Genomic DNA, 57,671 nt, shown 5'->3' with positions numbered 1-57,671 from the left:
GAGTGTGGCTCTGTCGTCGCATTGATATCGCTCACCATTGGCATCAGTATCACAAACCCTAATGTTAATGAAAGCTCTATTGATATCGCCTTGTTGAACTTATGAAAATTAAGGTCATTAATCCCAATACGACCGTTAGGATGACGCGCAAAATCGGCGAAGCTGCGATCGCGGTGGCATCTCCCGGAACTGAGATTTTTGCGTGCAATCCTGCGATGGGTCCCGTGTCGATCGAGGGGCACTACGACGAAGCCCTGAGCGTAATCGGAGTGTTAGACGAAATTCGTAAAGGCGATGCTGACGGCATGGATGGCTATGTAATCGCTTGTTTTGGCGATCCGGGCTTGCTTGCGGCTCGTGAGATCACGCGCTGTCCCGTGATTGGCATTGCTGAAGCCGCCATGCACGCTGCCAGTTTTATCTCAACGGGGTTCTCGATCGTCACCACCCTCAGTCGTACCTGCATTATCGCTCAACATCTGGTTGAAGCCTATGGTATGACTCGCGTTTGCCGCAACATTCGCGCCACAGATCTGCCCGTTTTGGATCTCGATATTGAAGGATCTGATGCTAGAAAAATCATTACCGAAGAATGTCGTCTAGCCCTTAAAGAAGACCGATCGGGCGCGATCGTGTTGGGCTGTGGCGGCATGGCAGATCTCGCTGCCCAGATCAGCCAAGACATCGGCGCACCCGTGATTGATGGCGTAACGGCAGGCGTGAAATTTGTCGAAGCGCTCGTCGGGTTGGGGCTGGGAACCAGTAAAGCTGGGGATTTGGAATTTCCGATCGCTAAACCCTATACTGGAATGCTCGATCGGTTTGGGTTGTAGCGGCATTCAACGCCCAAAATTCTATCTACTGAGTGGCTTTATAAGCCGCCCATCCGCCCAAGTCAGAGATGTCTAACCAGCCATGTTTCTCAACTAGCTCACGAGGGTAAAGCATCGCCGTTGCCACTTCTCCGTCGTCTAAAATCACATCACTCGGATACATATTTGGCGGCTCAGTTGACACCAAGTAGTCATATTGTTCGATCGTTAACTCATAGACCTCGCCGGGGATGCTAACCCCATTTTCTGCGACCTGATAAATCGCTGGGTGCCAGCCATCTGCTGCCGAGTGGAGACGATAAAGCGCACGGGTTTTGGCAGGTCGAATAAACTTAGCAGACTGAAGATTTGCATGGTCGGGTTGCCCCTTGAGTGCCGACCCACAAATAAAGACTCGTTTCACCCCTAAACTCGTTTCGGTCATCACGTCACCTTTGGTTAGCTAAAAATGTGCGGCGCAAGTCCTTCAGATCTCGCGTCTAGATTGATGACTAGAGCGCTGAACGAACTGCTCAACCTCTTGAACAACGCGCTCTTTACTCGCCATCAAGTGAGTTGCGATCGCTCGAACTGCCGTATCAGTATCTCGATCGACGACTGCCTGATAAATCCGCCGATGCTCAGTGCAAACCTCTAAAACCTCTGGGTTTTGCTGCATGGTTTGAATTCTCAGCAGCGCCATTTGGTCAAACACCTGATCTAATAGAGACATCAGCCACAGATTACCAGAACTCTTTGCCAACAGTCGATGAAATCGATAGTCTAAATCCAATAATTGAAAATTAGTCAGTTGAGAAAACTTACTTTGCATCATTTTCTCAGCCTGGGTCACGAATGCCTCTAGCTCTGTTAACTGAAGGGCTGTAATTCGCTCGCAGGCTCCGGTGACAGACAGATATTCCAACGCGATTCGGCAGTCGTAAAGCTGAATGGCATCGATTTTAGAAAACGTCGCGACTCGCAGCGTTCCACTGGCATCGATCGTTGCCAAATTAGAGTGCTGAAGTTGCCGAATAGCTTCTCGAATCGGAGTTCGGCTGACCTGCAATCGTTGAGCAAGCTGAGTCTCAATCAAGCGTTCTCCGGGAGCTAACTCTCCAGACAAAATCGCCACTCGCAGCGCTTGATAAGTCTGCTCTTGTAGCGATAAACTGCGCTCGATCGCTGCCATCGGCTCTTGTGCATTGTGGGAAAATCGAGTCAAAGTGTTACTCCTTGCCTTTGAAGCGGATGCGAGTCGCTGTCTGGTTCTAACAGCCTGTGCAGATGATTGGCAATATCCGTTTGGCGTAAACTGATCAGACTAAAAAGCCTTTTCCACAAAAAGTATAAGAGGACACATTAATCTGTTTGTTCACGTTGTATACAGTGTACAGCGAAAACGACCGAGTGAGTTTAAGTTCAGGAGATTAGCTGATTTGAGCGGTTCGACTGATAGCTGCTTGCCTTCTACAGATTTTTTTGCATGAATTGTCACATTTTTTTTGAGTTTTGTGTGAAAGGCTTAACTTACCTTATCCATTCCAACCCTGGCTGGAGGCACCATGACCACAGAAGTTCCTAGTCTTGACACGATCGCAGCAAGCCCTGAAATTAAGAAGGAATTTAGCAGCACTCAAGGCGTTTCGCTGCGATCGGTGTCTAAGAAATATGGCGCATTTGTCGCGGTCGAAAACTTGACTCTAGACTTTGCAGCAGGCACTTATTGCTGCCTGGTTGGACCGAGTGGTTGCGGCAAAACCACCACCCTCAGAATGATTGCGGGACACGAAGATGTGACGAGTGGAGAAGTGCTGATCGGCGATCGGCGCGTTAGTCACCTGCCGCCTGCCAAGCGCGACACTGCGATGATGTTTCAGAGCTATGCGCTGTTTCCCCACAAGAGCGTTTGGGACAATGTAGACTTTGGGCTAAAAATGCGAAAGGCTCCGCTGGGTGAGCGGCGTATCCGAGTCGGAGAAATTTTGGACTTGGTAGGGTTAAGTCATTTGAGCGATCGTAAACCCACCCAGTTGAGCGGCGGGCAGCAGCAGCGCATTGCTCTGGCAAGGGCGCTCGTCACACGTCCTCAAGTGTTGCTGTTAGATGAGCCGCTGAGCGCTTTAGACGAGAGTTTGCGGGTGAGAATGCGGGGCGAACTTCGCAAAATTCAGCAGCAGTTTGGTATGACCTTTATTCAAGTCACTCATGGCATGGATGAGGCAATGTCACTCTCAGACAGCATCGTGATTATGAATCAAGGTCAAATTGAGCAAGTCGGCACCCCATCTACAATTTTTCACACGCCCACGTCGCAGTTTGTCGCCAAGTTTATGGGTGACAACAACATCTTTCAAGGCAAAGTTGCCCGGATTGCCTCTGACACTAATCGCGGCGACTTGATCGAGCTAGACGTAGACGGCATCGGTCCTCTGTTTTGTCGGGGACACGCCTCTCAAGTGGGCGCGATCGGAGCCTGTTCAATTCGGGCTGATCTGATGCACTTAGAGCTTCCTTCGGCAGAGCCGTCTCCCTACCCAAACTCTATTCAGGCAAGAATTACGGCAGTCGAGCTAACAGGATTTGTGACGCGCGTTTCACTCATGGAGGAAAAAACGGGGCAGGAGTTGCTCTACAAAGTCCGCACCGATGAATGGTCAACCAGTTCGCTGCAGGAGGGGCAACTGATCGCGCTGCGCTGGTCGGCTGAAGAGTGCGTTTTTCTGCCGAGTTAGCTCGTTTCGTCACAGTCTTCCCTCACACCGGAATATCTCGTTCGCTTCTCACCCCTTTTTGTTCTCTACCCTTATCTCAGCAATGACAAATATTTCTCGACGTAAACTTATTCAAACGGGTCTAGCAGCGGGAGCCTTTCTCGCCACGACCAACTGTAGCGCTAACAATCAGACTTCTACGCCCACCGCATCGACGGGCACAGGTCCGACAATCATCACCAATAAAATCAAAGATGTCACGCTGCGATTTATTGGCACAGGGGTTGCCCAAATCAACGAGATCAAAGAGCAGGCAGAAAAAGACCTCGGCTTTAAGCTGCAATTACGCGCCCTCAGCACCGAGGAAAATAACCAGATTGCGATTACGCAGCCCGGTCAATATGACATGTTTGACGGCGAATATTTTAGTTTGCCGCTAGTGGTTCCGTCGGGCAACCTGCAAGCGATCGACGTTAAACGCATCAAAGAATTCGGCAAAATTGTGCCGTTTTTCACGACTGGGAAGTTTTATGAGGGTGCGCCTGTCAACACGTCTCAGGGCACGTCACCCAGTAAAGTGATGTATCTCAAAGACAAAGACTCCAAAGAGTTTTCAGCCACGCCGACCGATTGGGCAACGCTGATTCCGTTTCAATACAATGCCGATACGCTGGGCTATCGTCCTGATTTAACGGGCGGCAAAATTCAGTCGTGGGCAGAGTTATTTGATCCTAAGTTCAAAGGCAAAACGGCGTTGCTGGATATCCCCTCGATCGGGATTATGGATGCCGCGATGGTGCTGGAAGCGTCTGGAATGATGAAGTTTGGCGACAAAGGCAACATGACCAAAGAAGAACTCGACAAAGTGATCGAGATGCTGATTCAAAAGAAAAAAGAGGGTCAGTTTCGGGCGTTTTGGAAGTCGTTTGATGAGTCGGTCAATCTGATGTCATCAGGTGAAGTGGTTTTGCAATCGATGTGGTCGCCTGCGGTGACTGCTGTGAAAGCCAAAGGGTTAAAGTGCGTGTATGGTCCGCTTAAAGAAGGCTATCGCGGCTGGGGTGGCGGAGTGGGCATTTCTAAAAACCTGTCGGGCATCAACTTAGACGCAGCCTACGAATATCTCAACTGGCTGCTAGACGGCTGGGTGGGCGGCTTTTTGGGACGACAAGGCTACTACAGCGCGATTCCTGACAATGCCAAGAAATTTATGAAGCCCGAAGAAGCCGATTTTTGGTATGAAGGAAAACCTGCGGCGATCGACATTATCGATCCGTTCGGCAAAAAGATTGAGTCTAAAGGCGCGGTGCGCGATGGCGGCTCATTCAAGGAGCGCTTGGGCAACGTGGTTTGCTGGAACTCAGTCATGAAAGAGCAAACTTATCTGATTCAAAAGTGGAACGAATTTATCGCTGCGTGATCATCAAGATGCATTGATTTGAGCGATATCAGCGGTGCGGTCAGGGGGTTTCTGATGCACCTAAAAAAATTGGTCTAACTACTTTATTTTGTGTGTGGAGTGAATCATGACGACGAGTTTTCTCAAGCTTGCCTTGGGTCTGAGTTCTACTGTGTTCAGTTCGGTTCTGTTGTCTCAGGTTGTCTTTGCAGCCGAAGCGCCAACCGTTCAAACAGAGACTGAAGTCACGATCGATCGCCAACCTGAATCGCTGCAACCAGTCAGCCAATATTCCCAGGATGGCGCGATCGAATCACAAGTTACATCGATCTCGCAGCTCTCTGATGTACGCCCGACAGATTGGGCATTTCAGGCATTGCAATCGCTGGTCGAACGCTATGGATGCATTGCAGGATATCCCGATAAAACCTATCGCGGTAATCGAGCACTGACACGCTATGAATTCGCAGCGGGACTGAATTCGTGTCTCGATCGAGTCAATGAATTAATCGCTGCATCGACGGCGGATCTCGTCAAAAAAGAAGATTTGGCAACGCTACAAAGGTTGCAAGAAGAATTCGCCGCCGAATTAGCAACGCTACGCGGTCGAGTGGACTCATTAGAAGCCAGAACTACGACCTTAGAGAAACAACAATTCTCAACCACCACCAAACTTATAGGAAATGTGGTGTTTGGTGTGTTGGGTGCCTTTGGAGGCAATAAAGCCGTCAGTTCGAGCGCTGGCTTGGTGGCGAGACCACCTGGACAATCTGGGGCACCGGGTCCGACGATCGTGCCTGCCCAACCGCGAACTAAAGTTAATGACAACATCATTTTTAGCGATCGAGTCCGTCTAGTCCTAACTAGCAGTTTCACAGGACGCGACAAACTGATCGCTCGTCTGCAAGCCGGGAACACGCCGAGCCTCGCGGATGCAACGGGCGCGACTTCTTCAAAGCTGGCGTTTCAGTCAGCAAGTGGCAACTCAGTATCGATTAACCAGCTTGAATATCGGTTCCCGATCGGCGATCGAGGCACTGCCTATTTAGAAGCGTTCGGCTTTTTAGATTTGTTTGTGCCCACGCTGCACCCGTTGGACGGAGACTATGACACGGTGCTGACGGGCTTCAGCTTGCGGAGTCCGATCTACTTTCCGAGTGGCGTAAGTGGAGCGGGCTTTAACTACAATCTCAGCAATTCTATTAACGTTGGGGGCGGCTATTTGGCAGGCACTCCGACCGCAAACGATCCAAAGACAGGTTTAACAGGTGGACCTTATGGAGCATTGGGTCAGATCACCTTTCGTCCAAACAACAGTTTAGCGGTAGCGTTGACTTACTTAAATGCTTACGACAATGGGAGCGGAAATGCGCCTCCCGGTGGCTTTTTTGGTAGCCAAAATTCGGCGTTTCCGTTTGGCGCGGCTCCCGTGATCACAAATGGCTATGGAGTCGAGGCAGAATATCGGTTTAATCCCAATTTTAGCCTGAGTGGTTGGTATTATTTGGGTGACGCAAAGTCTCAAGGCGGAGCGACCAAGGGCGCGAGTGCAACGATTCAAGCTTGGGCAGTGGCGCTGGCGTTTCCTGACTTGGGCAAGAAAGGCAACTTAGGTGGATTGATCGTCGGAATGCCGTCTAAAACCACCTCGAACGATCTTTCTGGCTTCAAAGATCCCAATACCTCGATTCAGGTTGAGGCGTTTTACCGCTATACGATAAACGATCATGTGGGCATTACGCCTGGGCTAGTGCTGATTGCGAATCCAGAACACAACAGTGCAAACGACACTATCTATTTAGGTGTTATTCGGACTACGTTTAACTTCTAAAGGGTTTGGCAGCAGGATCGAGTTGCTGAAACCTGATCCTGCTTTTGTGACGGATGTAGCGGATGGCAATTCTGTAAAATTTTAGACTGAGCATCGTCTGCACGTTTTTTGTTCTTTGCCACTTTCCCTACCATGTTGAAAAACTGGAGAACGCTACAACCCTATCTATTGGTCGCCCCTCAGACGATCGTGCTGCTATTATTTCTGGTGATTCCGATTCTGACGATCGTGGCGGTAAGTTTTTGGGAATTCAACGGCTATTCGATGACTCCTGGCTTTACGTTGAGTAATTATCAGGCGATTTTCGCGTCTAAAGTTTACCTGACTACTTATCTCAATACGTTTAAGTTTGTCGGATTAGTTTGGTTTTTTACCATTCTGATTGCGTATCCGGTTGCATACTTTCTAGCGTTTCACGTCAAAACACTGCGCTGGCAGGTGATTTTGTTTTTGGTGTGTACGATTCCATTCTTGACCTCAAATATCATTCGCATGATCTCCTGGATTCCGTTTTTAGGACGTGAGGGAGTCATCAATAAAAGTTTGATGGCGCTGCACTTTACGGATAAACCTGTTGAAATGTTTTTGTTTTCAGATTTCGCAGTCGTGTTGGCGATGGTGCATCTGTATGTGTTGTTTATGATCGGTCCAATTTTTAACAGCATGATGCGAATCGATCGGATGCTCGTTTCTGCTGCTGAAGATGCGGGTGCCTCAGCCTTTCAGATTCAAAAAGAGGTTATTCTGCCGCTCTCGTCGTCTGGGATCGCGATCGGAACTATTTTTATCGTCACGCTCGTCATGGGCGAGTTTGCCACCGTGCGGTTGATGAGCGGGGGACAATCGTCGTCGATCGGATATTTAATCAAAAATCAAATCGGCAGTTTGCAATATCCCTTAGCAGCAGCGAATGCGGTAATTTTATTAATCATCACGTTGATGCTGGTGTTTGCTATTCTGCGTGTCGTTGATATTCGCAAGGAGTTGTGATGAAGAAACGTCCCTTATCGTTCTATTTTCTGTCTGCCTTCTTCGGATTGTTTGTGCTATTTCTCTACGGACCGTTTTCCGCCATTTTCCTGCTGTCGCTTCAAGGTCCTGAAGGGCAATTGACCTTTCCCATGCGTGGCTTTAGTTTTTATTGGCTGGCATCGGTGTTTGGTCAACAGCGCGTCGGTAGTTTTGTCGAAGCCTTTCAGCGATCGCTGCTGCTAGGATTGCTTGTGATGGTCATCACGGTCGTGATCAGCGTTTCAGCCGGAATGGCATTTCGCCGCAGGTTTATTGGCTCTAATTTCATCTTCTATTTGACCATTTCGAGTCTGATTGTGCCGAGCATTCTCATTTCATTAGGCATTGGCATTGTGTTTAGTCTATTAGGAATTCAAAGTCAGTGGTATTCGTCCGCATTAGCTGGACACCTTACCTGGACGATTCCCTTCGCATTCTTAATTATGCTCGGCGTGTTTAATCGCTTCAATCCTACTTATGAAGAAGCCGCGCGCGATTTAGGAGCCGGAGACGGTAAAACTTTTTGGGAGATTGTACTGCCGCTCATTGCTCCGAGTCTAATCGGAGTTGCGTTATTCGGCTTTACATTGTCCTATGACGAATTTACTCGCACGTCGTTAATATCGGGTGAGAAAAATACGTTGCCGTTAGAGATTTTTGGCATGACTACAAACGTCACATCTCCATCGCTTTATGCATTAGGAACGTTAACGACTGCATTCTCTTTTCTATTGATTGGGGTAGCATTGATAGGAATTCAGTTCTTCTCTCGTCGTCAAAGTGAATAGCCATGACTGTGATTACTGCACCATTCATTAACCAAGATCGTCTCAGCCGAACGATTGCCGAACTCGCTACGATCGGGAAACTCCCCAACGGCGGCGTGTGTCGCATTGCCTACAGTCCAGAGGTGATTTCGGCGCGTCAGCTTGTACAGCGATGGATGCAGGAAACCGGAATGACCGTGCGAATTGATGCAGCCGGAAACATCATCGGCACCTATGCAGGGCAAAAAACGGATGCCCCTGCCCTGATGACGGGATCTCACATTGACACGGTTCCGACAGGCGGACGCTATGATGGAGCGCTAGGAGTCTTGGCAGGGATTGAAGTGGTCAGAGTGCTGCGCGAACACTCGATTCGACTCGACCATCCCGTTGAGGTGGTGGTCTTCACTGACGAAGAGGGCGGCATGATTGGTGCAAAAGCCATCTCAGGCACCGTTTTTAAAGAACCCGAATACTATCGGCGCGACGATGGCACTTCGATCGAGACCTGTCTTCAGCGAGTTGGCGGCGATTGGTCAAAACTCGCTACTGCTAAACGCAATGCTGCTGACATCGCTGCATTTGTTGAGCTACACGTCGAGCAGGGCGGCGTTTTAGAACACCACGGGAAGCAAATTGGAGTCGTCGAAGGAATCGTCGGACAACATCGCTATATCGTGACGGTGATTGGTCGATCGAACCATGCAGGCACTACGCCGATGAGCATGAGACAAGATGCACTCGTGACGGCTTCTCAAATCGTTTTAGCGGTGAACCATCTCGCAAAAAGTTCTTCAGGTTCCTCTGTAGCGACGGTCGGCGCGTTAAGCGTATTTCCCAACGCTGCTAATATCGTGCCGGGACAGGTTGAGTTAACGATCGACATGCGTGACGTTGATCAAGAACATCTGATCTTATTATCCGAGCAGCTTCAGCAGCAGCTACAGGCGATCGCCAAGTCGAACCGAACTGAAATCACGATCACGCCGATTCTGCAAACCGAAGCCGTTCTAGCGACTCCTCGCATTCAAACGGCGATCGAGCAAACCTGCAAAGAAATGGGCTTCAGTTATTGCCATCTGCCTAGCCGCGCCAGTCACGACGCTCAAGAAATGGGGCTAATCACCGACATGGGCATGATTTTCGTCCCCAGCCAGGCCGGAATCAGCCACGCCGAAGACGAATATACCTCGCCCGAAGAATGCGCTCAAGGGGTCAATATGCTGCTACAGACCTTGATTCGGCTCGATCTGATGTATCCGGTTTAGTTTAAATCTACACTTTTAATCCTCAAATTCTTCAAAATCTAGAGCATCGGACAAATCCAAGACTTCCTCGGAATCAGAGCCTTCCTCTAATGTCAAGATCATTTGGTTTTGCGAAGGCTTTAGGAGAACCTCACCTCGCTTAGATACATAGTCCACAAGTTTGACCCAATCAATCTGATAGTTAGTCATAAAGTAACAATCAAAGTCCGATGTCATTTCATTAACTTTTGCAACATAGGTGGCTCTGAACAACTCATCCTTTCTCTTTGCTTCTTTATCAATCGGTACAATTATTTCCTGATAGAGATCCTCATCTCCAGATATAAATTCCCAGAAGTCTTGACCAGCACGTTTGTAATAAATTTTATCTGGCTCTTCATCTACAAATTTCTTGTTGAGCAGTTTCTTATCTTTCAAGGGATTATTGTCTTTCCCATACATACAGCCGTTGACAGCAACGATTTCTTGATGTACTCCACGCTCATGTAAAATTTTCCTGGCTTTTCTGAAGTTGTCTTTCATTCTGTTAATTTGGTCAGAATTGCCCCAATTAGTTCCAGACTTAATTCCCACTATGTAATAACAACCGTTTCTCTCAAACTCTAAGTCAACACTCTTTAAGCTAGACTTGAAGCCTTTGTGCAATCTCGATGATACAAATATTGCAAAATCTTCTAGCAAATTTCCAAAAATGGTTTCTTCTTGCGAAGAGAGATAAGCATCAACAATACTCTTCACGAAGTCTCCGGCTAACTCTATATTTTTCGCTTTGAACAAATACGGATTTTTGCGTCTTAAAACATCCTGGAGTTTTAGCTTTCTTAATTTCTCAAATCTCTTTTCATAAAAAGGAGTAAGAACATTCTCTGCTAGATAGTCATAATAGACTTGGTAGATTGAATTAGACATAGAAACGCTATCTCCTAACTGAGAATTGTCATCTTCAATGGCATAGCTTACAGTCTGAGCATCAACCTTTGCTTGCCCAATGTTGAAGACTGAAAGGTTGCAATATTCCTCTTTTACTTCAATACCTATATAGGTTCTACCCAATTCTTTGGCTACTATGCAAGATGTTCCAGAACCAAGAAAAGGATCGAGTACGACATCGCCTGGTTCGGTAAACAACTTAATAAACCAGGATGGAAGAGATTTAGGAAATGCGGCACTATGATTTTTGTTTCCACATTCCGTTGCTAAATGTAGAACGTTAGTTGGATAAGCTGTAGTACGCCCCAACCAATTCGAGATGTTCTTGCCAAACCCACTCTCTACTTTAGAATTATCACGTTTTTTATCAGTTTCACTTAATTTCTTGAGGCGTGACTTAGCCCAATCGCCCATAGGAACCATAACGGTCTCCTGGTACATTTTGAACTTTTTTTGCTTATTGAAGTGCAAACAGCGCTCCCAAGAGTCACGAAAACGATTAGACCATTTGCCAGGGTAACTGTTTTTTTTGTGCCATATGTATTCCTCAGTCCATAACCATCCTTGATTCTGCATCCCTAAAATTAAACGCAATACATAGGGATGTCTCTCGCCGTTAACAACTTTTTCTTTAATGTTAAGAATAAAAGAACCTTCTGGCTTTAAAACTCTTTTCAGCTCTAAAGCTCTTGCAAGAAACCAGTCAGGATATTCATCTGGAGAAATTCCACCATAGGTTTTTTTTCGACTATCAGCGTATGGAGGCGAGGTTATTATCAAATCGACACTTTCAGATGGCATCTTTTGTAATGCTTCTAAGCAGTCGCTGAAAATAATCTTGTTCTCCCAGGCTTGAGGATCATCTTGATCTATTGACCCCAAATCCCGAACAATTATCTTCTCAGTGTCAAAAAGTTCTAGTGCTGCTTCCACCATATGATTAAACCTTTTAGACTGAAATAGATCTTCAGTCAAATTTGTAAGTAGTAGACTATGTAGCACTATATCCTACCATAAAGAGTGTAAGTGCGCTATGGGCAGCGCTACAAGAAAGACTTTCGTTCACTCAATGCGTATAGTTCCAACAGACTACAGTAATACAATTCTACCAATTTTGGAAAAAATTTAATTGTAATTTAAGCCATTTGAAATTTAGGGAATCAACCGGACTCTCCAGATCGGTTCCAAGGGGTCAATATGCTGCTACAAACCTTGATTCGGCTCGATCGACTCTATCCAGTTTAGAAATCAGGCAGGCTACTCAATCCTGTGAAGTTTGTCGCTGACGATCGAGTTATATCGGGAACGATAGAACAAAATAGTTCCGTAATGGCTGCATTTACGCTGTAGCTATTAGTGACAAACTAACTGAGTATTGTTTACCTTAATTCATCTTGTGAGAGGTCAAACCTATGTCAAATCCTGTGTGGTCTGCTGCAACTCGTCGCCCTTTACCGATCGTTTTAGTGCGCGGATTTGGAGGAACCGATACCGTCGATGAACGTAAGATGACCTATCAAGGATTCAACGATGGCAGTGTCTATCCTCAAAAGCGGGGCGAAAATTATATCTATGAGGGGCTGATTCTGCGGTTTATGAAATCGGACTGGAGATTTCAGGATGCCACCAATGTTATCGGCTACTATGGCAGCGATCTGTCTGCCCCTCCCGTCATTCCGGCGGCGCTTGAGGCGTTTGATCCGAGTTTCTTTCAGGGAAAAGTGATTATCGACCCGGCAATGGCACTGCGATTATTGCAGTCTAAAGACGACCCGTGTCATAGCCTGTGGGTGTTTCGCTATTATGATTTGCGCGATCGAGAGTTTGCAAAATATGGCGAAGCGTTGGCGCGGCTGATCGATTTCATTCGGGCATTGGCTGAGATCAAACACGGCACTAAACCCAAAGTGAATATCATTGCTCATTCAATGGGTGGGCTAATTGTGAGAGAAGCAATTCAGCGTACTTACCCCAAGCGGGGCATCACAGCGGCAGATGAAGCGATTAACAAAGTCGTCACGCTAGGAACGCCGCACAAAGGAATTGCGTTTCAAGTGCTGCGCGATCTGCGTTGGCTGGGCATTGAGTCGGCAGATGAGCTAGAGCATTTCAACCCTGAGAGTCAGGCAAACCCTAACAATGATGCGGGTTATCAAAATTTTGGCAAGTGCTTTCCGCTCGATCGCTTACTCACGATCGTGGGCACCAACTACAAGGCATATAACAATGTCGCTGCGTCTGCACTCAATCGGATGTTTTCGGTTGCTGGAGAGTTTGGTATGAACTATAACCGCAGCGATGGATTAGTCAAACAAGACTTTGCTCAGATTCCGGGGGCACCTCGAACATTTGTGCACAAACCTCATGGCGGGTTTGATTCATTAGTAAGTGCCCGCGAGTCATTTGAAGTGGCGACGCGGTTCTTTTTTGGCGACATCCATGTGCGGTTGCGTCAAGTTCAGGCACAGGTTAAGCGCGGGTTTGACTTGTTTGGCAAAAGCGAGTTTTTCTTTGGTGTGTCGATTAAGCCGCGTGGCGTAGATTTTGAGCTGTTTCATCAAAGTAGAGACGCTGAAAACTGCTATGGTCCGTTTCGCACCGGAGACTTTAGCGATCGGACTCTTTCCTTCCCGTGGGCAGATGCCAATCAACTGATCTGGGAAGGATATCTCAACAGCGCAGCTAGCACCACTCAAACCGATCTCGTGATGCGAATGGAGTTTTATGTGAGCGAACGCGACTTGTTTGGGGTTGGCTTCTCCGACAACATTGTGTTCGCCAAACAATATTATGTGCGGGCGATTTTGCAGCCGACGCTTCAGCTTTATCTCTACACAGGTGAAGAGTTTGCAGACGGCGATGACTCTCTTAAAAGTGCGACTCTGATGCGGCGGGTGGCAGACGGCTGGGAGTTTGATATCGGCGGCACAGGGTTTGTCGGAACGTATCGGCTGGAACTCGATCGGGTTCCTGAATAACAAAGACTATAGCAATCCTAATTAACTTGTGAGATGCAGAGAGTCTGCCCTCACCCTAAATCCCTCTCCTTGGGGAGAGGGACTTTGACTCTCTGGCTCCCTTCTCCTTGTGGAGAAGGGCTGGGGAGGGCTTCCTTCTGCCAAGCTTAGGAGAGAGAAGGGAGCCGGATTTCAAAATCCCTCTCCCACACTTGGGAGAGGGATTTAGGGTGAGGGCAGGGACTTTTGCAAGAGGTCTATTGATGACACGCCCTAGAAGAACTGCCAGCGTTTAATTGTTTTATCTCGACTCCCGCTTATCAGGACAGCGTTTTCTAGCGGGTGGACGGTCATGTTGTTCATCGGTTCACCGAGTTGCAGTGCCAAGCTAGAAATCGAATCAGTGTGCCCCACCAATCTCGCGATTTCCTCGCCTGTGTCCCACTGCCACACTTTGATGGTTTGATCCCAACTCCCACTGATTAAGATGCGGTCTGTGGCAAACACTAGGGAAGAAATCGACCAAGAATGCCCCGGTAAAACTCGACAACATTGACCAGAGGCAACCTCCCAAAGGCAAATGGTTTTATCTTCACCGCCACTGGCAAGAAATTGACCTGTGGGGCTAAACGCGATCGCTCTGACTGCCTGAGTATGTCTTGTCAACGTGCGATCGAGTTTACCGTCGAGATGCCAAAGACGAATCGTAGTATCTGCACTGGCGCTGGCGATCCGAGGGGCGACGGGGTGAAAGGCAACTGCGTTCACCGCTAGGCGATGCCCTAGAAAAGTAGAGATGATTTCACCGTCTAGAGTCCACACCTTTAGAGTCTTATCGGCACTGCCGCTGGCAATCAGCGTTCCATCAGGGCTGAAGGCGATCGCGTGAATTTGCTGGGTATGTCCTGCAAGGGTGCGGAGCTGCTGCTGAGTGATCCAATCCCAAAATTTGATCTGACGATCGCGCCCCGCACTGATTAGCCAATTTGACTGCTGCGGATGAAATGCTACGGCTTGCACAAATTGGCTGTGTCCTCGCAGTACCAGAATTTGTTTGCCTGTGTCTAGATTCCACAACCGCACGGTTTTGTCTTCGCTGGCGCTGGCGACATAGCGACGATCGGGCGAGACTGCAACTGCTGTGACGCTGGCAAACAGTCCTTCGTGACCCGTTAATGTCGCCGTATTTTGCCAAGTGATCAGAGGTGCCGGAGTCGGAATCGGGATTTTTTTGCCTCGAATCTGCTCGATCGTCGCGATCGCTGCCGCAGCAGATGCAAATCGCTGATCGGGGTTGGGGGCAATTAAGCGATCGAGAATTTGAGCCAAGCGATCAGGATACTTCTCAGAAGATGCAGCGGTGGATAGCCAGTAGGTGCGCCACACCCAGTGATTTTCGGTTGTATCGAACAGGTGAAACGGCTGCACGCCCGTTAGTAGGTGAATGCAGATAACGCCCAAGCTGCAGAGGTCGCTGGCAAATACCGCCTCGCCTCGAAGTTGTTCAGGTGCGGCATACTCGGCGCTGCCGATCGCAGATTGTGGAGTATCGGCGTTGAAAATCGCAGCGCCCACCAATCTGAATTCTGACTTGCTGTAAATAATATTTTCGGGTTTGAGATCGCGGTGAATCATCCCATGAGCGTGAATCCAATGCAGAATCGGCAGCATAGACTCCAAAACCTGCCATACCTGCGCTGGAGTGAACTGCCCTTTGGCGGCGATCGCTCTATCTAAACTCTCGCCATCAACATAGTCTTGCACCAAATAGTAAATGCCGTCTTGCTCAAAGTAATCCACCACTGTGGGCAGTTGGGGATGGTGTCCAATTGTTCGCAGTTTAGCGATTAGGACTGTATCAACGCAATTGTCCCAGCATTGTTGAATCACATATTGAGTTGAGCCGTCTGATTTGTTCCCCTCAGAGTCCGTAGAGCAAATTGCCAGAAACGTGCGGCTAAATTTCCCCTGCCCCAATCGCTTGATGGCGTAGTAGCGTCCCAGTTGCAGCAGCGCACCACACTGCTGACAGTTTGTTGTTAGATGACTTGGTGCTGAACAACTGGGATTAAAGCAGTAGTAATCAGAGATTGGAGTCATGCTCTGATGAAGGCACGATCGCCGACACTGGATCGCTCGACTCTACTTTGCCGTTGCCATTGGGAATTGTCGTGATGGAATTGCCATTCGATTGGTTCCACAGCATCATACTCATCAAGCCATCCAACAAGCCAGAACTGTTGCTGCCGCTCACCGAGACATCAGGAACCACCCGCACATTGCGATCGCCAATCACCTGCATCAGTTGCAGTGCCGTATAAGCCTGTGCCCCTAGAGAACTCACCCCCGCCTGATAAGCATCGGCTTTGGCTTGTCCTGTGACGCGAATCGCTTCGGCTTCTCCGTTCGCCTGTTTGACTGCGGCAGACGCTTGCAGTTGGGCGATCGTTACGCCTTCTTGAGCGGTGATGATCTGGTCTTGGATGTTTGCCAACGCTGTTTCTCGCACCAATTCTTGCCGTTGAGTTTGAGCAACGCGCTGCACATCGTAGGTTTTCTGCTGCTCCTCGGCAATTTTGCGATCGGTGAGGGTTTGCATCAGTTCGCGGGGCGGCGTAATCAGTCCAATCAGCGTATCTACCGCTTGCACATCATAAGCGCGAAGTGCCTGCCGCACATATTCTGCGGCTTCGGCTTGTCGTTCACTTCGGGCAGTGAGAAAGTCTAGAATCGTATATTCTTGGGCAGAGTTGCGGAAGTAGTTGCCCACGATCGGACGCAGCACATGATCGACCAGGTTTTGCATCGAACCCAACCGCGAAATGACTTTGGGCGCATCGGCTGCACCAACATGAATAATCTGAAACACCTCTAGCTCAAACTCAAAGCCGTCAAACGACAGCAGCTTTAGCGCAATCAGCTTAGAATCATAGCCGTGTTCTCCACTAAAGCGGCTGGTGAAGTTCAGAACAATATTGGTGGTCGGCACAGGTTCCACCTTCATGATCTGGGTGTTGAGCGGATGCTTACCCGGATAGAGTGGCTCAACCCATACGCCTTTATCGCCTTTGTTCACCAAATTGCCGTGAGTGAAGGAATCGCCGCTGACATCTTGATGCGACTTGCCCACAAATGAAATCACGACCCCGACATAGCCGATCGGCACCTGAGTCATCGGCACCTGTTGGGTCTGCACAAACCACGGATTTAAATTCCACGAGCCAGACAGCATGACTTGCTCTTGCAGTCCGCGCCGTCCTCCATCTTGCACAAAGCGATCGGCTCTCTGAAAGTTGTCGTGGTCGGCGATGATCGGTCCGGCAATCTCACCCGCATCGATCGGGGCACCATCTAGCGCAGTCACTACTCCTACGCTATCGGGCGCGATCGTGTAGATCCGCAGTTGGTTGGGCTGCATCTCGTGCTGGGATGCATTCGCCGCCGTGATCACTTCAAATAAAGCCGTGTTGATTCGGTAAGTTCCCGATGTCAAAATGGCAAGCTGTCGTCCTTTTTCACCCCCATTGGCGAAGAACTTGCGGGCATCCTGGTAGTTGTCGCACTCTACAACTCTGCCTAGAATACGATCGGGCGGAATAGTTGCGCCATCGTTTGCCACTAACAGCCCAATCTCGCCTTGAGGAATCGTAATCACAGACGTGTGGCTGACGTTATATTGCCAGGGGAAGTAACCAAAGTGCCAGCCAGGAGGCAGCGTATCGGCTTGCAGTCCGGCTTCGCCATTGGTAGCAATCAGTCGATTAGGCGGCAGACTTTTCGACGAGAATTTTTTGGTTACGATGCCCACTTCTCGCTCACCAATCACGATCAGCCCAGCAATCCAACCAATTTTTGGCAAAAATATCAGCAGCAGAATTACGCCACCTACCGGATAAATCCAGACGGGCAAATCTACCCCTGGAATTTGCATCAACTGCACGTTCTGCGTCTGTACCGACTGTTCACGCGATTGCGAAGTAGTCGTTGGAGGAGTTGCAGCGATCGCTCCAGTCGTGGTTGCAGCCGCTAGCAAAGAGAGAGTCATGGGCAAAAGCTGACGCAGACCGATCGAGTTTTTCATAAGTTTAGCCCGGTGTAGAGAGAAGGCTCCTATAGCTACCATTCTAACAGCGGGTTTTCCGCCAGCAGCCAATCTTAATTAGACCTCTTGCAAAAGTCCCTGCCCTCACCCTAAATCCCTCTCCCAAGTGTGGGAGAGGGACTTTGAAATCTGGCTCCCCTTCTTCCAAACTTGGGAGAAGGGGTTGGGGGATGAGGGCATCTTCGGACTTTTACAAGAAGTTTATTTTGTCGGTATGGCACTAAGTTGCATGAGGACGCTAAGTTGATGTCTTAGCAACAACAGGCTGAGGGCGTGTTTTAACACTCTCTCGCTGCGATTCTGCCTCGCCCTGAACTGAAGTTCAGGGCGGGATAGCAACGAAAACCAGAGGTTTAAAACACACCCTATACTTCCCCAGCAAGCTGTTGAGAGGTCATCTTATTCATTCCATCGCAGAGCCTATTTTTTGTCGGTCTCGTGAGATAAATTCTTTCGATTTCATCTGCTGCCAGAGGCTTGGAAAATAAATAGCCTTGCCCAAACTCACAGCCGAGATGTTGCAGCCACTCAAGCTGCTGAATCGTTTCAATTCCTTCTGCAATGACAGACAGACCCAACTTATTGCTGAGTGCAATAATAGTATCGACAACGTGATAGTTACGATTTTCTGATTGAGTTTGATTGACAAAAGAGCGATCGATTTTTAGGTTGTCTACTGGAAAGCGATGCAGATAACCGAGAGAAGAATATCCAGTACCAAAGTCATCAATGCTGATTTGAATGTGTCGCGATCGCAGTGCTTTAGTCAGAGCGATCGCCATTTCAGCGTTGTCCATAATCGCACTTTCGGTAATTTCTAGTTTGAGATGAGCCGAACTAACAGACGTTTCTGCTAACACACGATCGATATCAGCCAGCAGAGTCGAGCAAGCAAATTGCCGCACCGAGAGATTTACGCTCATCGTTAACTCCATCCAGCCCTGTTGCTGCCATGCACGAAGCTGCTGACATGCCTGCTTTAACACCATGATTCCGACTGGCACAATCAGCCCTGTTTCCTCCATGCAGGGGATAAATTCTCCGGGTGAAATCATGCCCCTACTGGGGTGTTGCCAGCGCACCAGTGCTTCAAACCCTACAACTTTCTGGGTTTGAAGATTGACGATCGGCTGGTAATAGAGGACAAACTCCTGCTGTTCTAGCGCTCGTTGCAGATCGTGTTCCAGCGTTAAACGGTTTACCATTGCTAGATGCATTTGGCGATCGAAGATTTGATAGCTGCCCCTACTACGCAACTTAGCTTGATACATCGCTGTATCAGCATTTTGCAGGAGTTCGTCAGGTTGTTGATCTGTGTCATTGCTCAAAGCAACCCCGATACAGACGGTCATGAAGATTTCACAATCGGCAACGAGAAACGGAGCATCAAAGCTCCGCAAAATGGTTTGGATAAATGGTTCAAGAACAGCCGCATCTTCGACCCGACGGAGCAAAAAACAAAACTCATCCCCACCCAGGCGGGCTAACACATCGCCAGAGCAGAGATACTGCTGTAACCGCTTGCTGATGGCAGTCAGCAATTGATTGCCGACAGCATGACCAAAGGAACCGTTGACCAGTTTAAACTGATCGCAGTCTAGAGATACTACAAAGAATGATTCTCTAGACTGTGATATCTCAGCTAGTTTTTGAAGTAAGAACGCCCGACTGGGCAACCCTGTAAGCGCATCCTGAAAAATCATTGTTTGCAACTGGGCGGTTCGCTGTTGCACAGTTGCTTCTAGTCTGGTGTTGAACGTGGCTAATCGCTGATATTGCTGACGGATGCGTAACATCGATCGCACTCTTGCCATTAGCTCTAAGCGATTGACAGGCTTACTGATAAAATCATCTGCCCCAGCAGCCAAACATTGGGCGAGGTCTCCCTTGGTTGTCAGAGCAGTAACCACAATAATTGGGACGGCTTCCCATCGCGGCATCGCTTTGATGCGCTGACAGACTTCGATGCCATCCATGCTAGGCATCATCACATCTAGCAAAATGAGATCAGGCTGAAACGTGTCCAGGGTCGCGATCGCCTCTTGACCACTGGCAGCATAGTGTAATTGATAATTTTGCTTACTCAAGAGAGCTTCAATAACATCAAAATTATCGGGTTGGTCGTCAATGACTAAGATAGATGGTTTCTTCATAAGCCAGATCTATGAGGCTAAAAGCTGTTGAATCGTGGTGACCAACTGCCTGAGCTGAATCGGTTTGCTGAGGTAGTCACTGGCTCCGGCGGCGAGACAACGCTCACGATCGCTCGTCATAGCAAGGGCAGTAAGAGCAATGATAGGCACATCGACCAGGGTTGGCTCGCGGCGGATCTGCTGCATGGCTTCTAACCCATCCATCCCTGGCATTTGAATATCCATCAAAATCAAATCAGGGGTCTCAGACTGAGCTAGGGCGACTGCCTCCTGTCCGTTTTTTGCTAAAAGAACCTGATAGCCGTTTGCTTTTAGGTAGCTCAAAAGCGTCATGGTATTGGCTTCGTTGTCTTCTGCAAGCAAGATTAAGGGGGGTGCCTCTGCTCGCTGGCTCGGTGCAGTGTCGGGTTTTAGCTGGGTTTCTAGCCCCGGAGAGAATGGCACCGCAGCACAGGGAAGGTCGATCGTGAAGCAGCTTCCCACCCCCACCTCGCTGGTTAGCCCTACTTGCCCTCCGTGGAGTTCGACGATGCGTTTCACTAGGGCAAGCCCCAAGCCTGTGCCCTGATATTGGCGGTTGAGGGCGCTATCGATCTGGACAAAGGGCTGAAACAGTTTGTTGATATCTTCTGAGGCAATGCCAATGCCCGTATCAATGACCGCAATTCGCAGGAAATTTTGGGGTGAGGAATCGGCGGATTCTAGGTCGGCAGGGGTCTGCTGATGGCTGACTTTTAGAGTGATGCGTCCTTCGTCTGGGGTAAACTTGACCGCATTGTCAACCAGGTTAATCAAAACTTGGCGGATGCGTCGTCCATCCACCGACAAGTTGGGTAGATTGGGGGGCAGTTTAATCTCTATCTGGATGCGTTTTTTTAGCGCTTGTTGGCTGACAAACGCCAGACTCGATTGGCAAAGTAAAATCACGGCGGTGGGGGTGCAGTCTAGCTCTAACTGACCCGACTCAATTTTAGCGATGTCAAGAATGTCATTGATTAGCTCTAGCAAATGGGAGCCGCTGCGCTCGATGGTTTGTAGGGCTTTGATCTGTCGCTCATTGATCGTGCCAAAGACGCGATCTTGCAGTCCCTCAGTCATGCCCAAGATGGCGTTGAGGGGAGTGCGGAGTTCGTGGCTCATGTTGGCGAGGAATTCATCTTTGAGGCGAGTCGTGCGGGCAAGTTGCTCGTTGGTTTGCCGCAACTGCTCCTCAGACTGTTTGCGGCTTGTGATGTCTAAAACGGTGCCCAGAAAACTGAGAAGCTTGCCCGTTTCATCTAGGATGGGCTGCCCTTTTACCAGCACATAAACCATAGAATTATCGGGTCGCAGCACTCGATTCTCTAGTTCAAATGGCTGCACTTGCTTGATCGTCCGTCGCAAAATTGCTTTGTAACGATCGCGATCGTCGCTATGAATGGACTGCATCAGTTCTTTATAGGTTGGCTCCTGCTGTGCAGAATCACGTCCAAACATCCGAAAGGTCTCGGCTGACCAAGTAATTTTTTGGGTTGCCAGGTCAAACTCCCAGCTTCCAACGTGGGCAATGCGCTGCGCTTCAAGCAGGTAGGCTTCGCTTCTACGCAGTTGTTCTTCTATTTGTCTGCGATCGCTAATATCGGTTGCGACTCCCAAAATCTCTCTAGAGTGCCCATCCGCAGACACGATCGGGGTCTTGATGGTTTGAAAATAGAACTGTTTTCCGTCAGGAGAGGTAACTGTTTCTTCTAAAACCTTTGTAGTCATTGTGGTCATCACCTCTAGATCGACTGCCAAAAATTGCTCAACTTCTTTTGTGTTTGAATGGAAATCGGCATCTGTTTTGCTAATTAGGTCTGCGATTGTAGATTGGTAGACATTGGCAGTTGCCTGATTTACCAGCGTAAATCGCCCTTGCCAGTCTTTCACAAAAATCAGATTGGGAACGGTATCAATGAGACGACGGAGAAACTCCTGCTGCGCTTTCAACAACAGTTCTGACTGCTTTCGCTTGCTGATATCTGTCACTCGCACCAAATTCATTACCCGCCCTGCGATACTAATTCGCTTTGCTGCTAGGTTACCCCAAAACGGGTTGCCTTTACGGGTGATATATTCGACTTCGCAGCTCCAAAAGCCCTTATCTTTTATCTCTTGAGAAATTAACTTCAGTTCTTCCTCTGTAAACTGATGGCGTTGTAGCATATGACCTTCGATGTACAACAACTCGTCTTTGCCAGACGCTTCAAACAACTCTACGGCACGACGATTGCAGTCGAGCGTGATTGAGGGTTCTACATTCACCAAAAAGATTGCATCGGCTGATTCGTTAAAAATGGCTTCTCGTAGATCGCGGTTGCGGATGATTTCTAACTCTGCTTGTCTACGATCGCTGATATCACGACAAACACAAATCGCTTCTCCAGTGGGGGTGAGGGTGAGAGACACTTCATTGTCGAAGGTGCTGCCATCGCGTCGAATTGCGATCGCTTCTCCACGCCAAGCCCGCGTTTCAACTAATACGGGAAAAATATCTTGTTTAAAGCGGCTCATCTCGGCTGGCGAACAAAGCGTTTGCCAGGGTTTACCCAGGAGTTCTTCAGCACAGTCATAGCCAAATAGTTTGACCTGGGCTTCGTTTAAGTAGGTGTATTCGCCGTTAGTGTTGAGCATGACAATGCCGTCGATCGAGGCTTCGATCAAAGCTAACTGGCGATTGAGGGTTTCTTCGGCTTGCTTGCGATCGGTGATATCTTCTGCAATCCCAGCGAGACGATAGACTTCTCCTTGGGCGTTATGGATGGGGAAGGCGCGATCGTGAATCCAACGCAATGTTCCATCGGGCTGAAGAATACGATACTCCTCGTCATATCCCTCCATTCGCTCTGCAAGAAGCGCCAAAATCCGCGTCTGGTCTTTGGGGTGGACTGCATCGGTAAAGGACTGCGGCAAAGCGTAAAGCGAGTTGCAGGAGCGTCCCCAAATTGTCTCATAGGCAGGGCTAACATAGATGGTCTCGCTGTAATCGGCACTACTCACCCAGAAAACGCTCTGAATATGTTCGGCAATCTGACGAAACTTTTCTTCGCTCTGTTGTAACGCTTCTTCTGCTCGTTTGCGATCGCCAATCTCCTCCACCACTCCGATCGAATAATTTGGTTCACCGGATGGCTTGTAGATTAAAGAGACCGTGAGACTGATCCAAACTGCACTACCGTCTTTGTGCAAGTAGCGCCTTTCGATGGAAAAGGAATCGATGGCTCCAGCATACAGTTGCTGCCGTTCTGCTTGCGCCCTGTCTTCCTCTTCTGGATGGAAAATATCCTTGAAATTCTTAGTCAACAACTCTTCCTGGGTGTAGCCTAGAATGTCACACAGTTTTTGGTTGACCTTTACATACTGTCCATCCGGGGTTGCCAAATTCATGCCAACTGCTGCCTGGTCAAAGAAGGCACTCAGGGTTGCTTCGCTGCTGCGGAGAGCGGATGTGCGTTGTTCTACCCGATCTTCTAACTCCTGGTTCAGTTGTTCCAACGATTCAGTGGCTTGCTGCCGTTCTAACTCTGCGGCTGCTCTCGTTGCAAAGATGCGTAAAAACGCCTCTGCCCACTGAATATCTTCCATAGGCTTATTGTCTAGAATGCAGAGACAGCCTAGTGGCTGACCGTTGGTGCTTGTAATCGGAATGCCCAGATAGCTGTCCGCCTGCAAGGACTGAACGAGAGGATATTCAGAGAAGCGTTGTTGAAGCCCTGTAGGACAATGGAACTGCCCTTGTTCGATCGCGCTAGTCCCGCAGGGGGTATTTGCCAGTGCAAACGTGATCTCTGGCTGCATCTCGTCATCTTTCCAATATGCCAGTGTTTGCAGATGATCGCCCACGAGTTTAGTCACTAGGACATGTTGCACCTTCAGTGCCAGCATTAACTGCTGCGCCAATGTTGAGAAGAAGTCTTTACCTGTGACAGAGGCAGTGCTTTCTATGAGGCAGCGCAGAGCAGTTTCTGCCTGCTTGCGATCGCTAATATCGCGAGTCATAAAGAGAACCTCATCATCGCCACTCTTGATGACTCTAACCTCTTCATCTTGAAGCCGATCGCCCACTTGGACTTGCTGCTCATACACCTGCAACTCGCCCGTCCGCAAGGCTTTCTGCAAATAGTGCAACTGGCGATCGACAAGCTCTGCTGGCAGCATATCAGCCATCGATCGACCTGTGGGATCAGCGTCTTGAGATAACATATCAAAATCCCGATTTGGGATGCCATAGCTGCGATAAACCCCATCAGACCCAACCCGAAACATCAGATCAGGAATGGCTGCTAAGACGGCTTTGCTTTTGGCTTCGCTTTGCTTGAGGGCAAATTCGGCTTGCTTGCGATCGCTAATGTCACGCACTAAAACCATCACTTCGTCTTCGCCATAAGGAACAACCCGCACCTCTTCAAACTGCGTTCTGCCTTCAATAGAGAAGTCTTGTTCATAAATTTGAATAGAATTCGTTTGTAGCGTTAGTTGAATAAATTTCAGGCGTTTTTGCGCCATGTCAAAAGGTAAGCTATCAGACACATGGGTTCCCACCATCTCAAGCAGATTGCCCAATACATGAAAGTTGGGAGTCGCTACAAATTCTAGGTGTATCCCCGCTCGGTTCATCCGGATGATCAAGTCGGGGATGGCGCTCACTAAAGCTCGTTGATGGGCTTCACTTTTTTGGAGTGCCTCTTTCGATCGCTTACGATCGCTAATATCGGTGACTGTGCCGACATAGCCGATGACTGTTTCCACCTCGTCTCGTTCGGCAACAAACTGTCCATATACCCACGTCACCCCACCGTCAGGACGTTGGAAGCGGTATTCAAGCCGAAAAGGGCGATTCTCTTGGGTAGATTGACACCATTCAGCGACAATTCGGCTGTGGTCGTCGGGGTGCAGTGCTTGTTGCCATCCCTCTCCAACAGCGGCTTTTAGAGCGAACCCGGTGATCTGAGACCAGCGATCGTTGACATAGGTGTAGTTGCCCACAGCATCGGTACGAAAGATCCCCACTGGAGCCGTTGCCGCAAGGGTGGCATAGCGCTGTTCGCTCTCTCGCAGCCGAGTTTCTGCTTGCTTGCGATCGCTAATGTCAGCCACCATGCCAATTACGCCCATCGTCTCGCCCTGGTCGTTAATCAGCCATTGACTCCGATCTTCGATCCAGATGTAATGCCCCAGTTGATGCTGAACTTGATACTGGGCAAAAAAAGGAGTTTTGTCAGCAATGGCTTGTTGGGTTGACAGGTCAAGTGTCGTCTGATCATCTGGATGAACCAAAGCCCGCCAACCCGCTAGATGGGTCGGTAATGCCGAAGACGGGTAGCCCAGGATTTGCTCTATGTTTGCGCCCCAAGTAATGAAATCACGAATGAAATCGTATTCATAGAGCATTTGCCCACTTGCTTGCCCTGCTAACTCATAGCGATCGCGCCATTTGGTCAGTTCTGCCAATTGGTGTTGACTCAGTACCTCTGCCCGCTGCCGTTCTGCCAGTTCCTCCTGCAACTGCGCGGCAAGTGCGAGTAATTTCTCCCGTTCTGCTTTGGTCTTGAGGTCGGTTGTTCGGGCTGCCGCCTGTTGCTCTAGCTCAAGGGTATGACTTTTTAGCAAAGCCACATTTTCTGCCTCCAGGTGCGCTATTTTTTCTTCCAAACCCTCTACCATCTGTAGGCTTGGCGAGTTGAGAGCTTGCAGCAAACTCTTATGGGTCACCAACCCCACTAGGCGATCCTGCTGATCTAAGATGGGCAAATGACGAATGTGGTAGTGCTGGAGCAGGTTAAGGGCAAAAAACAAATCGCTAAAGGCAGACTCGCGCAGGGTGGCAACCGGATGGGTCATCACCTGTCGCATCACCCGGCGATCGAGGGGTTGCTGCTGGGCGCTCAGGCGCACCACGTCGCGCTCGGTCAAAATGCCAACGACTCGATCGTCTTCCACCACAACCACGCAGCTAGACCGCGCCTCTTGGAGGTCGTCTGATTGACCATCTGCTGTTCTAGGGGCGTTGCCGTGAGATCGCACACCGCTCATTTGGGCGATCGCATCTATCACGATCGTATTAGGTGCAACCACTAAGGGATTTTGAATAATTGCAGTCTTCAGTTCTAGCGAAGTAAGCGCCGTGGCACGAGTGAACATGATTTATAAAGGTTTTATTTTTCATTTAATCTTCAGTCAGCCTACCCTGCTTATCACGAGATGGGATGTGGGGCAGCAACTATAAACTTGAGGGGCGTTGCTGAGTGCAGGTATGAACTGCCCTCACGAAGTGGGGCGAAGCCCTCGCCAACTCTTCTCCTCAAGAAGAAGGGAGCTAAAGATCTTGTCCCCTCTCCTCCTGGGAGAGGGCTAGGGTGAGGGTCGATCTAGCAATTCATCCATCAATTCAGCAACTATAAATTTGAGGCAACGATGTCACTCCGAGTGCGGTAAAACATCTGGGCACCTGAATGGAGCGGAAGCCACTGGAGATTTTTTGCTCCGTTTCTTTGCCTTACAGAGAGTGCCCTCTAACCCCTCCCTCATATCATTGAGCAGATGTTTGACAAGCTAGAATTTTCTGCTCGTCGCAATTTGGCAGCAGAGATTCAGGGGTTGCGCGATCGCAAATCACTGTAGCGCTCCCACGCCTCGCGAACCGAATATCAGGAATTTTGACAATCTCAGTCTATCTTTGTGATGAATTGGCGTTCTTTTTGCTATGCTTGTTGAGGCTCAAGTCACCTAACTTGCGCTTTGGCATCATAGCCAGCTCGTGCGGATGTGGCGGAATTGGTATACGCGCACGCTTGAGGTGCGTGTGGCTTTGCCTTGCGAGTTCGAGTCTCGCCATCCGCATATTAAAGAAGGCACTCCGATCGGAGTGCCTTCTTTTCGTTAAAGCCAAAAACTAGACTCCTAAAGGAATCACCTGTTGCTCAGGATTTTGAGCCGTCTGGTCTTGAGAGCTTTCAGTCGGTTTATGAGCGACCAGATATTTACTCATGAAATGCACCTGCGTTGAGACCTCGGTGAAGCCAGCGCTGTGCAAACGAGCAACCAAGTCGTCATTCATATAGTGACGATAATAAGGCTCATGGAAGGTGTCTGAGAAGCCTTCCATGATGAGGGCTAAATCTGGCGAATCGCTCACCTGAACTGAATCGCAAATCACAAACGTGCCACCCGGTTTGACCACTCTAAAAGCTTGGTCAATTACATTCTGACGTGCTTGAGGAGGCAACTCGTGGAACAAGAACACACAGGTCACTGCGTGAAAATAGTTCTCTAAGTAAGGCAATTCTTCACCATTAGCTTGAATGAGTTGAGGCAACTCACCCGGAGTCTGAGAAAGCAACTGATTTGCCTTCCTTAGATAAGCAGGAGAGAGATCGACTCCATAAAGAGAGGCTTTCGGCAACATCCCGCGAAGCATTCTTAACGTGCGACCTGTGCCGCTTGCAATATCTAGAATCTTAATTTGCCGAGGCTCAACAGAGCTAAACGCTTGTAGACCTTCCTTTAAAGGAGCCAAGATTCGACGACGCATCGCATCTGCCGCCCCATTGAACAGCAGCTCTACCTGCAAGTCATAGAGATTTGCCGACATATCGCTGAGATAGCCGTCAGTCTGATGATGAAAGTTTTGCACATAGTAGCTAGGGTAGCCACTCGTCTCGACCTCTGATGAAAACTCCTGGTAGCGCTTTTGGTTCGCCCGCTCCCAAATCCGAGGCATATCTAGCCAGACAGCCGGATAAAACCGAAAGAAATCTCCCCACGGGTTATCAAACAAAATGCTTTCTGGGTAAACGCCTTTTTCTGCGTCTTGCCAGTCAGCGTCAAGAATCTGATTAAACCGCTGTTGAATCTTGAGCAGCAATTCAGGAGCCAGTGAAATTGTTCGTTTTTCTGGCGGGGGAGCCATGAAATTTAGCACTTGGGTGCTAAAGATTTTATGCGCTAAACCAAAGTAGCTTTTGCTTTGCTGAAACGTTTGATATGCCAGCTTTGTGATTGTGTCGGGCATGATGACTTTAAGAGACTCGCGATCGACGACTTGTAACTAAGTGTAACGAATCTTAGGAGTCAGTATCATGCACTATTTGCAGATTTTGTAATAAAAAATGGCGATCGCTGAAAAGTGCGATCGCCAAAGTCAAGAATTAAAATCGTGAGTCAATTTTGAAGTTTCAAAATCGCAGTCTTTTAGTGATCAGTCACTTTGGGCTGCTGATGGCGATTTTTGTGCCACTTATACCAGTTTCCGTCTGTAGAAAAACCGTTAGCCAGCATGAATGCAACGGTGTCATCACTCACGTCTACGATCTGAGATTTGTTGGGTTGGTTAAACCGTTTCATGGCGCTTACCTCTTGAAAAGTTGTAGTAAACAGGAGGCGCGTTCCTTCGGGACTTCCCTACTTCCGTCTCTTCAAAAACAGAACAAATTCGATTTCTGAAGAAGATGAACGATTGATTTCTGTATCCAATATAACAAAATTGAATCCAGAAAACCCTAATTTTACAAAATTTAAGAATCAACCCCGTAGATCAATTTGGCATCACACCCATTGCAACCTATTCCAAAGCAAATCCCCCAACAGAAGATTCTGTCAGGGGATTTGATCAATTAAACGGCTGATTCACGATCGCCATTTAGCAGTCGTAATACAACTCAAACTCGTAGGGAGTCGGCAATTTGCTGATAGGCTTGACTTCGCCCTCGATCTTCATCGCAATCCAGTTATAGATAAAGTCTTCGGGGAAGACACCGCCCGCTGTGAGAAATTCGTGATCTCTCTCCAGATTCGCCAGCGCTTCGGCAAGACTAGCAGGAGCTTTGGGCACTTTTGCCAATTCCTCTTTGCTCATTTCGTAGATGTCTACGTCTAGAGGTTCGCCCGGATCAATCTGGTTTTTGATGCCATCTAGACCCGCGCAAAGCATCGCCGCAAACGTGAGGTAAGGGTTGCTCGACGCGTCAGGACATCGGAACTCTAGCCGCTTGGCTTTGGGATTGCTGCCAGAGAGCGGAATCCGAATCGATGCCGATCGATTACCCGCCGAGTATGCCAGATTCACCGGAGCTTCAAAGCCAGGAACCAATCGCTTGTAAGAATTCACCGAAGGGTTAGTAAAAGCCAAAAGTGAAGGCGCGTGTCGGATCAAACCGCCGATGAAGTGCAGCGCCATTTGGCTCAAGCCTGCATATTGATCGCCTGCAAACAACGGTTGTCCATCCTTCCAGATTGAGATATGGCTGTGCATTCCAGAGCCGTTGTCATCGTGGATTGGTTTGGGCATAAAGGTCGCTGTTTTGCCATGTTTACGAGCGACGTTCTTGACGACATATTTGTAGGTCATCACATAATCAGCCGCGTGCACCAAGTCAGAGTAGCGAATGCCTAGTTCACACTGTCCGCCAGCAGCGACTTCGTGGTGATGCTTCTCGATCGGCACCCCGCATTTTGCCATCGTCAGCAGCATCTCAGTTCGGATGTCTTGCAGCATATCTGAAGGAGCCGTCGGAAAATATCCGCGCTTCTTGCTAATTTTGAAGCCCAAGTTGCCGCTAGCGTCTGAATTGCCTGAGTTCCAAGCCCCTTCGCTCGAATCAACGGCATAATAGCCCGTGTGACCCTCTTGCCCATAGCGAACATGATCAAAGATAAAAAATTCGGGTTCAGGTCCGCAGAAGACCTTATCGCCAATGCCCGTCGAGATGAGATAGTCAACGGCTTTTTGGGCGATCGATCGAGGGTCGCGTTCATACATCTGCCCGGTGCGAGGGTCTACGATCGTGCAAACCATGCTTAGAGTGGGCACTTCCATGAAAGGGTCCATCCAAGCAGTTGTGGGGTCGGGCACCATCGCCATGTCAGAGCTGTTGATGGCTTTCCAGCCTCGGATGCTAGAGCCATCGAAGGCTACGCCACCAGAATTGAGAAACGATTCTTCCTCAATTAAGCTTTTGTGAAACGTACAATGCTGCCAGATTCCATAAAGATCTACAAACTTGAGGTCAATCAGTTCAATATTCTGATCCTCAATCATCTTTAGAATTTCTTGTGCTGTCTCAGCCATGAACTACTCCTTAAATCGTTGGCTAAAGGTTCTTTTCAGAAGGTTTCGAGCGAGTAAAGACGATGACTCAGTTAAGATGCCTTGCCTCACTCGATATGGCTTGTGTTGCTTCTGACAGGGAATGAACGATCGCGCATCTCTACAGCAGCTAGATTCTGACCTCTCTGAATCATGGTAGGGAGAGCGATAGAGGAGTTTTGTATCTGAAACTACAAAATCGTCAGTCGTTGGCGAAAAATTAAATCAGGGTTAACGACTAGCTAAGAGTCAGGAACGCAAGAATGTAACGTTTCACAAAGTCTAAGGGGTCAAGACTGCTTGTGGTTCAATCGGTTCAACCCTGCATGATAGACTTACCCTAAATCATTTTGATGGGCTGCTCGGCTAGTTGCTGTGGGTCGAGGCTCCAGTCAGGGAACGACAAACACTAAATTTGTTTACTGGGTTAATTGGGAGAAGAATTTCATGCGGGATGCAGTGACAAGCCTGATTAGAAACTACGACATCACAGGTCGATATCTCGATCGCAATGCAGTTGATGACTTAAAATCCTATTTTGAAACTGGGATGGCGCGGGTGCAGGCAGCCGGAGTGATTAACTCAAATGCGGCAGCGATCGTCAAGCAAGCGGGTTTGCGATTGTTTGATGAACTTCCCGAATTGATTCGCCCAGGCGGTAACGCTTACACCACTCGTCGCTATGCCGCGTGTCTGCGAGATATGGACTATTATTTGCGCTATGCCAGCTATGCGCTGGTCGCCGGAGACACTGACGTGCTGGATGAGCGGGTGCTAGAAGGTCTGCGAGAAACCTACAACTCGCTAGGAGTGCCGAGCGGTCCGACAGTGCGCGGCATTCAAATCATGAAGGAGATTGTGAAAGAGCAGATAGAGGCGGCTGGGATTGAAAAAACGACGTTTGTTGATCAGCCGTTTGATTATATGTCAAGAGAGTTGGGTGAGAACGACCTGTAGTTTACATTGGGCGATTCGATTTGTGTCGAGTCAGATCGGTCGCTCAAAACACTAGGGGCAAAGCATTCAGAGAGCGATCGTCGAAGGTTCCGAGAGATTGTTTACTAAATGTTTCGCCCCTGCGATCGTGAAGGACAGTCTTCTAATGCTTCAAGTGGACATCGGGTTCTAGCACCCACACTGAGAAGCCGCGATCGCTCAATGTAATCACGGTTTCACCGCCCTTTTGGGTGAGACGATCGGCAAGCTCGATCGCAGCTTCTCGGTCTTTCACCACCCGCAAAAGACTGTAGTATTTCCCACTCGTAGAAATTGCTTCTAAGGGTTGTGCTATGTCAGGCACCAAAATCATACAAGATTCGTACTCCCAATCATCTTGCAAAATCTCATAGAGACGATTTGCAGGGTTTTTTATCGCTCTTTAACGACCTTAAAAAAACTATAGTATTGGTCGCCTACCTGAATTGCCGCTAACCGATCGCTCTCATTAGGCACCTGAATATGACACGATCGAGATTGACTGCGAGACTCTAAAAGCTTGAACCGAGGCTGATTGTCAGCCTGCGAAAAAGCGGGAGAGGAATGAACCTGAGCGCGCATAGGTCTTTAAACTGAAAGATTAAAACAATTGTTAAGAAATATTATGCTGTCTCGCGACCGGGTTTTAGAACCGTGTAAATCCCGACTTTTGAGCAGAATAGACCACAAGAGTCGAGATCCTAGAAAATATGGAATGATAGGGTCATCCTTCTCTTCGTTCCTCGTCGTTTTAAGATGGCTATACCGTGTCACATTATTGTTGAGGGCAACCCCGCGATCGTCTACGCCAGTCGAGGCGGCGGACCCCACAAAGTATTGCCAATTTTAGAGCGGTTTCTCGATAAATTCTGGCAAGAGCGTGACCTTTCTGAAGAACATGGTGACACACCAGAATGTTTATTGGCTCAAATTGTGGTTCGGTTTGGCTATGAGATTTGTGAAGATGATTTCTCTAATCTCAAAGTAGGTGTGAGCTATGATTCCACTGCCGAATATTTGTATTTAGTTTGCTCCGATCGCTCGGTCGTCGTCTGGGAAGCCGGAGAGGATTATCACAAAGACCCGACGTTGGGATTGCAAGCCTGTCAAAGGTCGATCAGCATCCAATGGCTAGCTGAACACGACTGAAGGTTGCTCATAGGCAATCGTCTTTCAAGGCATCTCGAAACAGAGTGAAATCAGTTTCAACTTGCACAGCATACGATCGGGCGTAATCCAATAACAGAGGATGCCAATCAGCGGCATCTTCAGCAAAAGCGATGAGATCATCCGCGATCGCTGATCCCTGTCGTCCTCCACTTCGCAATTGCCCCCAAGCCGTCACCTCTGCCATCGTCTGGATGACTTTTTTGAGGCGTTTGATTTTGCCATTCCAGGCGGCGAGATTGACTCGATCTGCGGTGGGCTGAAGTTCTCGCAGCACATAAGATTTGCGGTCTAGCTCTAAAGGCTTAAGCAACGCAGGAGGCGATTCTTGAAACCGATGCTGAATGGCGGAAATACGGTCTGCCTCACTCGTCCATTTGGGTTGATGCACTTGCAAATGAGGATAGAGAGAAGACGATCGGGCAGCTTTCAAATCAAGTAGATAATTGCGCTGTGGTGAGCCGTCGCCTTCGACTAAGAGAATGTAGCGATCGAGTCCTAAACTTCCCGTTCCCGCGATCCGATGTGCTACGTCCAATACTTTAAAGAACCTCGGATTCGACTGACTCGTCGCCCATTGGTTGATCAAAGTCGTGATCGTTTCGCGTTCTCCTGGAGTCACTGCAAACGTCTTTCCCGGAATGATCTTAAGCTTGCGCTGCTTGTCTTTTAAATCGGTTCGTTCGGTTAGAAAGACTTTGCGATCGCGCTTTGCCAAACTCTCTAATAACTCTCTGACCAACCCAGTTGCCGTCTGTGGATGAATATCACGAGCTTTGCCCATTTGCAACGCTGCGGTGTAGGAGTCTAGAAAACACTTGCAAAGTTCTTGTGCTTCTTCTTCGCTGATTTTGAGGGTGTGAGCGGCAACCAAGACACTCGTGAGAAAGCGAGCCGTATCCCAGCTACAGGGCGCCAACACCGATTCATCAAAGTCATTGATATCGAAATAGACGAGCCGATCGTCCCCTTTATAGCTGCCAAAGTTCTGTAAATGCAAATCGCCACACACCCAAACCGGGGGCATTTTGTCGATCGCCGCCTCTGCGGGAATATCCTGATAGAACAGGTGACACGTCCCTCTCAAAAAGCCAAAGGCGCTGCTTGCCATCGCCTGATATTTGAGCTTCAACAGATTCGGGTCGCGGTCTTGATTAAACTGCTGAATTTGGGCAACGATATTTCTAGCTGACATCGGTAAAACTGACCAGTTGAATGGATTCTGAAATTTAACCTACCAATAAATGTAGGTGAACGCGCTAATCTGGTAGATGGCGGATCACAAAACATTCGCCTACCTTATTTTGATGAAACGCCGATCGTGTGGCACTTATTTGACCTATGTTTGACGCTCTCGCTGATCGCTTAGAACAAGCCTGGACTAAATTACGCGGTCAGGACAAAATCTCTGAATCCAACGTTAAAGACGCGCTGCGGGAAGTTCGTCGGGCGTTGCTCGAAGCCGATGTCAACCTGCAAATCGTCAAAGACTTTGTGGCTGAGGTTGAGCAAAAGGCACTCGGCGCAGAAGTCGTGCAAGGGGTGCGCCCTGATCAGCAGTTTATTGAAATTGTCTATAACGAGCTAGTGCAGGTGATGGGGGAGGCAAACGTCCCATTGGCTGAAGCGCCATCAAAACCGACGATCGTCCTGATGGCAGGTCTGCAAGGCACAGGTAAAACCACCGCCAGCGCCAAACTCGCGCTCCACCTCCGCAAAGAAGAACGCACCACGCTGCTGGTTGCAACCGACGTTTATCGACCTGCGGCGATCGACCAACTTGTTGCCCTCGGCAAACAGATCAACATCCCCGTTTTTGAACTGGGAACGAGCGCCGATCCGGTTGAGATTGCGCGGCAAGGAGTCGAGAAAGCGAAAGCCGATGGCGTGGATGTCGTGATTATCGACACAGCAGGTCGGCTGCAAATCGACCAAGACATGATGGGTGAACTTGCCCGGATCAAGCAAACCATTCAGCCCCACGAAACCCTGCTCGTCGTGGATGCCATGACGGGGCAAGAAGCCGCCAACCTGACCCGCACCTTTCACGAGCAGATTGGCATCACCGGAGCCATTCTTACCAAACTAGACGGAGACACTCGCGGGGGTGCCGCGCTGTCAGTGCGCCGAGTGTCAGGACAGCCGATCAAATTCATCGGTGTGGGCGAAAAAGTTGATGCGCTGCAGCCGTTCTACCCCGATCGCATGGCATCCCGAATTTTGGGCATGGGCGACGTGTTGACGCTGGTTGAAAAAGCCCGCGAAGAAGTTGATCTGGCAGAAGCCGAGAAGATGCAGGAGAAAATTCTCTCTGCAAAATTCGACTTTACCGACTTTCTCAAGCAGACTCGGTTGCTCAAAAACATGGGTTCGCTGGGCGGCATCATGAAGCTGATTCCCGGCATGGGCAAGTTGAGCAGCGAACAGCTTGAGCAAGGCGAAACCCAACTCAAAAAAGCGGAGGCGATGATCGGCTCCATGACGGTGCAAGAGCGCAAAGATCCCGATATTTTGTCGAGTTCTCCAAGTCGTCGCCGTCGGGTTGCCAAAGGCTCTGGCTACGGTGAGAGAGAAGTCAGCGAACTGGTGACAAACTTCCAGCGAATGCGAACGATGATGCAGCAGATGGGGCAAGGCAACTTCCCTGGAATGGGCGGAATGCCTGGAATGGGAATGCCTGGAATGGGTGGCGGAATGCCCGGAATGGGTGGAATGCCTGGAATGGGCGGCAACACACCTCCGCCTCCCGGATGGCGCGGCGGTGGCGGCAGCCCCAACAAAAAGAAGAAAAAAGACAAGAAAAAGAAGGGATTTGGAACGCTGTAATAAAGGTTGAAGCTGACAGCCTACTGATTCCCCGGCTGTGATACGATGAGTAGTCCGCAATCTAAATATTTTGCAATTCAACAGGAGTTCAGTTTTCTAGCATGATCAAACTGCGATTAAAGCGATACGGTAAAAAGCGCGAAGTCAGCTACCGCATCGTCGCCATTAACAGTCGCGATCGTCGCGATGGTAGACCGATCGCTGAAGTCGGGTTTTACAACCCCCGCACCGATGAAACGCGATTGGATGTGCCCGCGATCGAGGCTTGGCTACAAAAAGGCGCACAGCCGACCGAAACCGTTCGCAACATTCTCACCAAAGCCAGCGTTTTAGAACCAAAAGCTCGTGCCTGATTCCATGACAGAACCCGCAATCGCCGTTCCAGACTATGCAGGTTTGGTGCGCTTTTTAGTTAAGCCATTTTTAGAAACCCCAGACTCGCTTAAAGTTGACTGCGAGATATCGTCTCGATCGCGAGTCTGGGTGCGCCTAGCCTTTGAAGGCACTGACAAAGGGCGAGTATTTGGTCGCGGTGGGCGAAACATTCAAGCCATCCGCGATGTCCTTGAGGGCGTGGCAAAAGCAGCCGGACACACTGCCCTATTAGATGTTTTTGGCACTCAAAAAGAAGGGTCTGATCACGGCTCGGATGAGTCATTTTCGCCTCGTCGATCAGAAGCGCCGCCGCGTCCGTCAGGTGTGCCAAGGGTGGTGCCTAAGCCTAAACCTCGACTGAGTGAGTGACTAAACTTTACGGTTTTAAGCCAGTGTCTTATGACTCTCGCTAAGATAATAAATAGATGCTGAAGAGACATCTGATCAGTCTGCAAAGACTTAGATTCAGGTGTCTTTAGCGTTTAGATATTGAAGTTTGAATCAGCCTTCATCAAACTTCAGCGTCACGACTCTACACCCCAACCTGGTCTGCATGGTAGAAACCTTAACTGTTGAATTGCCGAGCGTTGAAAGCGCGATCGCCCTAGCCGGAACTCAGGAAAACAACCTGAAAACCCTTTCCAAGCAAACTGGAGCAACGCTAGTGATGCGAGGGCAGGAGCTACTGATCTCTGGAACCAAGCAGCAAGTTAATCTAGGACGAAAACTCGTTGCGGCACTCAAAGATTATTGGAGCCAGGGTAAGCCGATTAATAGTGTAGATATTCTCACAGCGCGTCAAGCTTTAGACGACCACCAAGAAGGCACCCTGCAAGAGCTTCAGCAAGATGTCTTGGCGCGAACGAGACGCGGCGATGTGATTCGCGCCAAAACCTTTCGACAGCGGCAATATATTCAAGCCGTTCGCACCCATGATCTGACCTTTGGCATCGGTCCTGCTGGGACTGGAAAAACCTATCTGGCAGCCGTTCTAGCCGTGCAAGCGCTGCTGTCAAACCAATATGAGCGATTGGTGCTGACCCGTCCGGCGGTGGAGGCAGGCGAGAAGTTAGGCTTCTTGCCTGGAGATTTGCAGCAAAAGGTCAATCCCTACCTGCGTCCGCTTTATGATGCGCTGTATGAGTTTGTCGAGCCAGAAAAAATTGCCAGTCTAATGGAGCGAGGCATTATTGAAGTGGCTCCGATCGCTTATATGCGCGGTCGCACTCTCAACAATGCGTTTGTGATCGTAGATGAGGCGCAAAACACGACTCCCGCCCAGATGAAAATGCTGCTGACTCGCATTGGCTTTCGCTCTAAAATGGTGGTGACGGGCGACTTGACGCAGACCGATTTGCCTCATCACCAAACGTCTGGGCTGATGATGGCAGAGCGCATCTTACGATCGGTGGATGGGGTCGCATTCTGCAATCTCTCAAAAGCTGACGTAGTGAGGCATCAGCTAGTGCAGCGCATTGTAGAAGCTTACGAAGAGTTTGAGCAGTAGTCTACTTAAAGGGGCGGAATGCAATGCAAACTCATATAAAACAAAACTTTGGCACTTGGATCTGATGCAGTAACCGTGAAGACTACCGGACTCAAATCAACTAGGACGAAGTGTAAAAGCTGTCGTCTGCATTCCAGTGCGTCGCGCTGTTATCGTTCGGGCGCATATCTACCTCCTATGTTTTGCCAAAATTATTAGAAACTCGTCAATTACTTCTTTGGAAAAGTCATAACAGCGTTCAGCAGAATAATGTTGAATACATAGGATGCCAGATCTCTTAAACCAAGAGTCCTTTTCAGAGTCTTTTTCATATCGATCGGGATGATATGAAACTTCTAAAATTCCCCACACACTATCTTGACAGATAAGAAAATCCACTTCGCGATGGTCATTATAAAAGTTTCCTGTATCTGCTCGAACTCCCAGAGGAAGGGGGAAGAATAGAAATTTCCGTGTCTCTAACTCCTGAGCAATTCTTATTTCAGAACGAGAAGCGAACTTCATCTCATTATAAACGTAGATCTGCTTCCCACTTTTAGATGCTGCTTTTTCACTAATTAATGCCTGATTGGGATCTTGAGCATTAGTAATTAGTTTCTTGACGACGTTTTGCCAACCTTGCTCTACTTCTATGAGCCGGACTCGATAGACAAAAGGCAAATCATCTGCAAAATTACCGTGATTGTCATAAATCAATACTCCGGACATTTTTTTGAACGGTTCCACAAGGCTTTCAGAGTTTATGGTTCAAGGATCGAGCTATTTTTTCAGAGTTAGCTCTGCCTCTGACTTGGAAAAAAAGATCTTGTCCACGGCAGAATAAGGGTTTGAGCCTTAAAATCTGCTCAAATTTTGTCCGGAGTATTGATAAATACGTCTCTGACTTACAGTTCGCATTGCACGTTCTATAACCTTCTTAATTTGCTCATCGTTCTTGATGTACACATAAGCAGAAGTTGGAATGTCAAATGCGATAAATTCAGGATCATAGTTATCATATAAGATATGAACTTCGGTTTCCACAGCGATTGCAGCAATCTCTCTATAATCATTATCAATTAGGAGTTGTGTCCAAGTACGATGCAGTTTTGCGTCAAGCTCATTCATTGACTAACCAAAATTTAAAGAAGGATTGTTCACATATTAACCAATAATTAAACAGCAAGGTAACTTATTTTTGGAGAGAAAGTTTCCGAATATCACAATAAGTTAGGTGAATCAGGAGAAACTCTTTGCCTACTTTTAGATTTATCTGGTTCTGAGAAATCGGCTTAACATTGACTGTGCCTTGACTTCTGCACTTAATTTTTGATGCGATTATTCAAGATGAAACGACGATCGAGCATACTCAACTCAGCAGGGCTTCCAACTTGGCAAGAACTTCGTCAATGAGTTCATCGGGTGCCTTCTCGACAAACTTTACTCGTCGCGCCCGCCAATCAAAACTCTTCACCTGGTCGCTCAATATCACGCCTGATGTAGTCATCTCGCCCATGAGTTGCACTTCAAACGGATACCCTTTTGATTGATTAGTGATGGGACACATCAGTGCTAGCGATGACAGGTTGTTGTATTGGGCGGGGGAAAGAATGATTGCGGGGCGATATCCTGCTTGCTCGTGTCCCTCTTGAGGGTCAAAACTCAGTTTCACGATATCGCCTCGATCGGGCACATATGCCCTTCGACTACCAGATTTCATTGCCGATGGGTTGTCCCATATCTACTTCTGAATGCACGTTGTCTAGACTCACTCCTGCCAGTAAATCATCTAGTACATATTTCTTTTTCTCAGGCTTGATGATCAGACCGCCATCTACCACTGTAAAGGTAATGCCCGTTCCTTCTTGCAAGTTAATCTGTTTGGCAATCTGCATCGGAATGCGAATACCCAAACTATTGCCCCATTTTGCCACAACCTGAGGTTTCATTAGCTTGACCACTTGCGAAAGAATGTATAAACATTATAGATACAAAAGTGGTGAGACGGCTCTGATCTGAGGTCAGTTCACACTAGAGCAGGTTCGAGCAGTGCGCCTTGCATTCGGCTCAGCCAATCGATCAGATTTGAGAGCTGTTGGTCAGCACTGAGAAGCCCCAAGCCGCGCACGGTAACTTTGCCGGGGGTGTAGACAAAGCGGGTTTGCAGATGATTGGGCAGATTTTCTTTGAGGAGATTCCAGGCTGGCTCCTCCATTGGGGTTTCGAGAATGACGTGCTGTTTGCCTTCGGGCTTGATGCGAGAAAAGCCGATTTTTTTGGCAACTTGTTTGAGTTCCATGACGCGCAGAAGTTGCAGAGCCGCGATCGGAATCGAGCCATAGCGATCGCTCCAGTCCACCGCGATTTGGGTCAACTCTGGTTTAGACGAAGCCGTGGCGACCATGCGATAGGCATCCATTTTTTGGTCTAAATCGGGAATGTAATCGGCTGGAATAAAGGCGGTGAGACTGAGATCGATCTGGGTGTCGTCCACTTTGGGGATTTCTTGACCGCGAATTTCTTTAATCGCATCTTCGAGCATCTCCATGTAGAGATCAAATCCGATCGCGTCCATTTGTCCCGATTGTTCGGCTCCAAGTAAGTTGCCTACGCCGCGAATTTCCATATCTCGCACGGCTAACTGATAGCCAGAACCCAGTTGGGTAAACTCTTGCAGGGCGCGGAGCCGTTGACGGGCTGCGTCTGATAGCTCGTGTTTTTTGGGGTAAAACAGCCACGCGTGAGCCTGAATGCCTGCTCGCCCGACTCGCCCCCGCAACTGATAAAGCTGAGACAACCCGAACTTTTGCGCGTCTTCAATCAAAATGGTGTTGACTCTGGGAATGTCTAAGCCCGACTCGATAATCGTGGTGCAAACCAGAATATCGGCTTCGGCTTCGCCAAAAGTCAGCATCGTGGATTCGAGTTCTGATTCTGGCATTTGCCCGTGAGCTACGGCAATTCTGGCACCGGGAATCATCTCGCTCAGTTGAGCCGAGATTTCTTCAATACCTTCAACTCTGGGGACGACGTAGAAGATTTGTCCACCCCGATCGAGTTCTTGCCGAATCGCCGATCGCACCATTTCAGGATCGTAAGGCGACATGTGAGTCTTAATCGGACGACGAGACGGCGGCGGAGTCGTAATTAAACTCATTTCGCGCACGCCAGATAACGCCATGTACAACGTTCGCGGAATCGGAGTGGCGCTGAGGGTGAGAACGTCAACTTGAGTCTTGAGCGATTTAATTTTCTCTTTTTGGTTCACCCCAAAGCGCTGTTCTTCATCCACAACCAGCAGCCCCAAATCCTGGAACTGAATGCCTTTGCCTAAAAGCTGGTGAGTGCCGACGACGATATCCAATTCTCCGGTGGTCAACCGACGCTGAATATCTTTGCGTTCGTCAGCCGTGCGGAATCGATTCAGCAACCCGACTTGAATCGGATACGGCGCAAATCGTTCTTTAAGAGTGTGATAGTGCTGTTGGGTCAAAATTGTCGTCGGAGCCAGCAGTGCAACCTGCTTTCCGGCGGTGACGGCTTTGAAGATTGCGCGAATCGCTACTTCCGTTTTGCCAAAGCCGACATCGCCGCAGACCAACCGATCCATTGGGCGATCGCTCTCCATATCTAGCTTGACATCCTGCGTGGCTTTGAGCTGATCGGGCGTTGGCTGATAGGGAAACGACTCTTCCATCTCTTGCTGCCAGGGCATATCAGTTGGGTAAGAAAAACCGGACTGCTGCGATCGTTGGGCATAGAGATGCAGCAAATCTACCGCAACTTTTTTAATCGCTTTCCGAACTTTGCTCTTGGTTTTCTCCCAGGCTTTGCTCGACATTTTGTTGAGTTGGGGCACCGCTTCGCCCACGCCTCGAAATCGAGACAGTGCACTGAGTTGATCTGCCGCGACTCGCAGCAAGCCATCGGCATATTTCAGCACTAAATATTCGCGAGTTTCGTCGTTGAGCGTCAAACTTTCGAGCTTGATGAATTGACCGACTCCATGATTTTTGTGGACGACATAATCACCGGGCTGCAATTTGTTGGGATCAACTTGCTTAGACGCGGCGCGGCGACGTTTGCGAACATAGCTCGGAGTCGTTAAACTGTGTTGCCCAAAAAACTCTCGATCGGTGACCAACACCATTCTAAACGTCGGCAGAATAAAGCCTTCTAACTCGGCTAACCCCGAATATTTGACCGCAACGGGAACGTGCTGAGTTTGCAGTTTGTCGATCGCCAAAAAATCTCGCGGGTTGGGCACAAACTGCGCGGGGCAATCATGTTCTTGTAATAGAGAAACCGATCGAGACGGCTGGGCTGAGACGAGCCAGACGGAGAACCCGCGATCGCGTTCTCCTCGCAGCGTTTCGGCGAGTCGTCCAAACTGATGCGGCACCGCAGGAACGGGACGACTGGCAAGATTTAGCCCATTCTTTTCTTCTGCCAGTTCGCTGAGAAAGAGCCGATCGAAGCACTCGACTTCAGCCAGAGATGCCGCAAACGGACGATGAGTCTTAGGGAACGGATGAGGACTTTCTTGCCAATGTTCTTCGACCTGATCGAACCAGCGATCGCCATGTGCCTCACACATTTCTGGCTCGTCGAGAGCAATCAAAGTATTGTCCGGCAAATAATCCAATAGAGACGCAGGTTTCGAGAAGGCGAGTCCTAAAAAGCGGCGCATTCCTTCGATCGCGTGTCCCTGTTCAAATCGCTCTCGATCTTCGGGAGACAGATAAGACTCGACTTGCTCAATCGTGAGATTCGCTTGAATAATTGGACTGAAACTCGTGGGAGTCAGCACTAGACGATCGATACGATCGAGCGATCGCTGCGTAGACGGATCAAACTCTCGAATCTGATCTAGGTCATCACCAAACAATTCCAATCGCACAGGCAACTCAGCCGCAACGGGAAACACATCAATAATGTCTCCGCGTCGGCTCCACTGTCCCTCTGTCTCGACCAGGTTGACGCGCTCATAGCCTAATCGTGCCAGTTCGTTGCTGAGTGTGTTGAGATTCAACTCTTTGCCACGATCGAGCGATAAACAGTAGGGCGAAAACGCTTCGACGGGCGGAAGGTGAGTTTGCAGGGCGCGCTCGGTCGCCACGATCGCCAGCGATGACGGCTTCTGTTTTTCGTCGTTTGTCTTCACCAAGTCTGCCAAAACCTGTAGCTGTCCCCAATTCATCTCGGCTTCGGGGTCAAACGACTCGTAGGGCGACGTTTCAGACGTGGGATAAAAATGGACGGTTTGCCAGCCCATTGCTTCGAGTTGAGCGCTCCAGCGTCCTGCTTCTTCTAGCGTCGCTGTGACGACCAGCAACGGACGAGTTTGAGCTTGTGCCAGCGTAGACGAGACTAAGCCCTTGGGCAACCGCGCCAACCCACTCAGTCGCAAAAACTGATGTTGACCCAGTTTGTTAAGCAGTTCAGCCGTAAGGGGCAATCGTCCGAGCGCACGAGTAATCGAAGAAAACGCCATTGGTTAAGCGAGGGTATTGCAGTTTAGTTATCTTTACATTTTATCGAGCGATCGGTTGAGATGAGTGAATGTAGCGATCGTCAACTCAGAGGATGTTTTAAAAGTATGGAAAGTCTCTTCGCTACGAGTGCGTTCCGCCCCGGACTGAAAGTCGGGGCTAACGGTGCGAAACCCGTTGAAACGGGTTGAATCAGACGATATTAGGCTTTCAGTCCCTTTAGTGGACTTCGCACCGTTAGACCGTGATTTTCAATCACGGGCGGGTCATGCCATCAACGACTACTTTTAAGCCATTCTCTCAGCCCCACCCTTTCGACTTGTTATTATGTGCCACTTCATGACGATTTTGAAGTGGTTTTCTCACATCATTTATGGGTTTCTACAAGTCGTTGAAAGGCGACTAATGTTCTTTGATAGCGCTCACCTGCAACCCGATCGAGGTCGTTGTGTCCCGCCTCTGCCACCCAAAGAGACATCTTAGGCTCTCGTGCCGCTTCATAAAGTCTCTGACCGTGTTGAATCGGGATTGTTTGATCTGCTTGACCGTGCATCACGAGAACAGGGCAATGCACCTTTCGCAATTTGTCAAGGTTAGAAAACTTGTCGAAAGGAAGAATGGGAAAAGGCACCACAACTCGAAAGGCAGAGGTAAACGTACTCTCCAAAATTAACCCGCTCACAGGATGCCGAGTTGCCAGGTCAACGGCGGATCCGCCGCCCACCGATCGACCATATACAATAATTTGCTCAGGAGGTATTTTGAGTTGTTGGGTCAGGTAAGCATACGCAGCATCTGCATCTTGATAGGCATTGCGTTCACTTGGGTTACCATCGCTGGTTCCATAACCTCGATAGTCATAGGCAAAGACGCTAAATCCCCAGCCATGCAAGCGATCGAGCAAAGGACGAATATCTCCTAAATCTTCCGCATTCCCGTGAATGTAGAGCAAGGTGTATTTAGCTTGAGGATTGGGCAAGTAGAGTGCTGAAATTTGCTCAGTAGGAGTGACAGGCAGTTTAAGGAGATCTCTAGCGTTCTCATAGCTAGCAGGCTGAGGCAGAAAAATCATGCTGTCTGCTCGAAAAAAGACATAAAGCGCGAAAAAAGTGTAGATGAATAGTAGCGATCGCACCAGCTTTTTCCAACTCAGCTCCCCAATGAGCAATTTTCTTAGCGGTAATTGACGCATGAATGATTCTCAAGCCTCAATCGATTCTCAAAGATTTTAGCAAGTTAGCACAGCGATTAGAAGAGTCGAGGCGAAGGGTAAAACTCAGATACACTAAAACAGTCAGCCCCATCCCTGCCAGATCAACGAGCAGCGCCAGGAATGCCTCCCACCGTCGAACTTCTGATTATCTTGCTCTTAACGATCGCCAACGGACTGTTTGTGATGTCAGAAATGGCGATCGTCTCTGCCCGAAAAGTGCGTCTCCAACAAATGGCAAATCAGGGAGATGCAAAAGCCAAAGCAGCGTTCGATCTGGCAAGTGAGCCAAATAACTTCTTGGCGATCGGGCAAGTTGCCATTACGCTGATTGCGATTATCTCTGGTGCTTTTGGTGAGGCTGCTATCTCGCGCAGAGTCGAGCCGATTCTAGAATCGATCCCGTTTTTGCGACCCTACACTCAGCCGCTTTCGTTTGGGATCTCGGTGATTCTTCTGGCTTATCTAACGCTGATTATTGGCGAACTCGTGCCCAAGCGATTAGCGCTCAACTATCCCGAACGGGTGTCGATCATGGTGGCGATTCCGATGAGTTTGCTGGCGAGAGTTGCGTCTCCGATCGTCTTCTTGCTGGGGGTTTCAACTGATCTCGTGCTGAGAGTTTTGGGCATTCGTCCATCAGGTGAGCCGACGGTGACGGAAGAAGAGATTCGCGTCATGATCGAGCAGGGCACCGAAGCGGGGATGTTTGAGCAGGCAGAAGAAGACATCATGAAACGGGTGTTTCGGCTGGGCGATCGCCGCGTTAGTTCTCTGATGACTCCTCGCTTAGAAATTGTCTGGCTCGACCTAGAAGACTCGCTCGACGAAAATCACCGCACAATGATGGAGAGTTCTCACTCTCGCTTCCCAGTTTGTCACGGCGGATTGGATAACCTGCTGGGAGTCGTGCAGGTTTATGATCTGTTGGTTAAAACGCTGTCGGGTCAGCCGATCGATTTCACCACTTCGCTCAATTCACCTGTGTTTGTGCCCGAAAGCACTCGTGCGCTGAAGGTATTAGAGCTATTTAAACAATCGGGAACTCAGATTGCCTTCGTCGTCGATGAGTATGGCGTGATTCAAGGATTGGTGACGCTGACAGACGTTCTGCAAGCGATCGTCGGTGACATTCCCTCGGTCGAAGAACTGCAAGAACCGCAAGCCGTGCAGCGAGAAGATGGCTCGTGGCTGTTGGATGGGATGTTGCCGATTTACCAGTTCAAAGAGATTCTCAATTTAGAAGACAGAGAACTGCCGGGAGAGCAGCGAGGCAGCTATCAAACCCTTGGCGGTTTTGTGGTTATGCATCTGGGTCGCATTCCTGCACCAGCCGACCATTTTGCATGGAGCACTCTGCGCTTTGAAGTCATGGATATGGACGGCAATCGCGTGGATAAGGTGCTGGTGATGCTGGATCAAACCGAGAATCGAGGATTGGGAACAAGAGGAACCTATGAACCCGATCGACGAGACCGATCCTAGATTAGCTCAACACTTTGACGATTGAGTTGTGAGACTGGACACGGCTGTGAAGAGCGCCGATCGCCCGTAATCAACAGTACAATCGAATGAAAATAAAAGAGTTTTTCGTAAATTTGTGCGACGAGATGCCAACCAATAAAAACGCAGGGGGACACCCTAACTCAAATAAATTCAACATCTTTTTGAGGACAAGTGGAGATCGTGACTGAAAATCAGCCAGCAGACGTAGAACGCCTCTTTACAGGCGGCGGTGAAATGGGAGAATCGATGCGGGCGCGCTTCGCGTGTGAAGGCAACGCTGATTGGTCACAAACGCCGCTTGGTTCCGTTTCCGGTTGGGCATCAAGCCTAAAAACAGCCGTAAGTATCTGCTTAAACTCCCGCTTTCCGATGGCGATTTGGTGGGGCAAAGACTTGGTGTTGCTCTACAACGATGCTTGGCGACCTATTTTGGGAACTAAGCATCCAAATGCTTTGGGACAACCGGGACAAGAGGTTTGGTCAGAAATTTGGGACATCATTGGGGTGCAGCTTAATGGCGTGCTAGAAACGGCACAGGCAACCTGGTCTGATGATATGCTGCTGCTCGTCGATCGTTATGGCTACACCGAGGAAGCCTATTTTACCTACTCCTATAGCCCAATTTTTTTAGAAACCGGAGAGGTCGGAGGGGCGTTTACGGCGGTGACTGAAACCACGCGACGAGTGATCGGTGAGCGGCGGCTCAGTACCCTGCGGGAACTCGCGTCTAGTAGTGTAGAAGCCAAGTCAGTCGAGGAAACGTGTCGGATTGCCAGTGCCACGCTTGCAAACAATTCTCACGACATTTCCTTTGCCTTGCTGTATTTAGTTGAGCAAGATGGGAAACAAGCTCGGCTAGCCGGAACAGTCAGAGTAGAGGCTGGAACACCTGTCAGTCTTGAGCAGGTTGATTTGACTCAAGAACAGGATAGCTGGAAACTCGCGCAGGTCAGGAGAACTGGAGACCCTGAAATTGTCGATGATTTAATGGCTCGGTTTGGCGCACTCCCTGGAGGAGCATGGGATGAACCCTCACGATCGGCGATCGTTTTGCCGCTTGCCCAGGCGGGGCAACAGCAGCAACTAGCAGGATTATTGGTGTTGGGAATTAGCCCTCGACTCGCGTTTGATGACGAATATCGGGGCTTTTTTGACTTAGTGGCTAGCAATGTGGGAACCGCGATCGCCAATGCCGACGCCTATGAAGCTGAACGCAAACGCGCCGAGAAGTTGGCAGACCCCGATCGAGCTAAAACCGCGTTTTTTAGTAATGTTAGTCATGAATTTCGCACTCCGTTAACCTTAATGTTGAGTCCGTTAGAGGAATTTGCAACCACCCTTGATGGACGATTACAGCCCGATGAGCGTGAACAACTTCAGCTAATCCAGCGTAGCGGCTTGCGTTTGCAAAAATTAGTCAACACATTGCTAGACTTTTCTCGAATCGAAGCCGGACGCATTCAAGCCGTGTATGAACCGACTAATCTCGCAGCGTTCACCGTAGAGTTAGCGAGTGTGTTTCGCTCTCTGATCGAACGAGCAGGAATGACATTCTCGATCGAGTGTCCAGCGCTGCCAGAATTGGTGTATGTCGATCGCGAGATGTGGGAAAAAATCGTTCTCAATCTGATTTCAAATGCGTTTAAGTTTACGTTTGTAGGACAGATTACGGTTCGATTAATTGCTGTTGAGGATGCGGTTGAATTCAGCGTTGCAGATACAGGCGTAGGCATTCCCGAAACTGAGTTACCTCGATTGTTTGAACGATTTCATCGCGTCAGTGGAAGCCGCTCGCGCACCTATGAAGGCTCTGGCATTGGGCTTGCACTCGTGCAAGAACTCGTCAAACTACAGGGTGGCTCCGTCAGCGTCTCTAGTGTGCTAGAGCAAGGCACAACCTTTACGGTGACAATTCCGATCGGTCAAGCTCATTTGCCCCTCGATCTCATCCAAACAGAACAAAAGCAGTCTACTGCTTTAAGGGCTGCACCTTTTGTTGAGGAAGCCTTGCGTTGGATACCAGAAGATAGTTCTGAGTTTTCAGGCTTGGGTTCTGAGTTGCCGTTGACTCAAACGTCTCCTGCTCGTATTCTTTTAGCCGACGACAACGCCGATGTGCGCGACTATATAAAGCGCCTATTGAGTCAGCATTATGACGTTGAAACGGTGGCAGATGGACTGGCTGCCTTGACTGCAATTCGACGACAAAAGCCTGATCTGGTGCTCACCGATGTGATGATGCCAAAACTGGATGGGTTCGGGCTATTGCAACAACTGCGAGATGATCCAGCCACTCAAGATCTGCCGATCGTGCTGCTATCTGCTCGGGCTGGTGAAGAAGCGCGGGTCGAAGGACTCGAAGCAGGAGCCGACGACTACTTGACCAAGCCATTTTCTGCTCGTGAACTACTAGCACGAGTCGAGGCAAGTTTGAAGCTGAGTCAACTGCGGCGAGAAGCAGGGCAGCGAGAGCAGGCACTCAGGCTGGAAGCAGAAGCCGCCAAGCAAACCATTGAAACCATCTTGTCGAGCATTAATGATGGGTTTTATGTCTTCGATCGCAACTGGTGTTACACCTACGTCAACGATCGCTTATGCGAAATGGCTGGAAAACCGCGAGAAGAACTGCTCGGCTATAACAACTGGAGCTTGTTTCCTGCTGCTGTTGACACCGATGTCTATGTTCAATTCCATCGGGCAATGCGTGAACAAACGCCCATCCAGTTCGAGTATGTTTATCTGCCCTGGAACCGCTGGTTTGAGTATCGAGTTTACCCTTCACCGGATGGACTGACGGTTTTTGCGGTTGAAGTGACCGATCGTAAACAAGCCGAGGAAACCTTACAGCAATCTGAAGACCGCTATCGAACGTTGTTTGAGTCGATCGATCATGGCTTTTGCATTATTGAGGTGCTGTTTGATGAAACCAACACGCCTATTGATTACCGCTTTTTAGAAATCAATCCAGCGTTTGAGAAACAATCGGGACTCGAACAAGCAGTCGGCAAAACGGCGAGTCAGCTAACTCCAGGTCTTGAAAATCACTGGTATGAGATTTACGGCAACGTTGCTCTGACGGGCGAACCGATTCGCTTTGAGGATCGCCCTGAAGTGATGAACCGTTGGTTTGATGTTTATGCGTATCGCATCGGGCAGCCAGAGAGCCGAAAAGTCGCCATTCTGTTCAAGGACATCAGCGATCGCAAGCGCAATGAAGCCGAACGAGAACAACTCTTGCAGCAAGAACAAGCCGCACGAGAAGCTGCCGAGAGTGCTAACCGCATCAAAGACGAGTTTCTAGCCGTGTTATCGCACGAGCTACGCACCCCAATGAACCCGATTTTGGGCTGGTCAAAACTCTTGCAAACCGGAAGACTGGATGCAGAAAAAACAACCGACGCGATCGCGACGATCGAGCGCAACGCCAAACTGCAAGTCCAACTCATTGATGACTTGCTCGACATCTCCCGAATTTTGAGCGGCAAGCTGTCTTTGACAGTCGCACCCGTAGATTTGAGCGATGTCATCACCGCCGCTCTCGAAACTGTTCGATTAGCCGCAGAAGCCAAGTCTCTCTCGACTCAAACCCTAATCTCACCGTCTGTTGGGTTAGTGGGTGGCGATGCCGGACGCTTGCAGCAAGTCGTGTGGAATCTCTTGTCGAATGCGGTCAAGTTTACCCCTGCTGGCGGACAAATTACGGTTGAGTTATCTCAAGTTGGAACAAACGCCCAAATCCAAGTCAGAGACACAGGCAAAGGCATCAACCCCCAGTTTTTGCCCTATGTGTTTGAGCATTTCCGTCAAGAAGATGGAGCCACCACTCGCAAGTTTGGCGGGTTGGGGTTAGGGCTAGCGATCGCTCGTCAAATCGTCGAAATGCACGGCGGGCACGTTGCAGTAGAGAGCGACGGCGACGGACAAGGAGCCACGTTTACGGTTCAGATTCCGATCGCGTCTCGATCTATTGAAGGCGTGACTTCAGAACCAGGAGCGGAACTCACGCTGGATTTAGACGGCATTCATATTCTCGTTGTGGATGATGACACCGACTCACGCGAGTTTGTTGCCTTTGCGCTAGAGCAAGCAGCCGCGATCGTCACAGCGGTTTCATCGGGCGTTGAGGCACTTCAAACGATCGAACAGTCTGTTCTACATCTGATCATCAGTGATATTGGAATGCCCGATATGGATGGCTATAGCTTGATGCGGCAGATGCGGGTCACGTCACAAGGTCGCGAAACGCCAGCTATTGCGTTGACTGCCTACGTGGGAGAATATGACCAGCAGCAAGCGATCGCGGCTGGGTTTCAAAAACATCTTGCTAAACCCGTCGATCCAGAAGAACTGGTGAAAACTGTGGCTCAGTTGGTGCAGCGCTCCAACGCAGTTCCCCCTTTAAAGTAATCGTCATCGGCGTTGCTGAATTCGGACATAGCTTGCGGAATTCGCCCTCACCCTAGCCCTCTCCCAAAAGGAGAGGGGACAGGAGTTCTGGCTCCCTTCTCCCTGGGGAGAGGGGTTGGGGGTGAGGGTCGGTCATCAAGGTTTAATCGCCTTCCATTGAGTCACTGGGATCAGAGGTTTCCAGCCTAAGAACGTTCCGATCGCGTCTGCTCGTTGAATGCCGATCCGAATTAAATCACCGCCATATAAACGGTGATAGTGCAAAACGATCTGTTCACTCTCGATCGTCACCGCATTTACCACCAGCCGACCTCCCGGACGCAGCGCATTCCAACAAACATCGAGCAGCCGATCGGCAGTGGCACCTCCGCCGATAAAAATAGCATCCGGTTGAGGCAAGTCTTGCAGGGCTTCGGGAGCATCTCCAGCGACGATTTTAAGGTGGGGAACGCCCAGAGCCGATGCATTGTCTGCGATCGTTTGTAGGCGAGTTGGATGCCGCTCAATGGCGATCGCCCGACAGCGAGGATGACTTCGCAACCACTCGATCGAGATCGAGCCACAGCCAGCGCCGACATCCCACAGCAACTCTCCGGGCAACGGCGCGAGTGTGGATAGGGTGACAGATCGGACTTCACGTTTAGTCAGTTGTCCATCGTGGTGATAAGCATCATCGGGTAAACCCACCGTGCGAGACAGCGGAACTGTTCCTGGATCGGCGCTGCATACGATCGCTAACGTGTTTAAATCGGACACATCCTGAAGGTTCCAGGTGTTAGCAATGCCCTCGATTTGGCGTTCTTGACTGCCTCCCATATGTTCTAGGAGGATTATTTTGCTGTGACCATATCCGCGTTGAGTTAGCAGGGTTGCAACATGGGCAGGGGTATCTTTATTCGCACTGAGAATTAATAAACGGGCATCGGAAGAGAGGGCAGTGGCGATCGTGGAAACCGGACGATTGGTGAGGCTAAACGTTTCAACCTCTGCCAGCGACCAACCCAATCGGGCACAGGCAAGACTAAACGCAGATGGCGCAGGAACAATCGTCATTTCTGCAAGGGGAATGCGACGAGTCAGCGTTACGCCAACGCCGTGACACATCGGATCGCCACTCGCCAAGACACACACGGTCTGTCCTCGACGACGCAGAATTTCGTCAATGGTTGCGTCTAGCGGAGAAGCCCAAGAAAGCCGTTCTCGCGGATCGTTATTGGGCAGCATGGCAAGGTGACGATCGCCCCCAACCACCACATCAGCCCGATCGAGCAGAGAACGAGCGATCGGGCTTAATCCCGCGAGTCCGTCTTCACCGATGCCAATCACTGAGAGCCACGTCTGCATTTTTAAGGTCGTCTCGTCATAGTTGGACGATCGTACAGGGTTTTGGGCGGCTGATTTCTATTAAGAAAATCGAGGATTCAGGAAATCTGGTGAGTCGCGTGTGGTAACGTTCATAGATCTAGGCTTGGGAAAGTTCGGTGTGATTCCGACGCTGTGCCGCAACTGTGAAAGTCAGAATGCCGAGTCTAGAATAACCTTTGATTCCCTGCGTCGCACAGGGAGGAGACTGATCGATTGCTGTCTGAGTTACCGACTTGTCCGGGTTTATTTTTTGGTTCGTCTGCCCAAGATGGAATGCTGGCTCGAATGCGGATTCCGGGCGGAATTCTCACCGATCGACAGTGTAACGCGATCGCCGATCTCGCAGATCAGTCTGGGGCAGGCTATGTGCAAGTGACGAATCGAGCAAACGTGCAGATTCGAGAGATTCAGACTCCGATCGCGCCTGATGTTTTTCGTCGGTTGCAAACATTAGGATTAGCGGCAAACATCACTAGTCTTGACCCGATTCGCAATATTATGGCGAGTCCGACGGCTGGCATTGATTTGCAGATGTTAATCGATACTCGTCCGTGGGTGAAAGCATTTGATGATTATTTGCAAAGTCATTCTGAGTGGGCGGCTCTATCAGCTAAATTTAGCGTTTGCTTTGATGGCGGAGAATTGGTTTCGGTGCGCGATCGCCGCAATGATATCGCGCTAGTCGCTCACCGATCGCCGTCTTCAGAAATTGGTTTTCGAGTGTGTTTGAATGTAGACGGACACCGTTCTGGAGATGTTGGTGTTTTCATTCCAGAACATCAGTGTTTAGAGTTTGTCATGGCGTTAACTCAAATATATCTTGACTATACTCAAGACTATTATTCTGGCAAAGGTCGTAAACCTCGATTTCGCGATCTCTTATCGCGTTGGGGTGTTGAACATTGCTTAGAACGAGTGGAACAGTTGTTAGGATTTTCATTACAGCGAGAAACTTCTTTTCTACCGTTGTCGTCTCCGTCTTATCACCACCTCGGCATTCATTCGCAAAATCAACCAGGTTTGTCGTATGTCGGAATCGCGTTGCCGTTAGGTCGTCTAGAATCTTGGCAACTGAGAGAGTTAGCTAAGTTAACGCATTCTGCAAGTGGCAAATTGTGTCTGACTCCGTGGCAAACGATTTTGATTCCCGATGTTTCTGACGATCGTTTAGATAATTTGGAAGGGGCGATCGCTAATTTAGGACTTCACATCTCATCGATTCGCTTTGATAGTGCATTAGTCGCTTGTTCGGGTCAAACCGGATGCGCGTCAGGGCTGACGGACACTCAAACTCAGGCGTTGATGTTGGTAGGATTAACTGCTCATTTAGATCAGCCGTTGAATATTCATTTCAGTGGGTGCGAAAAGTCTTGTGCCCAACAGACTCCTAGTGATATTGCGCTGGTTGGGATTGCGATGAAAGAGGGGAATGCGACGATCGAGGGCTACGACGTTTATGTGGGCAGCAGAGAATCATCGTTTGGTCGGAGAATCCGATCGGTGAATACTTCAGAAGTCCTGTCTTTAATCGAGCAGATATTACAAATCTATCAACAGCAGCGAATGCTAGATGAATCGTTTAAGATATTTGTGGATCGACACCCGATTGATCAACTAAAACAATGGTTCGATTCAAAAAATAATCAGCGTTTAGTATCGCACTCGATCACAGGTTGACGATCATGATTGACTACATCCAAGACGGAACGGAAATCTATCGTCGATCGTTTGCCACAATCCGATCGGAGGCAAATTTGTCAATCTTGCCATCCGATTTAGAACGGGTTGCCGTGCGCCTGATTCATAGCTGTGGCATGACCGATATTGTGTCCGATTTATCTGCCTCACCTGGAGCCGCCACTGCCGGACGGAATGCCTTAATTGCAGGTGCCCCAATCCTCTGTGATGCGCGGATGGTGGCAGAAGGCGTGACTCGTAAACGTCTCCCCGCCGAGAATGCCGTCATTTGCACCCTTCAACATCCCGACACGCCTAAGTTAGCAGAACGGATGGCAACTACGCGATCGGCAGCCGCACTTGAACTGTGGCGCGACCATTTAGAGGGCGCGATCGTGGCGATCGGCAATGCGCCAACGGCTCTATTTCGACTGTTAGAACTGTTGGATGAAGGCGTACCAAAACCCGCGCTAATTTTAGGATTTCCGGTGGGGTTTATTGGCGCGGCAGAGTCAAAAGCAGCGCTAGCCGCCAACAGTCGAGGAGTGCCGTTTATTGCGTTGCAGGGGCGACGAGGCGGCAGTGCGATGGCATCTGCGGCAATTAATGCGTTAGCAAAAGAGGACGAATTATGACACACGAAATGGGTCGGTTATATGGGTTAGGAATCGGACCAGGCGACCCAGAACTGTTGACGCTAAAAGCCTATCGCATTCTACGATCTGTGCCTGTGATTGCCTATCCGACCATGGAGAATGGCAAAGTGTTGGCACGAGCGATCGTGGCAGATTTTTTGCGTTCTGAGCAAATCGAAGTGCCGATGCCGTTGCCGTTTAGTCCGGTGCGATCGTCTCAGCCCTACTACGATATCGCCGCCGAAAATTTGGCAGAGCATCTCAGCGCCGGACGCGATGTTGCCGTGCTGTGTGAGGGCGAACCCTTTTTGTATGGCTCGTTTATGTATCTGTTCAATCGCTTATCTAAAAAGTTTCATACTGAGGTTGTGCCAGGAATCTCTTCGACGATGGCGAGTGCGTCTGCGTTGGGTGTGCCGCTCACTTATCGCAATGATGTGTTGTCTATTATGCCAGCTACTCTCGATGCTGATGTCTTGCGCGATCGTCTTGCCGTTGCAGATGCGGCGGTAATTATTAAATTGGGCAGGCATTTTAGTAAAGTTCGAGAGGTGTTATCTGAGTTGGGATTGCTGTCTCGATCGCTCTACATTGAACGAGCGACAATGCCCAATCAGCGTATTGTTCCGATCGCGGAGGTTGACGCGGCTGAGGTTCCTTATTGGGCGTTGATTGTGGTTCCCAGCCTACAAACGTCAGTTAATTAAACGAGCGCACATGAAGAATCCTGCTGTGATTGTGTTGGGGCAGACGAGCGTGGCGGTGGCTCGACGGTTGATGCAAGCATTGCCCAACGCGACGCTGTATGGATTGGCGGGTCGCACGATCGAGGTTGATGTCTCGTTTACTGATTTTGGGGCAACCTTGCGAGAATTGTTTGCCGACGGAACGCCAATCATCGGACTGTGTGCGGCGGGAATTTTGATTCGCACGATCGCGCCTCTCCTCTCCGATAAGCGCTATGAGCCGCCCGTCTTAGCCGTTGCTGAAGATGGTAGCGCTGTGGTGCCGCTTTTGGGCGGATTGCACGGTGTCAACGACTTAGCGCGGCAAATCGCAGCCGTTCTAGACGTTCAGCCTGCGATTACAACAACAGGCGATATCCGATTTCGGACGACGCTGCTCAATCCGCCATCGGGCTATCAGTTAGCAAATCCAGACGATGCAAAAACGTTTATCTCAGATTTGCTGGCAGGTTCAACAGTTCGGCTTGAAGGGGCTGCACCTTGGCTGAGTGAAAGCAAACTTCCGATCGCCCACGACGCGCCTCTAACTCTACAAATTACCGAGCGTAACGGATGCCCAGCGCCCGATCGCTTGGTTTATCATCCTGCAACGTTGGCGATCGCCGTCAGCCATTTGTCTGAATCAGTGGTTGAAGTTGTTCAGAAAATTCTTGAGGAATCAGATCTCGCGATCGCGTCCGTAGCAGGAATTTTTGCGTCAGTGAATGAGATGGGACATCCCGCACTTTCATCTCTTTCTCAAGCATTGCAGGTGCCGATCCGATTTCTCGATTTGTTCAACGCTGAAGACATTGCACTCGCTGCGGCAGGAGAATCGGGTCAACTGCTCGCTTCTCAGCAAACATCGGAACTGAGTTGCGCGATCGCTCTCTCATCTCAGCCCATTGATGTAGAGACGATCGGGAAACCTCGCGGACAGTTAACGATCGTTGGCACCGGACCTGGCGGAGAAAAATGGATGTCTCCCGAAGTCAAAGACGTGCTGCGATCGGCGACAGATTGGGTCGGCTACAAATTCTATCTCGACTTAGCGGGTTCTCTGCGCGAAGGGCAACAGCGCCACGATTCCGACAATCGCGAAGAACTCGATCGGGCACGATTTGCCTTAGATCTCGCCGCCACCGGAAAATCGGTCGCGGTCGTTTCATCGGGCGATCCCGGCATTTTTGCAATGGCGGCGGCTGTGTTTGAAGTGCTAGAGCACGATGCTAAACCCGAATGGCTCCGGCTAGACATCCAAGTGGCTCCGGGCATCTCGGCAATGCAAGCCGCCGCCGCTCAGATTGGGGCACCGTTGGGACACGATTTTTGTGCGCTGTCTCTCTCGGATATTCTCAAACCCTGGTCAGTGATTGAGCAACGCATTGCTGCCGCCGCCCAAGCCGATTTGGTGATGGCATTCTACAATCCGATATCCAAGCAGCGCACCTGGCAACTGGGAAAAGCGCGGGAGATTTTATTGCAGTGGCGATCGCCCAACACTCCGATCGTGCTGGCGCGAAATTTGGGCAGACCAGGGCAGTCGGTGCGCGTCTGTACGCTTGAGCAATTCTCGCCCGAAGACGTAGATATGCGAACGGTGGTGTTAGTGGGTTCTAGTCAGACTCGATTGATTTCTCGCCCCCACGGAGGCGTTTGGGTTTACACACCACGACGCTATGAATAGTTAGTTAGGCTGCTTAGATAATCAGTAGAGGCGGTAGCTCGAAGCTCATCTTTTGATATTCTGTGCCACGCCATCTCAATGTTACTTCATGATCGTTGATACCTTTACTAAACTCATGCTAAAGATAAATCTAGAAACTTTCGACATAACACAGCTTCCAAGTGCAGAAGATGGTGATTTTGAGTTCAAATCAAGTAGCACTCCGCATGACAGTCTCAAAAAGAAACTAAGCTGTGCAGTTTCAGGCTTTGCAAATTCTGGAGGTGGATATTTTGTTGCTGGCGTTGATGGCAATGGAAAAGCAGACGGCGGAGTGCTTCTAAAAATTGGAAGGCAGGATCTACGTGACTGGGTTGATCAAGTCGTTAAGCAAGTAGAACCAGTTCCTAGGTATGACATTAAACTAATCTACGACTCAATGGGGAGAGGTGCCATACATCCAGGGTCAGCAGTTTTATTAGTTGGTGTTCATGAAAGCTACCTCGGACCACACATGGCTCCAGACTATCATTACTACGTCCGAGCAGGTGCTCATACAGAAAAAGCTAAACATTTTATTGTCGATGCAATTTGGGCTAGAAGGCACTTTTCAAAGCCACGATTGACACATTTATTTCGTCTAAAACCAGGAAAGGAAGAAGCTATACAACTTGGAATTCTTGCACTTACTGATGCACCAGCAGTTGATATCAAAATCAACGTCTTGCCTTTACCACAGATGATTCAACATCACGAGAACCTTTTCCCCCTTGGAATATCAATTATTGATCGAGATAATCCATTCTTTTTCGATGTCACAACTTACTTTCAAGCCAAGAAACGTTTTGGAGAAGATGTATATCTTGAAGTGAAGTATTACGATCTTGCTGGAAATTCTTACAGTTATAGAACTAAAGTTGAAGTCACTGGATCAGTCCCGCCGATTTCTATCGGAAACGACGATCCTGCCAGTATGGTAGAATCACTTAAATCGATTAACAAGGCTCTGTTACAACTTACAACTTCACGCGAGAATGTAGCTAAACCTAGTCTTGTTTTATCTAAGCCGTCAGAGAACGTATTCATAGACGTTGAAAAATTAATTCCTGAACTTTTAGCAGAGATGAGAGAGGATCTGCTTGAAAACCCATTTGCGCGAGAATGTATTCTTATCTCCAAAAGCGCAGTTTACGAGGGAGACCCCAATAATTCAATTCTTCAGTATTATTTTGAGAGTCACACTTGGCTGAGGAGCAAACTGAGAATCTTAGAGAATTATGCTCTTGTCTATGAAATTACTTACAACAGCGTTCCTCGATTTGTTATCTCTGAGGGGTGCGACCTCTACTTGATTTAGTAGGTCAAGCATGATATCACTGAGTGAGGCAACCAAGAGGTGGTGAGTATGAGCGCTCAATTGCTGAGTCAAGAAGGGACGCAAGTCAGGATAGAAGTGACGATAGACCTGAGTCATTCGCTGCTGACCAGTGAAGAAGCGATTCAGGAAAGCCTCAACGAGGCGGGTCGTATTGCCACTACAGCCGCTCTTGAGTATCTGGACACCGACGGTTCAGCCATTGAGATTGCCGGAGAGGTGATGCGAACCAAAGGCAAGCAGCCCAAAGCGTATCAAACGCCCTACGGAGAAGTCGTGATTGAACGCCATGTCTATCAGCGCTCTGGAGGCGGGAAAACGGATTGTCCGCTAGAGCGAGCGTCTCGCATCATCATCACCTCCACGCCTCTGTTTGCGAAACAAGTGTCCTCGAAACTGGCGTATGGTTCCGCCCGAGACGTGCAGCGAGACTTGGCTGAGAATCATCAACGCCCGGTCGCCGTGTCCTACATCCAGCGTCTCAGTGAAGCGGTGGCCACGATCATTGAGGTGAAAGAAGAAAGTTGGGACTATGTGCCCCCTCAACTAGACGCTGAAATTGCCAGTGTTGCCATTGGCTTAGATGGCACCTGTATGCTGTTGTGCGACACCGGATGGAGAGAAGCCATGGTCGGCACTGCCCATCAGTCTGTATGACGCGTTTGGAGACCGACAACACACCATTTATATGGGAGCCACCCCCGAATATGGCAAGGCGACGTTTCTGGAACGGCTAGA

Annotated in this window: 43 protein-coding genes, 1 tRNA gene and 2 riboswitches (1 of these 46 running past the window's edge); of the genes, 24 read left to right on the top strand and 20 right to left on the bottom strand. The window is 49.3% G+C overall.

Going from position 1 to position 57,671, the window contains the following annotated elements:
- Together puuE and A8707_RS14040 are read left to right on the top strand one after the other, a co-directional pair.
- A protein-coding gene (gene puuE / locus A8707_RS14045) for an allantoinase PuuE (RefSeq protein ID WP_068817875.1) crosses the window boundary here: on the top strand, positions 1 to 62 show its 3' portion. It extends 844 nt beyond the left edge of the window; only the last 62 of its 906 coding nucleotides appear in the window; the start codon falls outside the window, past its left edge; its stop codon occupies positions 60 to 62.
- Between the two features lie 39 nt (positions 63 to 101).
- Positions 102 to 833 (top strand): aspartate/glutamate racemase family protein, encoded by a 732-nt coding sequence (locus A8707_RS14040; protein WP_068817874.1) that lies wholly within the window; start codon positions 102 to 104, stop codon positions 831 to 833.
- A 25-nt stretch (positions 834 to 858) separates the two neighbouring features.
- On the opposite strand, the gene A8707_RS14035 is transcribed toward A8707_RS14040, so the two are convergent.
- Positions 859 to 1,257 carry an allophanate hydrolase-related protein gene (locus tag A8707_RS14035; RefSeq protein ID WP_068817873.1) on the bottom strand — a complete coding sequence of 133 codons (399 nt, stop codon included), beginning with the start codon at positions 1,255 to 1,257 and terminating at the stop codon, positions 859 to 861.
- A 42-nt stretch (positions 1,258 to 1,299) separates the two neighbouring features.
- The gene (locus A8707_RS14030; protein WP_331711720.1) at positions 1,300 to 2,037 is read right to left on the bottom strand and encodes a GntR family transcriptional regulator; all 738 of its coding nucleotides are present in this window, start codon (positions 2,035 to 2,037) and stop codon (positions 1,300 to 1,302) included.
- A 340-nt stretch (positions 2,038 to 2,377) separates the two neighbouring features.
- On the opposite strand from A8707_RS14030, the gene A8707_RS14025 reads away from it, so the two are divergent.
- The 6 genes from A8707_RS14025 (at position 2,378) to A8707_RS14000 (ending at position 9,802) form a co-directional block, all read left to right on the top strand.
- Entirely contained in the window at positions 2,378 to 3,547 is a 1,170-nt protein-coding gene (locus tag A8707_RS14025; RefSeq protein ID WP_068817871.1) for an ABC transporter ATP-binding protein, read from the top strand.
- An 82-nt stretch (positions 3,548 to 3,629) separates the two neighbouring features.
- Positions 3,630 to 4,946, top strand: coding sequence for an ABC transporter substrate-binding protein (locus tag A8707_RS14020; protein ID WP_068817870.1), 1,317 nt, complete (start codon positions 3,630 to 3,632; stop codon positions 4,944 to 4,946).
- A 106-nt stretch (positions 4,947 to 5,052) separates the two neighbouring features.
- Positions 5,053 to 6,756: an iron uptake porin gene (locus tag A8707_RS14015; protein WP_068817869.1), complete on the top strand. Its 1,704-nt coding sequence runs from the start codon at positions 5,053 to 5,055 to the stop codon at positions 6,754 to 6,756.
- Positions 6,757 to 6,888: 132 nt separating this feature from the next.
- Positions 6,889 to 7,746, top strand: coding sequence for an ABC transporter permease (locus A8707_RS14010; RefSeq protein ID WP_068817868.1), 858 nt, complete (start codon positions 6,889 to 6,891; stop codon positions 7,744 to 7,746).
- Positions 7,746 to 8,555 carry an ABC transporter permease gene (locus A8707_RS14005; RefSeq protein ID WP_068817867.1) on the top strand — a complete coding sequence of 270 codons (810 nt, stop codon included), beginning with the start codon at positions 7,746 to 7,748 and terminating at the stop codon, positions 8,553 to 8,555. The genes A8707_RS14010 and A8707_RS14005 overlap by 1 nt, the downstream gene beginning before the upstream one ends.
- Positions 8,556 to 8,557: 2 nt before the next feature.
- A complete protein-coding gene (locus tag A8707_RS14000; protein WP_068817866.1) occupies positions 8,558 to 9,802 on the top strand; it encodes a Zn-dependent hydrolase in 1,245 nt (414 codons plus the stop codon).
- A 15-nt stretch (positions 9,803 to 9,817) separates the two neighbouring features.
- Here the strand turns inward: A8707_RS14000 and A8707_RS13995 are convergent, their stop codons facing one another.
- Positions 9,818 to 11,668 (bottom strand): PmeII family type II restriction endonuclease, encoded by a 1,851-nt coding sequence (locus A8707_RS13995; RefSeq protein WP_068817865.1) that lies wholly within the window; start codon positions 11,666 to 11,668, stop codon positions 9,818 to 9,820.
- Positions 11,669 to 12,144: 476 nt separating this feature from the next.
- Between A8707_RS13995 and A8707_RS13990 the strand changes: the two genes are divergently transcribed.
- On the top strand, positions 12,145 to 13,710 hold the full coding sequence (locus tag A8707_RS13990; RefSeq protein WP_068817864.1) for an alpha/beta hydrolase: 1,566 nt from the start codon (positions 12,145 to 12,147) through the stop codon (positions 13,708 to 13,710).
- A gap of 252 nt (positions 13,711 to 13,962) precedes the next feature.
- Here the strand turns inward: A8707_RS13990 and A8707_RS13985 are convergent, their stop codons facing one another.
- The 4 genes from A8707_RS13985 to A8707_RS29075 form a co-directional block, all read right to left on the bottom strand.
- On the bottom strand, positions 13,963 to 15,789 hold the full coding sequence (locus A8707_RS13985) for a serine/threonine-protein kinase (RefSeq protein ID WP_082906364.1): 1,827 nt from the start codon (positions 15,787 to 15,789) through the stop codon (positions 13,963 to 13,965).
- Positions 15,773 to 17,770, bottom strand: a complete 1,998-nt coding sequence (locus A8707_RS13980; protein ID WP_082906363.1) for an SPFH domain-containing protein — start codon at positions 17,768 to 17,770, stop codon at positions 15,773 to 15,775. The genes A8707_RS13985 and A8707_RS13980 overlap by 17 nt, the downstream gene beginning before the upstream one ends.
- Positions 17,771 to 18,156: 386 nt before the next feature.
- On the bottom strand, positions 18,157 to 19,944 hold the full coding sequence (locus A8707_RS13975) for a two-component system response regulator (RefSeq protein ID WP_068817863.1): 1,788 nt from the start codon (positions 19,942 to 19,944) through the stop codon (positions 18,157 to 18,159).
- A gap of 9 nt (positions 19,945 to 19,953) precedes the next feature.
- Positions 19,954 to 26,103 (bottom strand): PAS domain S-box protein, encoded by a 6,150-nt coding sequence (locus A8707_RS29075; protein ID WP_068817862.1) that lies wholly within the window; start codon positions 26,101 to 26,103, stop codon positions 19,954 to 19,956.
- A 618-nt stretch (positions 26,104 to 26,721) separates the two neighbouring features.
- Here A8707_RS29075 and A8707_RS13965 point away from each other — a divergent pair.
- Positions 26,722 to 26,802, top strand: a tRNA-Leu gene (locus A8707_RS13965).
- Between the two features lie 52 nt (positions 26,803 to 26,854).
- Here the strand turns inward: A8707_RS13965 and A8707_RS13960 are convergent.
- From A8707_RS13960 to glnA, 3 genes are all read right to left on the bottom strand, one after another.
- Positions 26,855 to 27,973, bottom strand: a complete 1,119-nt coding sequence (locus A8707_RS13960) for a class I SAM-dependent methyltransferase (protein WP_082906362.1) — start codon at positions 27,971 to 27,973, stop codon at positions 26,855 to 26,857.
- Positions 27,974 to 28,152: 179 nt separating this feature from the next.
- A complete protein-coding gene (locus A8707_RS28160) occupies positions 28,153 to 28,305 on the bottom strand; it encodes a hypothetical protein (RefSeq protein WP_156518572.1) in 153 nt (50 codons plus the stop codon).
- A 35-nt stretch (positions 28,306 to 28,340) separates the two neighbouring features.
- A riboswitch (Glutamine riboswitch) is annotated at positions 28,341 to 28,418 on the bottom strand.
- 182 nt (positions 28,419 to 28,600) lie between these two features.
- Entirely contained in the window at positions 28,601 to 30,028 is a 1,428-nt protein-coding gene (gene glnA, locus A8707_RS13955) for a type I glutamate--ammonia ligase (RefSeq protein ID WP_068817861.1), read from the bottom strand.
- Between the two features lie 465 nt (positions 30,029 to 30,493).
- Here glnA and apcB point away from each other — a divergent pair, with 465 nt between their 5' ends.
- A complete protein-coding gene (apcB, locus tag A8707_RS13950; RefSeq protein WP_068817860.1) occupies positions 30,494 to 31,003 on the top strand; it encodes an allophycocyanin subunit beta in 510 nt (169 codons plus the stop codon).
- 142 nt (positions 31,004 to 31,145) lie between these two features.
- Here apcB and A8707_RS13945 read toward each other — a convergent pair whose 3' ends face one another.
- Positions 31,146 to 31,355: a hypothetical protein gene (locus A8707_RS13945; RefSeq protein ID WP_082906361.1), complete on the bottom strand. Its 210-nt coding sequence runs from the start codon at positions 31,353 to 31,355 to the stop codon at positions 31,146 to 31,148.
- Positions 31,356 to 31,414: 59 nt separating this feature from the next.
- Entirely contained in the window at positions 31,415 to 31,603 is a 189-nt protein-coding gene (locus tag A8707_RS13940) for a hypothetical protein (protein WP_068817858.1), read from the bottom strand.
- A 174-nt stretch (positions 31,604 to 31,777) separates the two neighbouring features.
- Between A8707_RS13940 and A8707_RS13935 the strand changes: the two genes are divergently transcribed.
- Complete coding sequence (locus A8707_RS13935) at positions 31,778 to 32,170, top strand: histidine kinase (RefSeq protein WP_068817857.1); 393 nt, start codon at positions 31,778 to 31,780, stop codon at positions 32,168 to 32,170.
- A 7-nt stretch (positions 32,171 to 32,177) separates the two neighbouring features.
- Here the strand turns inward: A8707_RS13935 and A8707_RS13930 are convergent, their stop codons facing one another.
- Positions 32,178 to 33,383 carry a DUF2252 domain-containing protein gene (locus A8707_RS13930; protein ID WP_068817856.1) on the bottom strand — a complete coding sequence of 402 codons (1,206 nt, stop codon included), beginning with the start codon at positions 33,381 to 33,383 and terminating at the stop codon, positions 32,178 to 32,180.
- Between the two features lie 146 nt (positions 33,384 to 33,529).
- Between A8707_RS13930 and ffh the strand changes: the two genes are divergently transcribed.
- From ffh to A8707_RS13910, 4 genes are all read left to right on the top strand, one after another.
- Positions 33,530 to 35,014, top strand: coding sequence for a signal recognition particle protein (gene ffh, locus A8707_RS13925; protein ID WP_068817855.1), 1,485 nt, complete (start codon positions 33,530 to 33,532; stop codon positions 35,012 to 35,014).
- A 101-nt stretch (positions 35,015 to 35,115) separates the two neighbouring features.
- Entirely contained in the window at positions 35,116 to 35,367 is a 252-nt protein-coding gene (gene rpsP / locus A8707_RS13920; RefSeq protein ID WP_068817854.1) for a 30S ribosomal protein S16, read from the top strand.
- A 4-nt stretch (positions 35,368 to 35,371) separates the two neighbouring features.
- A complete protein-coding gene (locus A8707_RS13915; RefSeq protein ID WP_068817853.1) occupies positions 35,372 to 35,758 on the top strand; it encodes a KH domain-containing protein in 387 nt (128 codons plus the stop codon).
- A 127-nt stretch (positions 35,759 to 35,885) separates the two neighbouring features.
- A complete protein-coding gene (locus A8707_RS13910) occupies positions 35,886 to 36,896 on the top strand; it encodes a PhoH family protein (protein ID WP_331711719.1) in 1,011 nt (336 codons plus the stop codon).
- Between the two features lie 168 nt (positions 36,897 to 37,064).
- Here A8707_RS13910 and A8707_RS13905 read toward each other — a convergent pair whose 3' ends face one another.
- The 6 genes from A8707_RS13905 to A8707_RS13880 all read right to left on the bottom strand — a co-directional run bounded on the left by A8707_RS13905 (position 37,065) and on the right by A8707_RS13880 (position 43,559).
- Complete coding sequence (locus A8707_RS13905) at positions 37,065 to 37,622, bottom strand: hypothetical protein (protein WP_068817851.1); 558 nt, start codon at positions 37,620 to 37,622, stop codon at positions 37,065 to 37,067.
- A gap of 108 nt (positions 37,623 to 37,730) precedes the next feature.
- A complete protein-coding gene (locus A8707_RS13900; protein WP_068817850.1) occupies positions 37,731 to 38,003 on the bottom strand; it encodes a hypothetical protein in 273 nt (90 codons plus the stop codon).
- A 241-nt stretch (positions 38,004 to 38,244) separates the two neighbouring features.
- Positions 38,245 to 38,595, bottom strand: a complete 351-nt coding sequence (gene mazF, locus A8707_RS13895; protein ID WP_068817849.1) for an endoribonuclease MazF — start codon at positions 38,593 to 38,595, stop codon at positions 38,245 to 38,247.
- Positions 38,582 to 38,824, bottom strand: a complete 243-nt coding sequence (locus tag A8707_RS13890) for an AbrB/MazE/SpoVT family DNA-binding domain-containing protein (RefSeq protein ID WP_068817848.1) — start codon at positions 38,822 to 38,824, stop codon at positions 38,582 to 38,584. Before A8707_RS13890 ends, mazF begins: the two co-directional genes overlap by 14 nt.
- A gap of 77 nt (positions 38,825 to 38,901) precedes the next feature.
- A complete protein-coding gene (gene mfd, locus A8707_RS13885) occupies positions 38,902 to 42,369 on the bottom strand; it encodes a transcription-repair coupling factor (protein WP_068817847.1) in 3,468 nt (1,155 codons plus the stop codon).
- Positions 42,370 to 42,734: 365 nt separating this feature from the next.
- The gene (locus A8707_RS13880; protein WP_068817846.1) at positions 42,735 to 43,559 is read right to left on the bottom strand and encodes an alpha/beta hydrolase; all 825 of its coding nucleotides are present in this window, start codon (positions 43,557 to 43,559) and stop codon (positions 42,735 to 42,737) included.
- Between the two features lie 141 nt (positions 43,560 to 43,700).
- Between A8707_RS13880 and A8707_RS13875 the strand changes: the two genes are divergently transcribed.
- Together A8707_RS13875 and A8707_RS13870 are read left to right on the top strand one after the other, a co-directional pair.
- Positions 43,701 to 45,062 (top strand): hemolysin family protein, encoded by a 1,362-nt coding sequence (locus tag A8707_RS13875; RefSeq protein WP_068817845.1) that lies wholly within the window; start codon positions 43,701 to 43,703, stop codon positions 45,060 to 45,062.
- Positions 45,063 to 45,263: 201 nt separating this feature from the next.
- Entirely contained in the window at positions 45,264 to 49,490 is a 4,227-nt protein-coding gene (locus tag A8707_RS13870; protein WP_197484767.1) for an ATP-binding protein, read from the top strand.
- Positions 49,491 to 49,625: 135 nt separating this feature from the next.
- On the opposite strand, the gene A8707_RS13865 is transcribed toward A8707_RS13870, so the two are convergent.
- The gene (locus A8707_RS13865) at positions 49,626 to 50,834 is read right to left on the bottom strand and encodes a bifunctional cobalt-precorrin-7 (C(5))-methyltransferase/cobalt-precorrin-6B (C(15))-methyltransferase (protein WP_068817844.1); all 1,209 of its coding nucleotides are present in this window, start codon (positions 50,832 to 50,834) and stop codon (positions 49,626 to 49,628) included.
- Between the two features lie 117 nt (positions 50,835 to 50,951).
- Positions 50,952 to 51,024: riboswitch (adenosylcobalamin-variant (AdoCbl-variant) riboswitch) on the top strand.
- A 44-nt stretch (positions 51,025 to 51,068) separates the two neighbouring features.
- On the opposite strand from A8707_RS13865, the gene cobG reads away from it, so the two are divergent.
- From cobG to A8707_RS13835, 6 genes are all read left to right on the top strand, one after another.
- The gene (cobG, locus tag A8707_RS13860; protein WP_156518571.1) at positions 51,069 to 52,532 is read left to right on the top strand and encodes a precorrin-3B synthase; all 1,464 of its coding nucleotides are present in this window, start codon (positions 51,069 to 51,071) and stop codon (positions 52,530 to 52,532) included.
- A 5-nt stretch (positions 52,533 to 52,537) separates the two neighbouring features.
- A complete protein-coding gene (locus A8707_RS13855; protein WP_068817843.1) occupies positions 52,538 to 53,167 on the top strand; it encodes a precorrin-8X methylmutase in 630 nt (209 codons plus the stop codon).
- Positions 53,164 to 53,874: a precorrin-2 C(20)-methyltransferase gene (locus tag A8707_RS13850; RefSeq protein ID WP_068817842.1), complete on the top strand. Its 711-nt coding sequence runs from the start codon at positions 53,164 to 53,166 to the stop codon at positions 53,872 to 53,874. The genes A8707_RS13855 and A8707_RS13850 overlap by 4 nt, the downstream gene beginning before the upstream one ends.
- Positions 53,875 to 53,884: 10 nt before the next feature.
- A complete protein-coding gene (gene cobJ, locus A8707_RS13845; protein WP_068817841.1) occupies positions 53,885 to 55,579 on the top strand; it encodes a precorrin-3B C(17)-methyltransferase in 1,695 nt (564 codons plus the stop codon).
- A gap of 88 nt (positions 55,580 to 55,667) precedes the next feature.
- Positions 55,668 to 56,915 (top strand): AlbA family DNA-binding domain-containing protein, encoded by a 1,248-nt coding sequence (locus A8707_RS13840; RefSeq protein ID WP_068817840.1) that lies wholly within the window; start codon positions 55,668 to 55,670, stop codon positions 56,913 to 56,915.
- A gap of 48 nt (positions 56,916 to 56,963) precedes the next feature.
- Positions 56,964 to 57,590 (top strand): hypothetical protein, encoded by a 627-nt coding sequence (locus A8707_RS13835; RefSeq protein ID WP_068817839.1) that lies wholly within the window; start codon positions 56,964 to 56,966, stop codon positions 57,588 to 57,590.
- Positions 57,591 to 57,671: the final 81 nt, after the last annotated feature.

The organism is Phormidesmis priestleyi BC1401 (assembly GCF_001650195.1).
Taxonomy (GTDB): domain Bacteria; phylum Cyanobacteriota; class Cyanobacteriia; order Leptolyngbyales; family Leptolyngbyaceae; genus Phormidesmis_A; species Phormidesmis_A priestleyi_B.
Note: the sequence above shows the minus strand (reverse complement) of the source record. Positions and strands in the feature narration are given on the sequence as shown.

Excerpts from the sequence above, each read along its gene's own strand:
- A8707_RS14040 (WP_068817874.1), top strand. The coding sequence starts at position 102 with ATGAAAATTAAGGTCATTAATCCCAATACGACCGTTAGGATGACGCGC.
- A8707_RS14035 (WP_068817873.1), bottom strand. The coding sequence starts at position 1,257 with ATGACCGAAACGAGTTTAGGGGTGAAACGAGTCTTTATTTGTGGGTCG.
- A8707_RS14025 (WP_068817871.1), top strand. The coding sequence starts at position 2,378 with ATGACCACAGAAGTTCCTAGTCTTGACACGATCGCAGCAAGCCCTGAA.
- A8707_RS14020 (WP_068817870.1), top strand. The coding sequence starts at position 3,630 with ATGACAAATATTTCTCGACGTAAACTTATTCAAACGGGTCTAGCAGCG.
- A8707_RS14015 (WP_068817869.1), top strand. The coding sequence starts at position 5,053 with ATGACGACGAGTTTTCTCAAGCTTGCCTTGGGTCTGAGTTCTACTGTG.
- A8707_RS14010 (WP_068817868.1), top strand. The coding sequence starts at position 6,889 with ATGTTGAAAAACTGGAGAACGCTACAACCCTATCTATTGGTCGCCCCT.
- A8707_RS14005 (WP_068817867.1), top strand. The coding sequence starts at position 7,746 with ATGAAGAAACGTCCCTTATCGTTCTATTTTCTGTCTGCCTTCTTCGGA.
- A8707_RS14000 (WP_068817866.1), top strand. The coding sequence starts at position 8,558 with ATGACTGTGATTACTGCACCATTCATTAACCAAGATCGTCTCAGCCGA.
- A8707_RS13995 (WP_068817865.1), bottom strand. The coding sequence starts at position 11,668 with ATGGTGGAAGCAGCACTAGAACTTTTTGACACTGAGAAGATAATTGTT.
- A8707_RS13990 (WP_068817864.1), top strand. The coding sequence starts at position 12,145 with ATGTCAAATCCTGTGTGGTCTGCTGCAACTCGTCGCCCTTTACCGATC.
- A8707_RS13985 (WP_082906364.1), bottom strand. The coding sequence starts at position 15,789 with ATGACTCCAATCTCTGATTACTACTGCTTTAATCCCAGTTGTTCAGCA.
- A8707_RS13980 (WP_082906363.1), bottom strand. The coding sequence starts at position 17,770 with ATGAAAAACTCGATCGGTCTGCGTCAGCTTTTGCCCATGACTCTCTCT.
- A8707_RS13975 (WP_068817863.1), bottom strand. The coding sequence starts at position 19,944 with ATGAAGAAACCATCTATCTTAGTCATTGACGACCAACCCGATAATTTT.
- A8707_RS29075 (WP_068817862.1), bottom strand. The coding sequence starts at position 26,103 with ATGTTCACTCGTGCCACGGCGCTTACTTCGCTAGAACTGAAGACTGCA.
- A8707_RS13960 (WP_082906362.1), bottom strand. The coding sequence starts at position 27,973 with ATGCCCGACACAATCACAAAGCTGGCATATCAAACGTTTCAGCAAAGC.
- A8707_RS28160 (WP_156518572.1), bottom strand. The coding sequence starts at position 28,305 with ATGAAACGGTTTAACCAACCCAACAAATCTCAGATCGTAGACGTGAGT.
- glnA (WP_068817861.1), bottom strand. The coding sequence starts at position 30,028 with ATGGCTGAGACAGCACAAGAAATTCTAAAGATGATTGAGGATCAGAAT.
- apcB (WP_068817860.1), top strand. The coding sequence starts at position 30,494 with ATGCGGGATGCAGTGACAAGCCTGATTAGAAACTACGACATCACAGGT.
- A8707_RS13945 (WP_082906361.1), bottom strand. The coding sequence starts at position 31,355 with ATGATTTTGGTGCCTGACATAGCACAACCCTTAGAAGCAATTTCTACG.
- A8707_RS13940 (WP_068817858.1), bottom strand. The coding sequence starts at position 31,603 with ATGCGCGCTCAGGTTCATTCCTCTCCCGCTTTTTCGCAGGCTGACAAT.
- A8707_RS13935 (WP_068817857.1), top strand. The coding sequence starts at position 31,778 with ATGGCTATACCGTGTCACATTATTGTTGAGGGCAACCCCGCGATCGTC.
- A8707_RS13930 (WP_068817856.1), bottom strand. The coding sequence starts at position 33,383 with ATGTCAGCTAGAAATATCGTTGCCCAAATTCAGCAGTTTAATCAAGAC.
- ffh (WP_068817855.1), top strand. The coding sequence starts at position 33,530 with ATGTTTGACGCTCTCGCTGATCGCTTAGAACAAGCCTGGACTAAATTA.
- rpsP (WP_068817854.1), top strand. The coding sequence starts at position 35,116 with ATGATCAAACTGCGATTAAAGCGATACGGTAAAAAGCGCGAAGTCAGC.
- A8707_RS13915 (WP_068817853.1), top strand. The coding sequence starts at position 35,372 with ATGACAGAACCCGCAATCGCCGTTCCAGACTATGCAGGTTTGGTGCGC.
- A8707_RS13900 (WP_068817850.1), bottom strand. The coding sequence starts at position 38,003 with ATGAATGAGCTTGACGCAAAACTGCATCGTACTTGGACACAACTCCTA.
- mazF (WP_068817849.1), bottom strand. The coding sequence starts at position 38,595 with ATGAAATCTGGTAGTCGAAGGGCATATGTGCCCGATCGAGGCGATATC.
- A8707_RS13890 (WP_068817848.1), bottom strand. The coding sequence starts at position 38,824 with ATGAAACCTCAGGTTGTGGCAAAATGGGGCAATAGTTTGGGTATTCGC.
- mfd (WP_068817847.1), bottom strand. The coding sequence starts at position 42,369 with ATGGCGTTTTCTTCGATTACTCGTGCGCTCGGACGATTGCCCCTTACG.
- A8707_RS13880 (WP_068817846.1), bottom strand. The coding sequence starts at position 43,559 with ATGCGTCAATTACCGCTAAGAAAATTGCTCATTGGGGAGCTGAGTTGG.
- A8707_RS13875 (WP_068817845.1), top strand. The coding sequence starts at position 43,701 with ATGCCTCCCACCGTCGAACTTCTGATTATCTTGCTCTTAACGATCGCC.
- A8707_RS13865 (WP_068817844.1), bottom strand. The coding sequence starts at position 50,834 with ATGCAGACGTGGCTCTCAGTGATTGGCATCGGTGAAGACGGACTCGCG.
- A8707_RS13855 (WP_068817843.1), top strand. The coding sequence starts at position 52,538 with ATGATTGACTACATCCAAGACGGAACGGAAATCTATCGTCGATCGTTT.
- A8707_RS13850 (WP_068817842.1), top strand. The coding sequence starts at position 53,164 with ATGACACACGAAATGGGTCGGTTATATGGGTTAGGAATCGGACCAGGC.
- cobJ (WP_068817841.1), top strand. The coding sequence starts at position 53,885 with ATGAAGAATCCTGCTGTGATTGTGTTGGGGCAGACGAGCGTGGCGGTG.
- A8707_RS13840 (WP_068817840.1), top strand. The coding sequence starts at position 55,668 with ATGATCGTTGATACCTTTACTAAACTCATGCTAAAGATAAATCTAGAA.
- A8707_RS13835 (WP_068817839.1), top strand. The coding sequence starts at position 56,964 with ATGAGCGCTCAATTGCTGAGTCAAGAAGGGACGCAAGTCAGGATAGAA.